Here is a 41,233-nt window from a genome sequence, read left to right on the forward strand (position 1 = left end):
CCCTCAGCAGCCGCGCCGCCCTCCTCGACCCCCGGCGCCTGCTCCACGATGACGTGAGCGTTCGTACCACTGAAACCGAACGACGACACACCCGCCCGGCGCGCGCGGTCCACCTCGGGCCACGCCGAGGCCTCTCGTACGAGTGAGACCGCGCCCGCCGACCAGTCGATGTGCTGCGACGGCTCGTCGATGTGGAGACTGCGGGGCACCACGCCGTGCTGCATCGCGAGGACCATCTTGATCACGCCGGCGACACCGGCGGCGGCCTGCGTGTGACCGATGTTCGACTTCACCGAGCCGAGCATGAGCGGGCGTTCGGCCGGTCGTTCCCGGCCGTAAGTGGCCAGCAGCGCCTGCGCCTCGATGGGGTCGCCGAGCCCGGTCCCGGTGCCGTGCGCCTCCACCACGTCCACATCGGCGGCGGAGAGCCGGGCGTTGGTGAGCGCCTGATGAATCACACGCTGCTGCGACGGCCCATTGGGCGCAGTAAGGCCGTTGGAGGCACCGTCCTGGTTGACGGCGGAACCACGGACGACCGCGAGGACGGGCCGCCCGTTGCGGCGGGCGTCGGAGAGTCGCTCCAGGAGCAGCACGCCGACGCCCTCGGCCGGGCCGAAGCCGTCGGCGTCGGCCGCGAACGCCTTGCAGCGGCCGTCCCGGGAAAGGCCCCGCTGCTTGCTGAACTCCACGAAGAGGCCAGGCGTGGACATCACGTGCACACCGCCCGCGAGGGCCAGCGAGCACTCGCCGTTGCGCAGCGCCTGCACCGCCAGGTGGATGGCGACGAGCGACGCCGAGCAGGCCGTGTCGACGGTGACCGCCGGACCCTCCAGGCCGAAGGTGTACGAGAGTCGGCCGGACATCACGCTGGCGGCGTTGCCGGTGCCGAGGTGACCGGCGTAGTCCTCGGCGGCCTCCACCAGCGGGGTGAGGTAGTCGGAACCGTTGATGCCGACGAAGACACCGGAGCGGCTGCCGCGCAGCGTGGCCGGGTCGATGCCGGCCCGCTCGAACGTCTCCCAGGTGGTCTCCAGCAGGACTCGCTGCTGGGGGTCCATGGCCGTGGCCTCGCGCGGGGAGATGCCGAAGAAGGCCGCGTCGAAGGTGGTGGCGCCGGCGAGGAAGCCGCCCTCGCGGGTGATGGAGGTGTTGGGCTCGTCGGGGTCGTCGGAGAAGAGGTTGTCGAGGTCCCAGCCCCGGTCGGCGGGGAATTCGGAGAGCGCGTCCCCGTCGTTGCGCAGCAACTCCCACAACTCCTCCGGGGAGTTGGTGCCGCCCGGGTAGCGGCAGGCCATGGCCGTGATGGCGATGGGCTCGTGGGACCGGCTCTCGATGTCCCGCAGTCGCCCGTGGGCCTCGTCGAGTTGCGTCGTGACCTTCTTCAGGTACTCGCGGAGCTTCGCTTCGTTCGCCACTGGCGCTTCACCTGTTCGCATGGTCGAGAGCGTGGAGGTATTCGCACGTGCTCGGGATGGTTCGGGTCTGGTGTCTGGGGTCCCGGGATGTTCCTCAGGGGTCCCCAGGGGGCGGACGCACCGCCGGGCGGGCCGGCGGTGCGTCCGGGGCGGCGACGCGCCAGGAGGGGCGCTACGCCGAGGGGTGGTACGTCCGGGGGTGGTAGGCCCGGCGGTGGTACGCCCCGGGTGTGCGGCGGTTGAGCTCAGCCCTGGCCCAACTTCTTGTCGATGAGGGCGAAGAGCTCGTCGTCGCTGGCCTCCTCGATCTCGTTCGCCCCGTCGTCCTCGGTGATGGGACGGGCCTCGTTCCATCGGCCGAGCAGCGCCTGGAGCCGGACCGCGACGCTCGCGTGGAGCGCCTCGTCGTCGCCGACGACCTCGTTCGGCCGCCCGGGGTCGAGCGCGGAGAACATGCTCTCCAGCCGGTCGATCTCGGCGAGGAGGGACAGCTCGCGGGCAGGCGCCTCCGGGACGATCTCGGCCAGCAGGTGCCGGGCGAGGGCCGCCGGGTTGGGGTAGTCGTACACCAGGGTGGCGGGCAGTCGCAGTCCGCTCGCGGCGTTGAGCCGGTTGCGCAGTTCGACCGCCGTGAGCGAGTCGAAGCCGAGCTCCTTGAACGCCTGTTCCCCGCCGACGAGTTCGGCCGACCGATGGCCGAGCACGGCGGCCGCCTGGCCACGCACCAGGTCCAGCACGGTCCGCTCGCGCTCGGCGGGCGGGAGCGCGGTCAGGCGCTCGGCCAGCATCTCCTTCGCCGTGCCCTCGCCGGTCCCGTCCTGCCCCGGACGGGCGGTGGCGGGGACGGTCCGGCGCACCGGGGTGCGCACCAGATTGCGGAACATCGGCAGGATGCCGCCGTCGGCCGCACGGGCGCGCAGGGTGGGCGGATCGACGGCGACCGGCATCAGCACCGGCTCGTCGCTCGCCATGGCCGCGTCGAAGAGTGCCAGGCCGTGCGCCGCGTCGAGCGGCGCGACACCGCCGCGTGCGGCCCGGTTCCGCTCACGCTCGGTGAGCCGGCCCGCCATGCCGCGCTCCTCCGCCCACATGCCCCACACCAGGGACAGGGCGGGCAGGCCCGCCGCGTGCCGGTGCCGGGCGAGGGCGTCGAGGAGGACGTTGGCGGCGGCGTAGTTGGCCTGTCCGGCGCCGCCGAGGGTGCCCGCGGCGGCGGAGAACAGCACGAACGCCGCCAGATCCAGCTCACGCGTCAGTTCGTGCAGGTGCACTGCCGCCTCGGCCTTGGGCCGTAGCACCGCGTCCACCCGCTCCGGGGTGAGCAGGTCCACGAGCCCGTCGTCCAGGACGGCGGCGGTGTGCACGACCGCCGTCAGCGGGTGCTCGGCGGGTACGGAGGCGAGCAGCGCGGCCACCGCGTCGCGGTCGGCCACGTCGCACGCCGCCCAGGTCGCCGAGGCACCCAACTCGCGCAGATCTTCCACGAGTTCGCGCGCGCCTTCGGACTCCTCGCCGCGCCGGCCGACCAGCAGCAGATGGCGTGCACCGTGCTCGGCGGCCAGGTGCCGGGCGAAGAGCCGGGCGAGGCCGCCGCTCGCGCCGGTGAGCAGGACCGTGCCCTCGGGGTCCAGGGCCCGGCCGGTACCCGCCGGCGCGTTTTGCCGCACCAGCCTGGGGGCGAGGAACTCCGCCCCGCGCAGCGCGAGTTCGGGCTCGTCGGACGCGGCCGCGGTGGTCAGCGCCCGCAGGGACGCCTCCGTGCCGTCGACGTCCACGAGGACGAACCGGTCCGGATTCTCGGTCTGCGCCGCGCGCACCAGGCCCCACACCGGGGCGTGCGCCACATCGGAGATCTCGGCCTCCGGGCCCGCGGCGACCGCGCCCCGGGTGACGAGGACCAGGCGGGATCCGGCGAACCGGCCGCAGGCCAGCCACGCCTGAACGGTGGCGAGCGCCCGGTGCGTGGCCGCTCGTACGCCGCCGATCAGGTCCCGCTCCGACGCGTCGGCGGCCGTGAGGAACGGCACGTACACCGTGTCCGGCAGCTCTCGACCGGCCGCGACGGCTGTCTCCAGGGCCGCCAGGTCGGCGTATCCGTCGAGGTCGCGGCCCGCGCCGGCGAGGGCGTCGAGCAGTACCCGGTCCGGGTCCCCGACCACGACCGGGTCGGCGGCGGACGCGTCGGCCGGGACGGCCGAGGGCTGCCAGTCCAGCCGGAACAGCCCGTCCGTCCCGCCGGTCGGCGCGAGCGCGAACCGCTCGGCGTCGAGTTCCTCCGTCACCAGCGCGGCGACGGAGGCGAGCGGCGCGCCCTCGGCGTCGGCCAGCTCCACGGACACGGTGCCGTCGCCCTGCGGAGTGAGCGTCAGACGCAGCGCGTCCGCGCCCACCGCGTGCAGGCGCACACCGCGCCACACGACCGGCAGCCGGCACGCGGCCCCCTCGGTCACGGCCGTGACCTGCGCCACCGCGTCCAGCAGTGCCGGGTGCAGCCCGAACCGCCCGGCGGAGGGCTGGAGTTCTTCGGACAGCCGGGCCTCCGCGAACGTCTCCTCGCCGCGCGTCCACACCCGGGTCGGCGTGCGGAAGGCCGGGCCGTGGTGACGGTCCGCGCCGACGAGTCGCTCGAACAGGGTCCCGACCGGCACCTCCTGCGCACCGGCGGGCGGCCACGGGGACGTGTCGGCCCCGGTACGGGCGGCGGTGCGGGCCGTGCCGACGGCCAGCAGACCGGTGGCATTGCGCGACCACGCGCCGTCGGCGGCCGATTCGGCCCGGCTGTGCACCTGTACGGTGCGGCGCCCGGCGTCGTCCGCCGCGCCGACCGCGACCCGCAGCTGGACGGCCCCGGTCTCGGGCAGTACGAGCGGCGCCTCGACGGTGAGCTCCTCGACGGTGTCGCAGCCGACCTCGTCCCCGGCCCGCACCGCCAGCTCGACGAACGCCGCCCCGGGCACCACCACGCTGTCCGCCACCACGTGGTCGGCCAGCCAGGGGTGCGTACGCAGGGACAGCCGCCCGGTGAACAGGAACCCTCCGGAGTCCGGGAGTTCGACGGCGGCACCGAGCAGCGGGTGCCCGGCGTCACCGATGCCGGCCACGGTCACGTCACCGCTCTCCACGAAGGCGTCCACCCAGTAGCGCTCGCGCTGGAACGCGTAGGTGGGCAGGTCCACCCGGCGCGCGCCCGTACCGGAGTGGTACGCGGCCCAGTCGACGACGGTGCCGTGGACATGGGCGAGAGCGAGCGCCGTGGTCAGGGTTTCGGCCTCGTCACGGCCTGCGCGCAGGGCGGGGGTGAGGACGGTGGTGTCGGGGTGGTCGAGGCAGTCCTGGGCCATGGCGGAGAGGATCCCGTCGGGGCCGAGTTCGACGTACGTGGTCACGCCCGCGGCTTCGAGGGTGCGGATACCGTCGGCGAAGCGGACGGTCTCGCGGACGTGGCGGACCCAGAAGTCGGGGTCGGTCATGTCGTCGGTGACCACCGTGCCGGTCAAGTTCGACACGACCGCGATCCGCGGGGACTCGTAGCTCAGGCCCTCCACCACCTTGCGGAAGTCGGCGAGCATCCCGTCCATGTGCGGCGAGTGGAACGCGTGACTGACCGCGAGACGCTTGGACCTGCGGTCCTTGAACGATCCGGCGATCCTCTCCGCCTCATCCGCGTCACCCGCGATCACCACGGACCGGGGCCCGTTGATCGCCGCGATGCTCACGCGCTCACTCAGGAGCGGCGCGACCTCCGCCTCGGTCGCCTCCAACGCGACCATCACCCCGCCCTCAGGCAGGGCCTGCATCAACCGGCCTCGGGCCGACACCAGCGTGCAGGCATCGTCGAGGCTCAGCACCCCGGCCACGTGCGCAGCCGCGATCTCACCGATCGAGTGACCGGACACGAAGTCCGGTGCGAGGCCCCACGAGTCGACGAGGCGGAACAACGCGACCTCGACGGCGAACAACGCAGGCTGCGCGAACTCCGTACGGTTCAGGAGCTCCGCGTCGTCCCCGAACAGCACGTCCTTCAGCGGGAGTTCGAGGTCCATCCGGCTCGCCACCGCGTCCAGCGCCGCCGCGAACACCGGCTGGGAGACGTACAACTCACGCCCCATACCGAGCCGCTGGCTGCCCTGCCCCGTGAACAGGAAGGCCGTCTTTCGGTCCGCGCCGGCCACGCCCCGTACGACCCGGGTGTCGGTCCGGTCGGCCACCAGCTCACCCAGGGCCTCGAGGAAGTCCCCGAGGTCGGCGCCGACGACCACCGCGCGGTGGTCGAGCAGCGCGCGGCCGGCGGCCAGCGAGTGGGCCACGTCCTCGGGCCGCAGCCCGTCGTGGACGGCCAGGTGCGCCCTCAGGCGCTCGGCCTGGTCGCGCAGGGCCGCCGCGTTACGGCCCGAGAGGACCCACGTGGACGCGGTGGGCACGCCCTGCTCCCGTACGGCGTCGGGCTCCTCCGCGGCCGGGGCCTGCTCCAGGATGGTGTGCGCGTTCGTCCCGCTCACGCCGAAGGAAGAGATGCCGGCGCGGCGCGGGCGGCCCGTCTCGGGCCACGCGACGGAATCCGTCAGCAGGGAGACCTCGCCGGCGGTCCAGTCGACGTTCGGGGTGGGCTCGTCCACGTGCAGCGTCCTCGGGAGCACGCCGTGCTCCATCGCCAGCACCATCTTGATCAGACCGGCGACACCGGCCGCGGCCTGGGTGTGCCCGATGTTGGACTTCACCGAACCGAGGAGGAGCGGTTGGCCGTCGGTGCGGTCCTGGCCGTAGGTCGCCAGCAGGGCCTGGGCCTCGATCGGGTCGCCCAGTCGCGTCCCCGTGCCGTGCGCCTCGACGGCGTCGACCTCGTTTGCGGACAGTCCGGCGCTCGCCAACGCGGCGCGGATGACGCGCTGTTGGGACGGACCGTTGGGCGCGGTCAGACCGTTGGAGGCGCCGTCCTGGTTCACGGCCGAGCCACGGACCACCGCGAGCACCGGGTGGCCCTTGGCGCGGGCCTGCGACAGCGGCTCCACGAGCAGCATGCCGACGCCCTCGCCCCAGCCCGTGCCGTCCGCAGCCGCCGCGAACGCCTTGATCCGGCCGTCCGCCGCCAGACCGCGCTGCCGACTGAACTCCTCGAAGGCGCCCGGCGTGGACATCACCGTCACGCCGCCGGCCAGCGCCATGTCGCACTCGCCGTTGCGCAGCGCCTGCGCCGCCAGGTGCAGGGACACGAGCGAGGAGGAGCAGGCCGTGTCGACCGTGACCGCCGGACCCTCCATGCCGAACACGTACGAGAGGCGACCGGAGACGACGCTCGCGGAGTTGCCGGTGCTCATGAAACCGTCGCCGCCCTCGGCGGAGTTGAGGACGAGGTTGAGGTAGTCCTGACCGTTGGTGCCGACGAACACGCCCGTACGGCTGCCACGCACCGACGACGGGTTGATGCCGGCCCGCTCGAACGCCTCCCACGAGGTCTCCAGCAGCAACCGCTGCTGCGGGTCCATCGCCAGCGCCTCGCGCGGCGAGATCCCGAAGAAGCCGGCGTCGAACTCTGCCACGTCGTAGAGGAATCCGCCCTCCTCCGCATACACCTCGTCCCGGGCCCGCGAGCCGAGGACGGACTCGGTGTCCCAGCCCCGGTCGGTCGGGAACGCGCCGATGGCGTCCCCGTCGGCGGCCAGCAGTCGCCAGAAGTCCTCCGGTGTCCGTACGCCGCCCGGGAAGCGGCAGCTCATCGCGACGATGGCGATCGGATCGCCAGTGGTGACCGCGACGGGCGTAGCCGACCCCGACTCGGCCTGTTCGCCGAGGAGTTCGGCGCGCAGGTGGTCGGCGAGCACGGCGGAGGTCGGGTAGTCGTAGACGAGCGTGGCGGGCAGGCGCAGCCCGGAGGCCGCGTTGAGGCGGTTGCGCAGCTCGACCGCCGTCAGCGAGTCGAAGCCCAGTTCCTTGAACGCCCGTCCGGCGCCCACCCCTTCGACGCCCGCGTGGCCGAGGACGCCGGCCACCTCCGTGCGGACCAGATCGAGCAGCAGCCGCTCCCGCTCGCTCGGGGGCAGCTCGGCGAGCCGGCCCGCGAGACCCTGCCGTTCCGAGGCCGGGGCTTCGCCGCCGGTCGCGCCGGAACCGGTTTCCCGGGCCTCCGCGATCTCGGCGAACAGGTTGCTCGCCCGCGCGGCCGTGAAGGCGGGTGCGAAGCGCGCCCAGTCCACCTCCGCCACCGTGACGGCGGTGTCACCGGCGCCGACGGCCCGGTGCAGGGCCGTGACGGCGAGATCGGCGGCCATGGGCGGCACACCGCCCTGGCGCATACGGGCCTCCAGCGCCTGGTCGGCGGCCATGCCGCCGTCGGCCCACGGGCCCCAGGCGAGCGAGGTCGCGGCCAGCCCGTCCGCGCGGCGCTGCTCGGCCAGGGCGTCCAAGTAGGCGTTGGCGGCGGCATAGTTGGCCTGACCCGCCGTGCCGATGGTGCCGCTCATGGAGGCGAACAGCACGAAGGCATCGAGCTCTATGCCGAGTTCGCCCGTCAGCTCGTGCAGGTTGCGGGCCGATTCCGCCTTGGCCCGCAGCACGGACCGGATCCTCTCCGGGGTGAGGCCGTTCAGCACGCCGTCGTCCAGGATGCCGGCGGTGTGGACCACGGCCCTCAGGCCCTCCGCCTCGGCCGCCAACAGCTCGCGCAGCGCGTCCCGGTCCGCGGCATCGCACGCCACCACGGACACATCGGCGCCCAAGTGGGCCAGTTCGGCGGCGAGTTCGGCCGCACCCGGGGCATCCATACCCCGGCGGCTGGTCAGCACCAGGCGCTCGGCACCCTCGGCGGCCAACCTCCGGGCGACCTTGCCGCCCAGCACACCCGTACCACCCGTGATCAGAACAGTGCCGGAGGCGTTCCAGGTGGCCGCGCCTTCGGCGTGCGGAGCCCGGACCAGACGGCGACCGAAGGCGCCGGAGCCGCGCACGGCGACCTGGTCCTCGTCCGAGCCGGAGGCGAAGCCGGAAACGAGGCCGGAAGCGGCGCCGGTTCCGGCGAGCACGCCGGCGAACCGGGCTGCGGCCCGCTCGTCCAGCTCGGTGGGGATGTCGACCAGACCGCCCCAGCGGTCCGGGTGTTCCAGGGCCGCGACCCGGCCCAGGCCCCACACCTCGGCGGCGACGGGATCGGCGAGCCGGTCGGAACGGCCCACGGAGACCGCGCCACGGGTCACGGCCCACAGCGGGGCCTGGACAGCCGCGTCGCCGAGGGCCTGCACCAGCGCGGCCGTCTCCACCACGTCCAGCAGCGAGATCACACCGGCCACGTCGGCGAAGTCCGCGAGCAGCGCGGCGAGGGCCGCGCGGTCGGATCCCGCCGGGACGGCGAGCGTACGCACCTCGGCGCCCGCGCTTGTCAGCGCGGCCACCACATCGGCATCGCACCCGGCCCCGGCCGGCCACGCGACCAGCCACGAGCCCGACAGCCGGGCTCCGGCGGCCGTGTCGGCCAGCGGCTTCCAGGTGACGCGGTAGCGCCAACCGTCCACGGCCGACTGCGCCTTGCGACGCTTGCGCCACGCCGACAGGGCGGGCAGGACACCTGCCCAGCTCTCCCCGTCGCCGGACTCGACCGTCTCCGCCAGCGACTCCCGGTCCCCGCGCTCGACCGCGTCCCAGAACCGGGCGTCCACGGCGTCCGTGGTGCCGTCACCCGGCACGGCCCCGGTCCGGACGGCCTCCGGCCAGTAGCGCTGGTGCTGGAAGGGGTACGTGGGCAGGTCCGCGTACCGGGTCACGATGCCGGTCCCGTGGAAGGCGGCCCAGTCGACCGGGACGCCCCGGACGTGGGCGGTGGCCAGTGCGGTGACGACGGCCTCGGCCTCGATCCGGCCGCCGCGCAGCGCGGGCACGAAGCCGGCGTTCCCGTCGGTCACGCAGTCCTGGGCCATGGCGGACAGAACCCCGTCCGGGCCCAGCTCGACGTACATGGTGACACCGGCGGCTTCCAGGGCGCGGACACCGTCGGCGAAACGGACCGCCTCACGGACATGACGTACCCAGAACTCCGGCTGCGTGAGCTGCTCCGAAGCGAGAGCACCGCTCACATTCGAGATCACCGATATCTTCGGCAGCTCGTACGTCAGTGACTCCGCGACCTCGCGGAAGTCGTCGAGCATGCCGTCCATGTGCGGCGAGTGGAAGGCGTGACTGACGGTCAGCCGCTTGGACTTGCGGTCGCCGAACGATCCAGCGACCCTCTCGACCTCATCCGCGTCACCCGCGATCACCACCGAGCGCGGCCCGTTGATCGCGGCGATGCTCACGCGCTCGCCGAGCAGCGGCGTGACCTCGTCCTCGGCGGCCTGAAGCGCGATCATGACTCCGCCCTCGGGAAGGGCCTGCATCAGCCGACCCCGGGCCGACACCAGGCGGCACGCGTCCTCCAGCGAGAACACCTCGGCCACATGGGCAGCAGCGATCTCACCGATCGAGTGCCCGGACACGAAGTCCGGCCGCACACCCCACGACTCGAACAGCCGGAAGAGGGCGACCTCCACCGCGAACAGCGCAGGCTGCGCGAACTCCGTACGGTTCAACAGCTCGGCATCGTCCCCGAACAGCACGTCCTTCAACGGCCGCTCGAGATCCATCCGCACGGCGACCGCGTCGAAGGCATCGGCGAACACCGGGTACGCGGCGTACAACTCACGCCCCATCCCCAGCCGCTGGCTGCCCTGTCCGGTGAACAGGAACGCCACCTTCCCACCGGCCCCCGAGCCACGGACGACACCGGGGGCCGCGCTGCCCTCGGCGACGGTCGCGAGTCTGGCCAGCAGGCCCTCGCGGTCCCCCGCCACCACGGCGGCCCTCTCCTCGAACGAGGACCTCCCCAGCGCCAGGGCGCGCCCGACCTCGGCCGCAGCCTGTTCCGGAGCGACCGTCACATAGGCGAGCAATGCTCGCGCCTGGTCCCGCAGGGCGGAGTCGGTCTTCGCCGACAGCAGCACCGGGAGTACCGGGTGCTCGGAGGGGGCGGCGGCTGCGGTTGCGACTGCGATGTCCGGAACGGCCGGTTCCGGGGCCTGCTCCAGAATGGTGTGCGCGTTCGTCCCGCTGAAGCCGAACGAGGAGACCCCCGCGCGGCGCGGGCGACCCGTCTCGGGCCACGCCACCGTTTCCGTCAGCAGGGCGATGTCACCGGCGTCCCAGTCCACCTGTGGGGACGGCTCGTCGACGTGCAGCGTTTGGGGCAGCATCCCGTACCGCATCGCCATGACCATCTTGATGATGCCCGCCACGCCGGCCGCGGCCTGCGTGTGCCCGATGTTCGACTTGATCGACCCCAGATGCAGCGGCAGCCCTTCGTCACGGTCCCGGCCGTAGGTCGCCAGCAGCGCCTGCGCCTCGATCGGGTCACCCAGCCGCGTGCCCGTGCCGTGCGCCTCCACCGCGTCCACCTCGGCGGCGGTCAGCCCCGCACTGGCGAGCGCCGCCCGGATGACACGCTGCTGCGAGGGACCGTTCGGAGCGGTCAGGCCATTGGAGGCACCGTCCTGGTTGACGGCCGAACCACGAACCACGGCCAGGACGGGATGGCCGTTGCGGCGAGCGTCGGAGAGGCGCTCCACGAGCAGCATGCCCACGCCCTCGCCCCAGCCCGTGCCGTCGGCGGCCGCCGCGAAGGCCTTCACGCGACCGTCGGAGGCGAGCCCCCGCTGGCGGCTGAACTCGATGAAGGTGCCGGGCGTGGACATCACCGTGACGCCGCCCGCCAGGGCCAGGTCGCACTCGCCGTTGCGCAGCGCCTGGATGGCCCAGTGCAGTGCGACCAGCGAGGAGGAGCAGGCCGTGTCGACCGTGACCGCGGGGCCCTCCAGGCCGAAGACGTACGAGAGCCGGCCGGAGACCACACTGGCGGCGGTGCCGGTCCCGAGGTGGCCCTCCAGGCCCTCGGAGTCCTCGAGCAATACGGAGAGGTAGTCCTGGCCGTTGGTGCCGACGAACACCCCTGCCTGGCTGCCCCGGAGCGTCTCCGGGTCGATACCGCCGCGCTCGAACGCTTCCCACGAGGTCTCCAGCAGCAGCCGCTGCTGCGGGTCCATGGCCAGCGCCTCGCGCGGCGAAATACCGAAGAACTCGGCGTCGAAGTCGGCCGCGTCGTACAGGAACCCGCCCTCACGGGCGTACGACGTGCCCTGCGCGCCGGGGTCGGCGTCGTAGAGCGCGTCCACGTTCCACCCCCGGTCCAGCGGGAGGTCGCTGATGGCGTCGCCGCCGGACGCGAGCAGTCTCCACAGGTCCTCGGGGGTCCGTACGCCGCCGGGGAAGCGACAGCTCATCGCGACGATCGCGATCGGGTCGTCGGTGGAGACGGCCACAGCCGGCAGCACCGCGCCGGACACCTCGACGCCGCCCATGAGTTCGCCCCGCAGGTAGGCGGCGAGAGAGGACGCGGTCGGGTAGTCGTAGACCAGGGTGGCCGGGAGTTTGAGACCGGTGGCGGCACCGAGCCGGTTGCGCAGCTCCACGGCGGTCAGCGAGTCGAAACCGATCTCGCGGAAGGCGCGCCCCGCCTCGATCTCGTCGCCGTCGGAATGCCCCAGTACCTGGGCGACCTGAGTGCGCACCAGGTCGAGCAGGAACGCCTCACGGTCGCCCGCGGGCAGCTCCTGGATCCGCCGGGCCAGTGACGGGCCGGGCTGCGCGGCCTGACCGTTGACGGCACGGGTGGCCGCGACCTCGGGGAGCTCGGCGAGGAGGTTGCTCGCCCGGACGGCCGTGAGGCCCGGGGCGTAGCGTTCCCACTCCACGTCCACGATCATCAGCGCGGCCTCGGTGGAGCCGACGCTGTGGACCATCGCCGTCAGCGCTGCCTCGGGCGCCATCGGCGGCACACCGCCCTGGCGCATTCGGGCCTCCAGCGCCTGGTCGGCGGCCATGCCGCCGTCGGCCCACGGGCCCCAGGCGAGCGAGGTCGCAGCCAGGCCGTCCGCGCGGCGCTGCTCGGCCAACGCGTCCAAGTAGGCATTGGCGGCAGCATAGTTGGCCTGACCCGCCGCACCGAGCGTGCCACTCATCGAGGAGAACAGCACGAACGCATCGAGCTCGATGCCGAGTTCGACGGTCAGCTCGTGCAGATTGCGGGCCGAGTCCGCCTTGGCCCGCAGCACCGACGCGAAACGCTCGGCGGTCAGGGAGTCCAGCACACCGTCGTCCAGGACACCGGCCGTGTGCACGACGGCCGTCAGCCCCTCCACCTCGGCCGCCAGCAGCTCCCGCAGCGCGTCCCGGTCCGCGGCATCACACGCCACCACGGACACATCGGCGCCCAAGTCGGCCAGTTCGGCGGCGAGTTCGGCAGCACCCGGGGCATCCGTACCCCGGCGGCTGGTCAGCACCAGGCGCTCGGCACCCTCGGCAGCCAACCTCCGGGCGACCTTGCCGCCCAGCACACCCGTCCCACCCGTGATCAGGACGGTGCCGGACGGGGTCCAGGAACCCTGGCTGTGAGGGGCGCGGACGAGACGGCGGGCGAAGACGCCCGAGTCCCGCACGGCAATCTGGTCCTCGTCAGAACCGGAGCCCGCGAGTACGCCGGCAAACCGGGCCGCGGCCCGCTCGTCCAACTCGGCCGGAACATCGACCAGACCACCCCAGCGCTCCGGGTACTCCAGTGCCACGACCCTGCCCAGCCCCCAGACACCGGCGGCAACCGGGTCCGTCAGCCGGTCGGAACGGCCCACGGAAACCGCGCCCCGCGTCACCGCCCACAACGGAGCCGCCACGTCGGCATCGCCCAGCGCCTGCACCAGAACGGCGGTGTCCACCGCACCCAGCGACGAGACGACACCGGTCACGTCGGCGAAGTCGGCGAGGAGGGCGGCGAGCGCCGTGCGGTCGGATCCCGCCGGGACGGCGAGCGTACGCACCGCGGCACCCGCACCCGACAGCGCGGCCACCGCGTCCGCGTCGCCCGCGCCCTCGGCGCCCGACACCACCAGCCACGTACCGCTCAGCTCGCCGTCAGGGCTACTGGTCAGCGGCTTCCAGGTGACCCGGTAACGCCAACCATCCACCTCCGCCTGGGCCTTGCGGCGCTTGCGCCAGGCCGAAAGGGCCGGCAGCAACTCGGTGACGGTGGCGTCACCCGCCACATCCAGCTCAGCGGTCAGCGCGGCCAGATCCTGCTGCTCGACCGCGTCCCAGAACCCGGCGTCCGCGACCGGAGCGGTCCCGCCGATGACGGGAGCACCGGTGGACAGGACAGTGTCCGGCCAGTAGCGCTTGCGCTGGAAGGCATACGGGGGCAGGTCCACGTGCCCGGCGCCCGTACCGGCGAAGAAGGCGGACCAGTCGACGGCCGCGCCGCGAACGTAGCCCTGAGCGAGGGCGGCGACGGCGGTCTCGGCCTCGTCACGCCCGCCCCGCAGGGCGGGGACGAAGACAGCGGCGTCGGCGTTCTCGACGCAGTCCTGGGCCATGGCGGAGAGCACACCGTCCGGACCCAGCTCGACAAACGTGGTCACGCCCTGGGCCTCCAGGGCCCGCACTCCGTCGTGGAAACGGACCGCCTCGCGGACGTGACGGACCCAGAACTCGGGCTGCGTCAACTGCTCCGAAGCAAGAGCACCGCTCACATTCGAGATCACCGGTATGCGCGGCAGCTCGTAGGTCAGGGACTCCGCGACCTCGCGGAAGTCGTCCAGCATGCCGTCCATGTGGGGCGAGTGGAACGCGTGACTGACGGTCAGCCGCTTGGACTTGCGGTCGCCGAACGATCCGGCGATGCGCTCGGCCTCCTCGGCATCTCCCGCGATCACCACGGACTGGGGGCCGTTGATCGCGGCGATGCTCACCCGCTCCGACAGCAGCGGAGAGACCTCGTCCTCCGTCGCCTGGAGGGCGATCATCACGCCACCCTCGGGCAGCGCCTGCATCAGCCGACCCCGGGCCGACACGAGCTTGCACGCGTCGTCCAGCGAGAACACCCCGGCCACATGGGCGGCAGCGATCTCACCGATCGAGTGCCCGGACACGAAGTCCGGCGCGAGGCCCCACGACTCGAACAGCCGGAACAACGCCACCTCTACGGCGAAGAGCGCGGGCTGCGCGAACTCCGTACGGTTCAACGCCTCGGGGTCGTCCCCGAACAGCACGTCCTTCAACGGCAGTTCGAGGGTCATCCGCTCCGCGACCGCGTCCAGCGCCGCCGCGAACACCGGCTGGGACGCGTACAGCTCCCGCCCCATCCCCAGCCGCTGACTCCCCTGCCCGGTGAACAGGAAGGCGAGGGCGCCACTGTCGACCGCGCCCCGGACCAGACCGGCCGAGGCCCCACCCTCGGCGAGAGCCGTGAGCCCGGCGGCCAGACCCGCGTGCCCATCGGCCGGGGTGCCCAGCAGCACCGCGCGATGCTCCAGGGCGGCACGGCCGGTGGCGAGCGAGTGGCCGACATCCAGGACGTCGACCGGACCCTCTGCAAAGGTGCGCAACCGGACGGCCTGAGCCCGCAGCGCCTCGGCCGTACGACCGGAGACGAGCCACGGCAGCACCGGCAGAACGCGAGACGCCTCGGGCGCCAAGACCGGCGCGTCGTCGGGAGCCTGCTCGACGACGGCATGAGCGTTGGTACCGCTGTAGCCGAAGGAGGAGATGCCGGCGCGGCGCGGGCGGCCGGTCTCCGGCCAGGCCACGGCCTCGGTGAGCAGTGAGATGTCCCCGACGGACCAGTCGACGTGCGGGGTCGGCTCGTCGATGTGCAGGGTCCTGGGCAGCACGCCGTGGCGCATGGCCATGACCATCTTGATGACGCCGGCGGCACCGGCGACGGCCTGGGTGTGGCCGATGTTGGACTTCACCGAGCCGAGCCACAGCGGCCGGTCGGCCGAGCGCCCCTGGCCGTACGTGGCCAGCAGCGCCTGCGCCTCGATCGGGTCACCGAGCGCCGTACCCGTGCCGTGCGCCTCGACGGCGTCCACGTCCGTGGCGGACAGGCCGGCGTCGGCGAGGGCCTCGCGGATGACGCGCTGCTGGGACGGACCGTTGGGGGCGGTCAGACCGTTCGAGGCGCCGTCCTGATTGACGGCGGTGCCCTTGATGACCGCGAGGACCGGGTGGCCGTTGCGGCGCGCGTCGGACAGGCGCTCGACCAGGAGCAGGCCGACGCCCTCGGACCAGCTGGTGCCGTCGGCGGAGGCGGCGAAGGCCTTGATCCGGCCGTCGGCGGCCAGCCCGCGCTGTCGGCTGAACTCGGTGAACGCGCCGGGTGTGGACATGATCGTCACAGCGCCGGCGAGCGCCATCGTGCAGGTGCCGCGCCGCAGCGCCTGGGCCGCGAGATGCAGGGTGACCAGGGACGACGAGCAGGCCGTGTCGATGGTGACGGCCGGCCCCTCCAGGCCGAAGGTGTAGGAGATGCGGCCGGAGACGACGCTGGCCGCGTTGCCGGTGCCGAGGTGGCCCTCCAGGCCGTCGGAGTCGTTGAGCCAGAGCTGGAGGTAGTCCTGCGCGTTGGAGCCGACGAAGACGCCGGTGCGGCTGCCGCGCAGGGTCGCCGGGTCGATGCCGGCCCGCTCGAAGACCTCCCAGGTGGTCTCCAGCAGCAGCCGCTGCTGCGGGTCCATCGCCAGCGCCTCGCGCGGCGAGATCCCGAAGAGGCCCGCGTCGAAGAGCGCGGCGTCGTGCAGGAAACCGCCCTCTCGGACGTAGGAAGTGCCCTCCTGGTCGGGGTCGTCGCTGTAGAGGGTGTCGAGGTCCCAGCCGCGGTCGGCGGGGAAGGCGGTGATGCCGTCACGGCCCTCGACGAGCATGCGCCACAGGTCCTCGGGGGAGGTGATGCCGCCGGGGAAGCGGCAGCCCATGGCCACGATGGCGATGGGGTCGTCGGACTCGTCGGTGGCGGTCCGCGCGATCGCGGCGCTGCCGGCCGGGGCGGCCAGGTCGCCGACGATCTCCTCTCGCAGGTACGCGGCGAGCGCGGTCGCGGTCGGGTAGTCGAAGACGAGCGTGGCGGGCAGCCGGCGCCCGGTGGCCTCGCCGAGCAGGTTGCGCAGTTCGACGGCGGTCAGCGAGTCGAAGCCGAGCTCCTTGAAGGAGCGGCCGGGCTCGACGGAGGCGGACCCGGGGTGGCCGAGGGCGGCGGCGACCTGCTTGCGCACGAGGTCGAGCAGGACCCGGTCCTGTTCGGCGGCCGGGAGGCCGGCCAGGCGTCGGCGCAGTCCGTCCTCGCCGCCCGCGAAGGCCGCGCCGGTGGCGGTGCGGCGCGCGGGGACACGGACCAGGCCGCGCAGCAGCGGGGCCACGGTGCCGGAGCGGGCCTGGGTGCGCAGCGCGGCGGTGTCGATGCGCATGAGGACCGGGGCGGGCTCGTCGAGCCGGTGCGTCAGGTCGAACAGGTCCAGGCCCTCGGCGGTGGTCAGGGGCGGCAGACCGTTCCGGCGCATGCGGCCGATGTCGGATTCGGTGAGGGTGCCGGCCATGCCGTCGGCGTCGGCCCACAGTGCCCAGGCGGTGGAGGTGGCGGGCAGCCCCAGGTGCCGGCGGTGCTCCGCGAGGGCGTCGAGGAAGACGTTGGCGGCCGCGTAGTTGCCCTGGCCGGGGCCGCCGAAGACACCGCCGATGGAGGAGAAGAGGACGAAGGCGGTGAGGTCGAGGTCCCGGGTCAGCTGGTGCAGGTTGCAGGCCGCGTCCACCTTGGGGCGCAGCACGGCCGAGAGCCGCTCGGGGGTGAGGGAGGCGATCACGCCGTCGTCGAGGACACCGGCCGTGTGCACGACCGCGCCGAGCGGGTGCTCCGCGGGCACGGCGGCCAGGACGGCGGCGAGCGCGTCCCGGTCGGCCACGTCGCAGGCCGCCCAGGTGGCGTCGGCGCCCAACTCGACGATTTCCGCGGAGAGTTCCGCGGCGCCGGGCGTGTCCGCGCCGCGGCGGCCGACCAGCAGCAGGTGCCGTACGCCGTGTTCGGTGACCAGGCGGCGGGCGACCAGGCCGCCGAGCATGCCGCCCGCGCCGGTGACGAGCACGGTGGCGTCGGGGGCGTACGTGACGACGGGTTCGGTGTCGTCCCCCTCCTCACGCACCGGCACGCGGGCCAGGCGGGGGGCGTGCGCGGTGCCGTCGCGCAGCGCGAGCTGCGGTTCGCCCGCGTCGAGCGCGGCGGGCAGGGCGCGTACGGAGGAGTCGAGGCCGTCGGTGTCCAGCAGCAGCAGCCGGTCGGGGTACTCGGACTGCGCGGAGCGCAGCAGACCCCACACGGCGGCGTGGACGGGGTCGGTGACGGTGTCGCCGACCGCACCGCGCGTGACCACCACGAGCCGGGCGTCGCCGAACCTCTCGTCCCCGCACCACTGTTGGACCAGCGCGAGCGCGCGGTGCGCGGCGTCGTGCACGGCCTCGGCCTCCACCCGCGGCGTACCGTCGACGGTGTGCGGGCCGAAGCCGACGAACACGGCGTCCGGGACGGGCGTGCCGTCCGCGACGGCCCCCGCCAGCTCGGTCAGGTCTGCGTACGCGCCGATTTCGCCGCCCGGCGCCGTACGCAGCGCCTCGAATGCCGTATCGGACGCGGCGCCGGGCACGGCATCGGACATGGCATCGGACGTGGTCTCGTTTCCGGCCTCGTGACCGGTGAGCACGTCGGCCGGATCGCCGAGCACAGCCCAGCGCAGGGTCCGCGCGGGCGTTTCGGCGGGGGCCGGCAGCGCCGTCCACTCGGTGCGGAACACCGACTCGTGGTGCGCGGCGCGGGCGCCCCGCAGCTGGTCGGCGGAGACGGTGCGCAGCACCAGCGAGTCGACGGTGGCTACCGGTGCGCCGCCGGCGTCCGCGATATCCAGGCGCACGCCGTTGGCACCGGCCGGGGCCAGGCGCACCCGCAGGGCGTCGGCGCCCGCGGCGTGCAGACGTACCCCGGTCCAGGCGAAGGGCAGTCGGCCCTCGCCTTCGGTACCGCCCAGCACGCCGAGCCCGAAGGCGTGCAGGGCCGCGTCCAGCAGCGCGGGGTGCAGTCCGAAGTCCCGTGCGGCAGCGGCGTGTTCCTGAGGAAGGGCGACCTCGACGCAGACCGCGTCACCGTGCCGCCAAGCAGTGGTCAGGCCCTGGAACACGGGGCCGTAGCCCATGCCGACCTCGGCGAGGTCCGCGTACAGGCCGTCGACGGCGAGCGGTTCGGCGCCGGGCGGCGGCCAGTCGGTCAGGTCGGCGCCGGTCTGCGTCGCGCCCTGGCCGAGAAGGCCGGAGGCATGCCGGGTCCACGGCTCCTCGGTGGCGTCCTGCGGCCGGGAGGAGAGCGAGAAGGTACGGCGCCCGGAGCCGTCCGCGTCGGGCGCGCCGAGGTGGATCTGCACCTGGACGCCACCACGCGCGGGCAGCACCAGCGGCGCCTCCAGCGTCAGCTCCTCCAGGACGTCGCAGCCGACCTGGTCACCGGCGTGGACGGCGAGCTCGACGAAGGCCGTGCCGGGCAGCAGGACCGTGTCCATGATCGCGTGGTCGGCCAGCCAGGGATGGGTGTCCAGCCCGAGCCGGGCGGTGAGCAGCAGCCCCTCGGTGTCGGCGAGCGTCACGGCGGCGCCGAGCAGGGGGTGCCCGACCTCCTCCAGACCGACCGCCCGCACGTCCCCGGCCCGCACGCCGGGCGCCAGCCAGTACGTCTGGCGCTGGAAGGCGTACGTCGGCAGGTCCACACGGCGCGCGCCCGTACCGGCGAAGTACGCGGCCCAGTCGACGCGCGTGCCGTTGACGTGCGCGAGGGCGAGCGCGGTGACGGCGGTCTCGGCCTCGTCGCGGCCGGCGCGCAGGACGGGGACGAAGGCAGCGGCGTCGTCGCCCTCGATGCAGTCCTGGGCCATGGCGGACAGGACGCCGTCGGGGCCGAGTTCGAGGTACGTGGTGACGCCCGCGGCTTCCAGGGCTCGGATGCCGTCGTCGAAGCGGACCGCCTCACGGACGTGCCGCACCCAGAACTCGGGCTGCGTCAGCTCCTCCGAAGCGAGAGCACCGCTCACATTCGAGATCACCGATATCTTCGGCAGCTCGTACGTCAGGCTCTCCGCGACCTCGCGGAAGGCGTCGAGCATGCCGTCCATGTGCAGCGAGTGGAAGGCGTGACTGACGGTCAGCCGCTTGGACTTGCGGTCGCCGAACGATCCGGCGACCCTCTCGACCTCCTCCGCATCACCGGCGATGACGACGGACCGCGGCCCGTTGATCGCCGCGATGCTCACCCGCTCGTTCAGAAGCGGCGTGACCTCGTCCTCGGTCGCCTGGAGCGCGATCATCACGCCGCCCTCCGGCAGCGCCTGCATCAGCCGACCACGGGCCGACACGAGCTTGCAGGCGTCCTCCAGCGAGAACACCCCGGCCACATGGGCAGCAGCGATCTCACCGATCGAGTGCCCGGACACGAAGTCCGGCCGCACACCCCACGACTCGAACAGCCGGAAGAGGGCGACCTCCACCGCGAACAGCGCAGGCTGCGCGAACTCCGTACGGTTCAACAGCTCGGCATCGTCCCCGAACAACACCTCACGCAAGGGCAGTTCGAGATCCAGCCGCTCCGCCACCGCGTCCAGCGCCGCCGCGAACACCGGCTGCGAGGCGTACAACTCACGGCCCATACCCAGCCGCTGACTGCCCTGCCCCGTGAACAGGAAGGCAAGCTTGCCGGCGACGGCGGAGCCGCTGACGGCACCGGGGACGGTGCGCCCCTCGGCGAGGGCGGCGAGGCCGGCCAGCAGGCCCTCGCGGTCGCCCGCCACGACCGCGGCCCGCTGCTCGAAGGCGGCGCGGCCCAGCGCCAGCGAGCCGCCGATGTCGGCCGGGCGCAGCTCGGGGTGCGCTTCGACGTGCGCGAGCAACCGGCGGGCCTGGTCGCGCAGCGCGTCCTGCCCCTTGGCGGACAGCAGCCAGGGCACGACCGACGGCCCGGCCTCCGCGGCGGGCGCGCTCTCGGACGCGGGCTCGGCGACCGCCTCGGGAGCCTGCTCGATGATCGTGTGGACATTGGTGCCGCTGACGCCGAAGGCGGAGACGCCGAAGCGGCGCGGGCGCCCGGTCTCGGGCCAGGCGCGCTGCTCGGTGAGCAGCTGCACGGCACCGGCGGACCAGTCCACGTGCGAGGTCGGTTCGTCCACGTGCAGGGTCCTGGGCAGCACCCCGTGGCGCATGGCCATGACCATCTTGATGATGCCCGCGACACCGGCCGCGTTCTGGGTGTGGCCGAGGTTGGACTTCAGCGAACCGAGCCAGAGCGGCCGGTCGGACTCGCGACCCTGGCCGTACGTGGCGAGCAGCGCCTGCGCCTCGATCGGGTCGCCGAGCGTCGTACCCGTACCGTGCGCCTCGACGGCGTCCACGTCGGCGGTGGTCAGTCGGGCGCTTTCCAGGGCCTGGTGGATGACGCGCTGCTGGGCGGGGCCGTTGGGGGCGGTCAGACCGTTGGAGGCGCCGTCCTGGTTCACGGCGGAGCCGCGCACGACGGCGAGGACCTGGTGGCCGTTGCGGCGCGCGTCGGAAAGGCGCTCCACCAGGAGCACGCCGACGCCCTCGGACCAGCCGGTGCCGTCGGCGGACTCGGCGAAGGACTTGCAGCGCCCGTCGGGCGACAGGCCGCGCTGCCGGCTGAACTCGACGAAGACGTCCGGGCCCGCGAGGACGGTGACACCGGCGGCGAGCGCCAGCGAGCACTCGCCGTTGCGCAGCGCCTGGACGGCCATGTGCAGGGCGACGGACGAGGAGGAGCAGGCGGTGTCGACGGTGGCGGCGGGACCTTCCAGACCGAAGACGTACGCGAGCCGGCCGGAGGCGACGCTGGAGGCGGTGCCGGTGAGCAGATGGCCTTCGACGCCGTCGGGCAGCTCGGTGGTGGCGGCGCCGTACGCGTTGGCGGAGGCGCCGACGAAGACGCCGGCGCGGCTGCCGCGCAGTGAGGTCGGGTCGATGCCCGCGTGCTCGAAGACCTCCCAGGTGGTCTCCAGCAGCATGCGCTGCTGCGGGTCCATGGCGAGGGCCTCGCGCGGCGAGATCCCGAAGAACGCGGGGTCGAAGTCGGCCGCGTCGGGCAGGAATCCGCCCTCGCGGGCGTAGGTGGTGCCCTCGTGGTCCGGGTCGGGGTCGTAGAGGGACTCGATGTCCCAGCCGCGGTTCTCGGGGAACCCGGAGACGGCGTCGGCGCCGCTCTCGACGAGGTGCCACAGGTCCTCCGGGGACCGTACGCCGCCGGGGAAGCGGCAGCTCATGCCGACGATCGCGATGGGTTCGCGCGAGGCGTCGGTCAGCTCCTGGTTCCGACGGCGCAGCCGCTCGGTTTCCTTGAGGGAGGCCCGCAGCGCTTCAACGACTTTTTCGTCGGGGGTTGTCATCACTCACTCCGCACTTCGGGCGCGTCAGAATCGGTTGCTGTCGGTGTCGTCGTCTTGTCCGGAGCCGTCGGCGCCGTCGAGCGCCAGGTCGAGGAGGCTCTGGAGGTCCATCGAGTCGATGGATTCGAGGGATTCGGCCTCGTCGGCCGGGTCCACGGGGCTGGGGGTGTCAGGTCCGGCGAGTCGGAGCAGCGTGTCGAGGAGGCCGGCCTCGCGGATGCGTCCCAGCGGCACGGTGGCGAGAGTCCGGCGCAGTTCGGCGTCCCGCGGGTCGGTGTCCACGACCGGGGCGGCGGTGCCGTCGCCGTCGGGGAACAGGGACGCCAGCAGGTGCCGGGTCAGAGCCTGCGGGTTGGGGTGGTCGAAGACCAGGCTGGACGGCAGGCGCAGCCCGCACGCGGCGCCGAGCCGGTTGCGCAGCTCGACGGCGGTGAGGGAGTCGAACCCGAGCTCCTTGAAGGCACGTTCGGGTGCGACGGCGTCTGCGGAAGCGTGGCCGAGGGCGGTCGCCGTGTGTTCGCGCACCAGCTCCAGCAGCGCGGCGGCTCGCTCGTCCCCGGTCAGTTCGGCCAGTCGGCGCAGCGCCTCGGGCGTGGCGTCGGCCGACTCCGGCGTGTCGCCGGCCGTGCCGCGCAGCGCGTCGCGCACCTCGGGCAGGTCACCGACGAGCGGGCGGGGCCGGGCCGCGGCGAAAACGGGCGCGAAGCGCGCCCAGTCCACGTCGGCGACGGTCAGGGTCGCGTCCCCGCCTGCCACGGCCCGCTCCAGGGCGAGCAGGTTGGTGGCGGGGGCGACGGGCGGCAGGCCGCGGCGGGTGAGCTGCTCCTCGGCGTCGCCCTCGGTGGCCATGCCGCTCTCCGCCCACGGGCCCCAGGCCACGGCGGTGGCGGCCAGGCCGCGGGCCGCGCGCCGCTCGGCGAGCGCGTCGAGGAAGGCGTTGGCCGCCGCGTACGCGCCCTGGCCGCCGCTGCCCCACACGCCCGCGATCGACGAGAAGAGCACGAACGCGTCGAGCGAGTCCGGCGTGTCGAACAGCGCGTCCAGGTGAACGGCGCCCGCCGTCTTGGCGGCCACCACCCGGGCGAAACCGGGCAGGTCCTCGGCGGTGCCGGGCGGCTGTGAGACGCCCGCCGCGTGCACCACGGCCCGTACCGGCGTACCGGCCCGGGCGAGCCCGGCCACCAGCGCGGCCAGCGCCTCACGGTCGGCGACATCGCAGGCCGCGAGGGTCACGGAGGCACCGAGCGCGGTCAGTTCGGCCTCGATGTCGGCCTCCCCGGGGGCGTCGGCGCCGCGCCGGCTGACCAGTACGAGGTGCTCGGCGCCGCGCTCGGCGAGCCGGCGCGCGACGTGGCGGCCGAGCGCGCCGGTGCCGCCCGTGACGAGGACCGTGCCGCGCGGGGTCCAGCCCGAGTCGGGCGCGGCGGACCCGGCACCGCGTACCAGGCGTCGTACGACGGTGCCGGTGGCGCGGACCGCCACCTGGTCCTCGTCGCCCGCCGCGGCGAGCACGGCCATCGCGGCGGCCAGGACGCGGTCGTCGCAGGTCGCGGGCAGGTCCATGAGTCCGCCCCAGTTCTCCGGGTGCTCCAGGGCTACGACTCGGCCCAGGCCCCAGACCTGCGTCTGGGCGGCACCTGCGAGGGTGTCGTCGGGCAGCGCCGCGACGGCCTCCCGGGTGACGCACCACAGCGGGGCACCGAGCCCGTCGATCACGCCGGCGATCGCGGAGGTCAGCGCGAGCCCGACGGGAACGCCCGGGTGGTCCGGGTGCTGGCGCTCGTCCAGCGCCAGCAGGGAGAGCACACCGGCGAGCGGCCCGTCCACGGCGGCAAGGCGCGCACCGAGCACGCTCGGGTCGGCGTCCTCGGCGTCGAGCGCGAGCGGTACGACCCGTGCGCCGCCCCCGCCCATCCGGTCCGTCAGCGCGCGCACCCAAGCGTCCTCGGCGTGCGAAGCCGGTACAGCGACGAGCCACGTACCCGAGGGCGTGCCCGTCCGCGCACCGGACCACGGCTGCCAGGCGACCCGGTAGAGCAGGCCGTCGACCCGCGAACGGTCCTGCTGGTCGCGGCGCCAGGCCGACAGCGCCGGCAGTACGTCGGCCAGCGGCCGGTCCGCGTCCAGTTCCGCGCCGACGAGCGAGGCGAGGTCCGCCCGCTCGACCGCGTCCCAGAAGCGGGCGTCGACGTTCGTCTCCTCGAGGCCGCGGCCGGGCGCCGCAGCGCCCGCGCCGACGGGCTCGGGCCAGAAGCGCCGCCCCTGGAAGGCGTACGTCGGCAGGTCGACGCGCCCGGCGCCCGTGCCGGAGTAGTACGCGGTCCAGTCGACGGGGGTGCCGTGGACGTGGGCGCGGGCGAGGGCGGTGGTGAGGGTGTGGGTCTCCTCCCGACCTGCGCGCAGGGCGGAGGTGAAGACGGTGGTGTCGGGGTTGTCGACGGACTCCTGGGCCATGGCGGAGAGGACGCCGTCGGGGCCGAGTTCGAGGTACGTGGTCACACCCGCGGCTTCGAGGGTGCGGATGCCGTCGCTGAAGCGCACGGCCTCACGGACGTGCCGGACCCAGAAGTCGGGGTCGGTCATGTCGTCGGTGACCACCGTGCCTGTGAGGTTGGAGACGATCGGGATACGGGGGCTCTCGTAGGTCAGGCCCTCGGCGACCTTGCGGAAGTCGGCGAGCATGCCGTCCATGTGCGGCGAGTGGAACGCGTGACTGACCGTGAGGTGCTTGGACTTGCGGTCCTTGAACGAGCGGACAACCCTCTCCGCCTCGTCCAGGTCACCCGCGATCACCACGGACCGGGGCCCGTTGATCGCCGCGATGCTCACGCGCTCGCTCAGGAGCGGCGCGACCTCCGCCTCGGCCGCCTCCAGCGCGACCATCACCCCACCCTCCGGCAGGGCCTGCATCAACCGACCACGAGCGGACACCAGCGTGCAGGCATCGTCGAGGCTCAGCACCCCGGCCACGTGCGCAGCCGCGATCTCACCGATCGAGTGACCGGACACGAAGTCCGGTGCGAGGCCCCACGACTCGACGAGACGGAACAACGCCACCTCCACCGCGAACAACGCAGGCTGCGCGAACTCCGTACGATTCAGCAGCTGCGCATCGTCCCCGAACAGCACGTCCTTCAGCGGGAGTTCGAGGTCCATCCGGCTCGCCACCGCATCCAGCGCCGCCGCGAACACCGGCTGGGACGCATACAACTCACGCCCCATACCCAGCCGCTGACTCCCCTGCCCGGTGAACAGGAAGGCGGTGCGGCCGTCGCCGGTCGAGCCGGTGACGGTGCTGGGCGCCGGTTCGCCGGCGGCCAGGCGCGCCAGGGCCTCGGTGAGCTCCGTACGGTCCCCGGCGACGATCGCCGCGCGCCGGTCGAGGTGCGCGCGACCGGTCGCCAGCGAGTGGGCGAGATCGAGCGGGCGCGTCCCCTCGGTGGCCTCGACCGACGCGAGCAGGTGGGCGGCCTGGGCGCGGAGGGCGTCCTCGGTGCGGGCCGAGAGCAGGAACGGCAGCGGGTGCGCGGGCCCTGTCGGGGTCTCCCCCACTGCGGCGGCCACCGACTCCGGGGCCTGCTCCACGATCGTGTGGGCGTTGGTGCCGCCGATGCCGAAGGACGAGATGCCGACGCGGCGCGGACGGCCGGTCTCGGGCCAGGCGACCGCCTCGGTGAGCAGGGAGATGTCCCCGGACGTCCAGTCGACGTGCGGCGTCGGCTCGTCCACGTGCAGGGTCCGGGGCAGGACCCCGTTCCGCATCGCCATGACCATCTTGATGACGCCCGCGACTCCGGCCGCGGCCTGCGTGTGCCCGAGGTTGGACTTGACGGAGCCGAGCAGCAGAGGCCGGTCCGCGTCACGCTCTCGGCCGTAGGTCGCCAGCAGGGCCTGGGCCTCGATCGGGTCGCCCAGTCGCGTTCCCGTGCCGTGCGCCTCGACCGCGTCGACCTCGTTTGCGGCCAGTCCCGCGCTCGCCAACGCGGCGCGGATGACGCGCTGTTGGGACGGACCGTTGGGCGCGGTCAGACCGTTGGAGGCGCCGTCCTGGTTCACGGCCGAACCACGGACCACCGCGAGCACCGGATGGCCCTTGGCGCGGGCCTGCGACAGCCGCTCCACGAGCAGCATGCCCACGCCCTCGCCCCAGCCCGTACCGTCCGCAGCCGCCGCGAACGCCTTGCAACGCCCGTCGGGCGACAGGCCGCCTTGCCGGCTGAACTCGGTGAAGGTCCCCGGGGTGGACATCACGGTGACGCCACCGGCGAGGGCCATGTCGCACTCGCCGTTGCGCAGCGCCTGGACCGCCCAGTGCAGGGCGACGAGCGAGGAGGAGCAGGCTGTGTCGACCGTGACCGCGGGGCCTTCGAGTCCGAGGACGTAGGAGACGCGGCCGGACAGCACGCTGCCCGCGTTGCCGGTCATCACATGGCCGCTCACGCCGTCCGCTCCGGACTCCTCCAGGTGGGCGTCGTAGGCGCCGTAGCCCGCGCCGACGAAGACACCGGCGCGGCTGCCGCGCAGCGAGTTCGGGTCGATGCCGGCCCGCTCGACGGCCTCCCAGGCGGTTTCCAGCAGCAGCCGCTGCTGGGGGTCCATGGCCAGGGCCTCGCGCGGGGAGATGCCGAAGAAGTCGGCGTCGAAGGTGTCGGCGTCGTGCAGGAAGCCGCCGGTGAAGGGCCGGCCGTCCTGGCCGGTGAGCCGGCCCGCGGTCTCCCAGCCCCGGTTCACGGGCAGCCCGGAGATCGCGTCGGCGCCGGACTCGACGAGTCGCCACAGGTCCTCGGGGGTGCGCACACCGCCGGGGTATCGGCAGCTCATGCCCACGACGGCGATGGGGTCGTCGGCGGGGCCCGCGGCGGTCTGCGGCACGCCCTCGCCATCCGAAGTCTCGAAGTTCGCGTCTCCGCCGAGGAGTTCGTCGCGCAGATGGCGGGCGAGGACGGCGGGCGAGGCGTAGTCGAAGACGAGGGTGGCGGAGAGCTTCAGCCCCGTGGCGGTGTTCATCCGGTTGCGCAGCTCTACGGCGGTCAGCGAGTCGAAGCCGAGGTCCTTGAACGCCTTTGCCGTGTCGACCTGTTCGGGCGAGGCGTGTCCGAGGGTGCCGGCGACCTGCTTACGGACCAGGTCGAGCAGGGCCCGGTCCTGTTCGGCGACGGGCAGCCGTCGCAGGCGCTCGGCGAGCGGGGTGCCGCCCCCGGCGCGCAGGTGGGCCCTGCGCCGGCCGCCGGCGCCCAGGAGTGTCCGGAACACCGGGGCGACCGGGCCGGGCCCGGCGGCGGCACGCAGCGCGGTGAGGTTCAGCCGGGCCGGCACCAGGAGCGCACGGTCGGCGGCGAGGGCCGCGTCGAGCAGGGCCATGCCGTCGGTGGCGGACAGCGCGCCCACGCCATGCCGCTCCATGCGGCGCAACTGGGCCGCGTCGAGTGCGCCGGTCATGGTGCTCGCGTCGGTCCACCTACCCCAGGCGAGCGAGGTGGCCGGCAGTCCTTGGGCGCGGCGGTGCTGGGCGAGCGCGTCCAACAGGACGTTGGCGGCGGCGTAGTTGGCCTGGCCCGCCGCACCGAGGGTGCCGGCGACGGCGGAGTAGAGGACGAACGCCGCGAGCGGCAGGTCCCGGGTCAGCTCGTGCAGGTGGAGCGCGGCGTCCGCCTTCGGCCGCAGAACGGCGGCCAGGCGCTCGGGCGTGAGGGAGGCCAGCACGCCGTCGTCGAGGACACCGGCGGTGTGCACGACCGCCGTCAGCGGGTGCTCGGCGGACACGGAGGCGAGGACACCTGCCAGTGCGTCCCGGTCGGCGGCGTCGCAGGCCGCCCAGGTGACGTCGGCGCCCAACTGGGCCAGCTCGGCTGCCCGTTCGGGAGCGTCCGGCGCCTCGGCGCCACGGCGGCTGAGCAGCAGCAGGTGCCGTACGCCGTGCTCGGCGACCAGGTGACGGGCGACGATCCCGGCGAGGGTGCCGGTGCCGCCGGTGATCAGGACGGTGCCGTCCGGGTCGAGGGCGGACACCTCGGCACGGGCGCCGGGGCGGCTGCGGGTGAGGCGGGGCGCGCAGAACTCCCCGGCGCGCAGCATGAGTTCCGGCTCTCCGCAGGCCAGGCCCGCGAGGACCCCGGCCGAGACGTCCGCGTCCGACACGTCCAGATCTGCCAGGACGAACCGGCCGGGGTTCTCCGTCTCGGCGGAGCGCACCAGGCCCCAGACGGCGGCGTGCGCCAGGTCTGTCACCGACTCGTCGGGAGCGGCGACCGCGCCCCGGGTCACCACGACGAGGCGTGCGTCGGCGAACCGCTCGTCGGCCGTCCACTCCTGGACGAGCGCGAGCGCGCGCCGCGTCGCCGCGTGCAGTGCTCCGGTCCGGTCGTCGTCCGCCTCCGGACCGGCCGGCACGAGCGGGGCGACGACGTACGCCGGTACGGGTGCCCCGGCGTCGATCGCGGCGGCCAGCGCCGCCAGGTCCGCGTAGGGGGTGGCGGGACCGAACGCGTCGGTCCCGAGCACCGCCCAGCCCCCTGAGGCTCCGGCGGCCGGGCTCACGGGCACCCAGTCGAGCTGGAACAGCGCGTCGCGGACGACGTCGGGCGTGCCCTCGTCGACCTGCGCGTAGGGGTTCGGTACGAGCATGCCCACGGTGGCGACCGGGTCGCCGAGGTCGTCGGCGAGGTCGAGCGTCAGGGCGCCGTCACCGAGGGAGCGAATGCGGGCGCGCAGCGCGCCGGCGCCGTGCGCGTGCAGGGCGACGCCGGTCCAGGCGCCCGCTACCGGGCCGGTGGCGGGCGGCTCGCCGTCCAGAGCGCGGGCGGCCCGGGCGACGGCGTCGAGCAGCGCCGGGTGAAGGCCGAAGCGGCCCGCCTCGGCGTCGTCCTCGGGCAGCCGCACCTCGACGAAGAGGTCCCCGTCGCGCCGCCAGGCGGCCTCGACCAGGTCCGTCCCGGTCGGCGCGTCGGCCGGCACGGGTTCGGCGCCGACCGGCGGCCACTGCGCCAGCTCGAACGGCGCGGCCGGCGCAGTGGGCGCGACGACCCCTCGGGCGTGGCAGGTCCAGGGCGCGTCCGCCGGGGCGTCCTCGGCGCGCGCGGAGACGGTCAGGGCACGGCGGCCCCGCTCGTCGGCGCCCGCCACGAACACCTGGAGCCGTACGGCGCCCTCGGCGGGCAGCGTGAGCGGCGCCCCGGGCGTCAGCTCCTCGACGTACCCGCAGCCGGCCCGGTCGGCGGCGTGCAGGGCGAGCTCGACGAGCGCGGCACCGGGCAGCACACCCTCGGCCCCGGCCCAGGGCCGCGCGCCCGGGGCGAGCCGACCGGTGAGCAGGACGCCGTCGGTGTCGGCCAGCGCGACGGCCGCGCCGAGCAACGGGTGCCCGGCGGGGTCCAGCCCGGCCCCGCTCACGTCTCCGGTGCCGCCGAAGCCGGGCTCCAGCCAGTAGCGCTCGCGCTGGAAGGCGTACGTCGGGAGGTCGACCCGGCGGGCGCCCGTACCGGCGAAGTACGCGGCCCAGTCGACGCGCGTGCCGTTTACGTGCGCGAGGGCGAGCGCGGTGACGGCGGTCTCGTTGTCGTCGCGCCCGGCGCGCAGGACGGGGACGAAGGCAGCGGCGTCGTCGTTCTCGACGCAGTCCTGGGCCATGGCGGAGAGCACACCGTCCGGGCCCAGCTCGACGAACGTGGTGACGCCCGCGGTCTCCAGGGCGCGGATGCCGTCGTGGAAACGGACCGCCTCGCGGACGTGACGGACCCAGAACTCGGGCTGCGTCAACTGCTCCGAAGCGAGAGCACCGCTCACATTCGAGATCACCGATATCTTCGGCAGCTCGTACGTCAGGGATTCCGCGACCTCGCGGAAGGCGTCCAGCATGCCGTCCATGTGCGGCGAGTGGAAGGCGTGACTCACGGTGAGCCGCGTGGACTTGCGACCGCTGAACGATCGCGCAATCCTTTCCGCCTGCTCCGCATCTCCCGCGATCACCACGGACTGCGGGCCGTTGACGGCGGCAATGCTCACGCGCTCGTTGAGCAGCGGCGTGACCTCGTCCTCCTTGGCCTGAAGCGCGATCATCACCCCGCCCTCGGGCAACGCCTGCATCAGCCGACCCCGGGCGGACACCAGCTTGCAGGCGTCCTCCAGCGACAGCACCCCTGCCACATGGGCGGCCGCGATCTCACCGATCGAATGGCCGACGACGAAGTCCGGCTTCACACCCCACGACTCGAACAGCCGGAACAACGCCACCTCTACGGCGAACAACGCAGGCTGCGCGAACTCCGTACGATTCAGCAGCTCCGCATCGTCCCCGAACAGCACTTCCTTCAGCGGCAGTTCGAGGTGGCGGTCGAGCTCGGCGCAGACCTCGTCCAGGGCACGGGCGAAGACCGGGTGGGCCGCGTAGAGCCCACGGCCCATCCCGAGCCGCTGACTGCCCTGCCCCGTGAACAGGAACGCCGTGCGACCGGCCTTGATGGCCGTGCCCCGCACCAGTCCGGGGGCCGACTCCCCCTCGGCGAGGGCCGCGAGGGTGCGGGTCAGATCGTCACCGGTGCGGCCGATGAGCACGGCGCGGTGCTCCTGGGCGGCGCGGGTGGTGGCGAGTGAGTGGGCGAGGTCGAGCGGGCGCGCGCCGACGAGGTCGGTACCGACCGCGGCGTGCAGCCGGGCGGCCTGGGCGTGCAGGGCGGCGTCACTGCGGCCGGAGATGGTCCAGGGCAGTACGGCGGGAGCGGTGACCGGCGCGGCGGTCTCCTCCTCGGCCTCCGGCTCGGGGGCCTGTTCGAGGACGGTGTGCGCGTTGGTGCCGCTGACGCCGAAGGCCGAGACGGCCGCGCGGCGGGGCGCGTCGGTGCTGGGCCAGGGCTCGGCCTCGGTGAGCAGCGTGACGGCGCCGCCGGACCAGTCCACGGCCGGAGTGGGCTCGTCCACGTGCAGGGTCTTCGGCATTACGCCGTGGCGCATGGCCATGACCATCTTGATGATGCCCGCGACACCGGCGGCGGCCTGGGTGTGCCCGAGGTTGGACTTCAGCGAGCCCAGGCGCAGTGGCCGGTCGGCGGCCCTGTCCTGGCCATAGGTGTTGAGCAGGGCCTGGGCCTCGATGGGGTCGCCGAGGGTGGTGCCGGTGCCGTGCGCCTCGACCACGTCGATCTCGGCCGCGGAGAGCTGGGCGTTCTCCAGCGCCTGGCGGATGACGCGCTGCTGGGCGGGCCCGTTGGGGGCGGTGAGGCCGTTGCTGGCGCCGTCCTGGTTGACGGCGGAGCCGCGCACGACGGCGAGGACCTGGTGGCCGTTGCGCCGGGCGTCGGACAGGCGCTCCACGAGGAGCACGCCGACGCCTTCGGACCAGCCGGTGCCGTCCGCGGAGGCGGCGAAGGACTTGCAGCGCCCGTCGGCGGCGAGCCCGCGTTGCCGGCTGAACTCGACGAAGACGTCCGGGTTGGGCATCACACACACGCCGCCGACCAGGGCGAGCGAGCACTCGCGCTGACGCAGTGCCTGGGCGGCCAGGTGCAGGGCGACCAGCGAGGACGAGCAGGCGGTGTCGATGGTGGCGGCCGGGCCCTCCAGTCCGAAGACGTACGCGAGCCGGCCGGACAGGACACTGGTGGCGGCGCCCGTGAGCAGCAGTCCCTCCAGCCCTTCCGGGACCTCTGCGAGGTCGGCGCCGTACCCCATGGCGCCTGCGCCGACGTAGACGCCGGTGCGGCTGCCGCGGACCTCGGTGGGGTCGATTCCGGCCCGTTCGAAGACCTCCCAGGAGGTCTCCAGCAGCAGGCGCTGCTGGGGGTCCATGGCGAGTGCCTCGCGCGGGGATATCCCGAAGAATCCGGGGTCGAATTCCGTGGCGCCGTCGAGGAATCCGCCGCCGGTGTTGTAAAAGGTTCCCTTCTTGTCCGGGTCGGGGTCGGCGAGGGAAGCGACGTCCCAGCCCCGGTCGACGGGGAATCCGGAGATGGCGTCGCCGCCCTCGGCCACCAGGTGCCAAAGGTCTTCGGGCGAGCGCACGCCGCCGGGGAAACGGCAGCTCATCGCCACGATCGCGATCGGCTCCCGGGCATCCGCCTCGGTCTCCTGGAGGCGGCGCCGGGCTCGGCGCAGCTCCGCGGTCATCCACTTCAGGTTTTCGAGCAGTTTTTCTTCGTTCGCGCCGGTCATCGGAACGTCACCTCCTGGGAAACTGCGAAATGGATGCGGAAAACGGGCTCGATCATCGGATCGGTGGTCAGATAGGCCATCGGATCGGTCATCAGGTCAGGATTTTCCGAATTCGTTGTTGATGATGTCGAAGAGGTCGTCGGCGGATACCGAGTCGAGGGATTCTTCGTCGCCCTCTCCGATGACCGCTCGCTCCGCCCTGTTCCAGTTGGCCAGGAGCGCTTCGAGCCGTGCGGTGACGCGGGCGCGTTCGGTGGTTTCCCCGGGGACCGAGGTGAGGAGGTATTCCAGCTTGTCGATCTCGGCGAGGGCGGGCAGCGGTGCCGAGGTGTCCTCGCCCAGGAGTTCCGCCCGGATGTGGGCGGCCAGTGCGGTCGGGGTGGGGTGGTCGAAGACCAGCGCGGCCGAAAGCTTCAGTCCAGTGGCGGAGTTGAGGCGGTTGCGCAGTTCGACCGCCGTCAGCGAGTCGAAGCCCAGTTCCTTGAAGGCGTGCGTGGCCGCGATCTCGGCCGCGCCGTCGTGGCCGAGCACGGCCGCGACGTGCGTACGGACCAGGTCCAGAGCGACGCGTTCCGCCTCCTCCGCCGACTTGCCGCGCAACTCGGCTGCGATATCGGCGACTTGGGCGCCGGCCGCCTCCTGCTGTTCCTCGGCGAGCGCGCGGCGCACCTCGGGCAGATCGGCGATGAGCGGCCGGGAGCGGGCCGCGACGAAGGCCGGCACGAACCGCTCCCAGTCGACGTCCGCGATCGTCACGGCCGTGTCGTCCGTGTCCAGCACCTGCTGCAAGGCGCCCATCGCGAACTCCGGTGCCATGGGAGCCAGTCCGCGACGACGCAGCTGCTCGGCGGCTTCCTCGTCGGCGACCAGACCGCCGCCGTCCCACGGGCCCCAGGCCACGGAGGTGGCCGTGCGGCCGTCGGCTCGGCGCCGCTGCGCGAGGGCGTCCAGGTGGGCGTTGGCGGCGGCATAGGCGGCCTGGCCGCCGCTGCCCCAGACGCCGGCGATGGACGAGAAGAGGACGAAGGCGTCCAACTCCGTGTCGCCCAGCAACTCGTCCAGGTGTGTGGCGCCGGTGACCTTGGCGTCGACCACCTCGGCGAGCCCGTCGGGCGCGATGTCGTCGAGCGGCGTGAACTGTCCGGCACCCGCGGTGTGGAAGACCGCCGTCAGGCCGGTCAGCCCTGCGAGCAGTCCGGACACCGCGTTCCGGTCGGTCACGTCGCAGGCGACGACCGTGGCACGTGCACCCGACTCCTCGATTTCCCGCACCAGTTCGCCCGCTCCCGGCGCGCCCGGTCCGCGCCGGCCGACCAGCACCACGTGCTCGGCCCCGCCGTCCGCAAGCCAGCGGGCGACGTGCCCGCCGAGCGCCCCGGTGCCTCCGGTGACGAGGACGGTGCCGCGCGGGGTCCACGCGGTGCGCCCCTCGGGGAGTTCGCCGCCGGTCGCGGCGTGGCCGATGCGACGGGCCAGCAGCCCTGAGGCACGTACCGCGAGCTGGTCCTCGTCGCCCTGGCCGGCGAGCGCGGCGAGCAACAGGTCGCCGGCCCGCTCGTCCCGTACGACCGGCAGGTCCAGGAGCCCGCCCCAGCGCTCCGGATGCTCCAGCGCGACGACCCGGCCCAGGCCCCAGACCTGCGCCTGGGCCACGCTCTCGACCTTCTCGGCCGGGGTGACGGCCACGGCGCCGGCGGTGGCGCACCACAGCCGTGCGTCGATCCCGGCGTCGCCGAGGGCCTGGACGAGAACGCCCGTCTGGATCAGCCCGGTCGGCACCGCCGGGTGGGCGGGGTGCGGGTCCTCGGCGAGCGCCAGCAAGGACAGCACGCCGTCGGCCGCGCTGCCTGCGAGCGCCGCGCGCAGCCGGTCGGCCAGCGCCGCGCGGTCGGCGGCGGCCGCTGCGACGGTCACCTCGCGTACGTCCGTGCCGGCCCCGGCCAGGGCCGCCCGCACCGCGTCGGCGACCGCGTGACCGCCCTCGGGCGTCACCAACAGCCAGGTCCCCGTGGGCCGGGCGCCGGGCGTCAGGCCCGCCGGTCGCCAGGTGACGGCGTACCGCCACCCGTCCGCGACGGATCGCTCGGCGCGCCTGCGCCGCCATGCGGACAGTGCGGGCAGCAGGGCACTGAGCGGCTGGTCGGCGTCCACGCCCAGCGCGCCGGAGAGCGCGGCCGGGTCCGCCGTGTCCACGGCCGCCCAGAACTCGGCGTCCACCGCGCCTCCGGTGTCCGTTCCCCCGGTCGCCGCACCGGTGACCACCGCCTCCTCCAGCCAGTAGCGCTTGCGCTGGAAGGCGTACGTGGGCAGGTCCACGCGCTCGGCGCCCGTACCTGCGAAGTACGTCGCCCAGTCGACGCGCGCCCCGTGGGCGTACGCCGTGGCGAGGGCCGCCAGAGCGGTCCGGACCTCGTCACGGCCGCCTCGGAGGGCGGGGGCGAAGACGGCGTTCTCGTTCCCCACGCAGTCCTGGGCCATGGTCGAGAGGATCCCGTCGGGGCCCAACTCCAGGTAAGTGGTGACGCCCTGGGCCTCCAGAGTGCGGATACCGTCGGCGAAGCGGACCGCCTCACGGACGTGCCGGACCCAGAAGTCGGGGTCGGTCATGTCGTCCGTGACCACCGTGCCGGTCAGGTTCGACACGACCGGGATACGGGGGGATTCGTAGGTCAGGCCCTCGGCGACCTTGCGGAAGTCGGCGAGCATCCCGTCCATGTGCGGCGAGTGGAACGCGTGACTGACCGCGAGGCGCTTGGACCTGCGGTCCTTGAACGATCCGGCGATCCTCTCCGACTCATCCGCGTCGCCGGCGATCACGACCGACCGCGGACCGTTGATGGCGGCGATGCTCACGCACTCGTTCAGGAGCGGCACGACCTCGTCCTCGGTCGCCTCCAGCGCGATCATCACCCCACCCGCGGGAAGGGCCTGCATCAGCCGTCCTCGGGCCGAGACGAGCCGGCACGCGTCGTCCAGGGACAGCACCCCGGCCACATGCGCGGCAGCGATCTCACCGATCGAGTGCCCGGCGACGAAGTCAGGCGCGAGGCCCCACGACTCGACGAGCCGGAACAACGCCACCTCGACGGCGAACAGCGCCGGCTGCGCGAACTCCGTACGGTTCAGCAGCTCCGCATCGTCCCCGAACAGCACGTCCTTCAGCGGGAGTTCGAGGTCCATCCGACTCGCCACCGCATCCAGCGCCATCGCGAAGACCGGGTACGCCGCGTTCAACTCCCGCCCCATACCCAGCCGCTGGCTCCCCTGCCCGGTGAACAGGAAGGCGAGTGCGCCGTCGATGGCGATGCCGCGCACCGTTTCCGGTGCCTGGTCGCCCGCCGCCAGCGCGTCGAGCGCCGCGAGGAAGGCGTCCCGGTCGGCGCCGACGACCACCGCACGGTGGTCCAGGGCGGCCCGGGAGGTGGCGAGGGAGTGGGCGACGTCGATCGGGGCCGGCGAACCGTGGGAGGCGACCCGGGCGCGCAGCGCACGGGCCTGGGCCCGAAGGGCCGTGTCGGTCTTGGCCGACAGGAGCCACGGCACGACCTCGCCGGCGGACGTCGGGGCGGGCCGATCCTCCTCCGGGGAGGCGGGGGCCTGCTCCAGGACGCTGTGCGCGTTCGTCCCGCTGAAGCCGAAGGAGGAGATGCCGGCCCGGCGCGGACGGCCGGTCTCCGGCCACGCCGTCGCCTCGGTGAGCAGCGAGATGTCGCCCGCCTCCCAGTCGACGTGCGGCGTCGGCTCGTCCACGTGCAGCGTGGGCGGGAGCACGCCGTGCCGCATCGCGAGCACCATCTTGATCACGCCCGCGACACCGGCCGCGGCCTGTGTGTGCCCGATGTTCGACTTGATGGAGCCCAGGTGCAGCGGCAGCCCCTCCGGACGGTCCTTCCCGTACGTCGCCAACAGGGCCTGCGCCTCGATGGGGTCGCCCAGCCGGGTGCCGGTGCCGTGCGCCTCCACCGCGTCCACCTGGCCGGTGGACAGCCCGGCATTCGCCAACGCGGCGCGTATGACCCGCTGTTGGGACGGACCATTGGGAGCGGTCAGACCGTTGGACGCACCGTCCTGGTTGATGGCCGAGCCACGCACGATCGCCAGCACCGGGTGACCGTTGCGGCGGGCGTCGGACAGCCGCTCCACGAGCAGCATGCCCACGCCCTCACCCCAGCCCGTTCCGTCGGCCGTGGCGGCGAACGCCTTGACCCGACCGTCCGCCGCGAGCCCGCGCTGCCGACTGAAGTCGATGTACGCGCCCGGGGACGACATCACGGTCGCGCCGCCCGCGAGGGCCAGATCGCACTCGCCGTTGCGCAGCGCCTGGGCCGCCCAGTGCAGGGCGACCAGCGACGCCGAGCAGGCCGTGTCGACGGTCACCGCCGGGCCCTCAAGACCGAAGGCGTAGGAAAGGCGGCCGGAGACGACGCTCGCCGCGCTGCCCGTGCCGAGGAAGCCCTCGATGCCGTCCGGGACCGCACGCAATGTCGCCCCGTAGTCCTGGCCGTTGGTGCCGACGAACACACCGGCCTGGCTGCCGCGCAGCGAGTTCGGGTCGATGCCTGCCCGCTCGAACGCCTCCCACGAGGTTTCGAGGAGCAATCGCTGCTGCGGGTCCATCGCCAGCGCCTCGCGCGGCGAGATCCCGAAGAAGTCCGCGTCGAACTCGGCCGCTTCGTACAGGAACCCGCCCTCACGGGCATAGAAGGTGCCCTGCTTGTCGGGGTCGGGGCTGTAGAGCTTGTCGAGGTCCCACCCGCGGTCGGTCGGGAACTCCCCGATGGCGTCGCCGCCTTCGAGTAGAAGCTTCCAGAGGTCCTCGGGTGTCCGTACGCCGCCGGGGAACCGGCAGCTCATCGCGACGATCGCGATCGGGTCGTCGTCCACCGCGGGCGCCGCCGCCGGGGTGGCCTCCAACACCGGCTGACTGCCCAGCAGTTCGTCTCGCAGGTGCTGCGCCAGGGCCGCCGCCGTCGGATAGTCGAAGACGAGCGTCGCGGAAAGGCGCACGCCGGTGGCGGCACCGAGCCGGTTGCGCAGCTCGACGGCGGTGAGCGAGTCGAACCCCAGCTCCTTGAAGGCGCGTTCGGCTCCCACGGACTCCGATCCGCCGTGCCCGAGCACGGCCGCCACCTGGGTACGGACCAGAGCCAGCAGCTCCTTCTCCTGCTCGGCCCGCGACTGGCCGGCCAGTCGCGCCGCCAGCGGTACCGCCCCTCCGGCGGAACCGGCCGACGCCACCTCCTCGACCCGCGCCTCGGGCAGCTCGGACAGCAGACCGGACGGCCGTACGGCGGTGAGGGTCGGGGCGTAGCGCTGCCAGTCCACGTCGCCCACCAGCAGGGCCGCCTCGGTGGAACCGACGCTGCGAACCATCGCCGTCAGCGCTGCCTCGGGCGCCATCGGCGGCACACCGCCCTGGCGCATACGGGCCTCCAGCACCTGGTCGGCGGCCATACCGCCGTCGGCCCACGGGCCCCAGGCGAGCGAGGTCGCGGCCAGCCCGTCCGCGCGGCGCTGCTCGGCCAGGGCGTCCAAGTAGGCGTTGGCGGCGGCGTAGTTGGCCTGACCCGCCGTGCCGATGGTGCCGCTCATGGAGGCGAACAGCACGAACGCATCGAGCTCTATGCCGAGTTCGCCCGTCAGCTCGTGCAGGTTGCGGGCCGATTCCGCCTTGGCCCGAAGGACTGCGGCGAAACGGACCGGGGTGAGCGTGTCGAGCATGCCGTCGTCGAGGACGCCGGCGGTGTGGACCACGGCCGTCAAGACGTCCGCCTCGGCGGCAAGCAGCTCGCGCAGCGCGTCCCGGTCCGCGGCATCGCACGCCACCACGGACACGTCCACACCCAAGTCGGTCAGTTCGGCGGCGAGTTCGGCAGCACCCGGGGCATCCATACCCCGGCGGCTGGTCAGCACCAGGCGCTGGGCGCCCTCGGCGGCCAACCTCCGGGCGACCTTGCCGCCCAGCACACCCGTCCCACCGGTGACCAGGACGGTGCCGGACGGGGTCCAGGAACCCTGGCTGTGAGGGGCGCGGACGAGACGACGGCCGTAGACGCCCGAGTCACGCACCGCGACCTGGTCCTCGCCCGGATCCGCACCGGCGAGCACGCCCACCAGCCGCGCCCCGGCCCGCTCTTCCAGCTCGGCCGGAACGTCGACCAGGCCGCCCCAGCGGTCCGGATGCTCCAGCGCCACCACACGACCCAGGCCCCACACCTCGGCGGCAACCGGGTCGGCCAGCCGCTCGGAGCGGCCGACCGAAACAGCGCCCCGCGTCACCGCCCACAACGGAGCCGTGACACCGACATCACTCAGTGCCTGCACCAGAGCAGCGCTCTCCACCACACCCAGGAGGGAGACGACACCCGCGAGGTCGGCCGGATCGGCGAGCAGTCCGGCCAGCGCGGCGCGGTCGGCACCGGCCTCGACGGCGAGCGTACGCACCACGGCGCCCGCACCCGACAGCGCGGCCACCACGTCGGTCGCTTGGCCCGGGTCGGTCGACACGACCAGCCACGTACCGCTCAGCCCGTCGGCGGCGGTACCGGTCAGCGGCTTCCAGCTGACGCGGTAACGCCAACCATCCACGTCCGACTGGACCTTGCGGCGCTTGCGCCAGGCCGAAAGGGCCGGCAACAGTTCGGTGACTGTGGCGTCGTCGGCCACGTCCAGTTCGGCGGTCAGGGAGTCCCAGTCCGCCTCCTCGACCGCGTCCCAGAAACCGTCGTCAACACCGTCGTCCACCACGCGTGCGACACCCGACAGGTCCAGCCAGTAGCGCGAGCGCTGGAAGGCGTACGTCGGCAGGTCGGCCGTCAGCGATGAGGCGTCGCCGCCGACGCCGCCGAAGAAGGCGCGCCAGTCGAACCTGGTGCCCCGTACGTAGGCCTGGGCAAGGGCCGCGACGGCTGTCTCGGCCTCGTCACGCCCGCCGCGAAGGGCGGGGACGAAGGCAGCGGCGTCGGCGTTCTCGACGCAGTCCTGGGCCATGGCGGAGAGCACCCCGTCCGGACCCAGCTCGACGAACGTGGTGACGCCCGCCGTCTCCAGGGCGCGGACTCCGTCGTGGAAACGGACCGCCTCGCGGACGTGACGGACCCAGAACTCGGGCTGCGTCAACTGCTCCGAAGCAAGAGCACCGCTCACATTCGAGATCACCGATATCTTCGGCAGCTCGTACGTCAGGGACTCCGCCACGGCGCGGAATTCGTCGAGCATGCCGTCCATGTGCGGCGAGTGGAAGGCGTGACTGACGGTCAGCCGCTTCGACTTGCGGTCGCCGAACGATCCGGCGATCCGCTCGGCCTCCTCCGCATCACCCGCGATCACCACCGACCCCGGACCGTTGATCGCGGCAATGCTCACGCGCTCGCCGAGCAGCGGCGTGACCTCGTCCTCCGTCGCCTGGAGCGCGATCATGACTCCGCCCTCGGGCAGCGCCTGCATCAACCGACCCCGGGCCGACACCAGCTTGCAGGCGTCCTCCAGGCTCAGCACGCCCGCCACATGTGCGGCCGCGATCTCACCGATCGAGTGCCCGGACACGAAGTCCGGCCGCACACCCCACGACGCGAACAGCCGGAAGAGGGCGACCTCCACCGCGAACAACGCAGGCTGCGCGAACTCCGTACGGTTCAACAGCTCGGCGTCATCCCCGAACAACACCTCCCGCAAGGGCAGTTCGAGATCCAGCCGCTCCGCCACCGCGTCCAGCGCCTCCGCGAACACCGGCTGCGAGGCGTACAACTCACGCCCCATACCCAGCCGCTGACTCCCCTGCCCCGTGAACAGGAAGGCAAGCTTGCCACCGACAGCCGAGCCGCTGACGACACCGCGGTCGGTGCGCCCCTCGGCGAGGGCGGCTAGCCCGGCCAGCAGGCCCTCGCGGTCGCCCGCCACGACCGCGGCCCGCTCGTCGAACGAGACACGGCCCAGCGCCAGGGCACGCCCGATCTCGCTCGCAGCCACTTCCGGAGCACCCGTCGCATACGCGAGCAGTGCTCGCGCCTGGTCCCGCAGGGCCTCCGAGCTCTTCCCGGACAGCGCCCACGGCACCACACCGACCTCCGCCACCGGAGAAACCTCCGGCTCCGGGGCCTGCTCGATGATCGTGTGAGCGTTGGTGCCGCTGATACCGAACGAGGAGACACCCGCGCGGCGCGGGCGACCCGTCTCCGGCCACGCCACCTCCGCGGCCAGCAGCGAGACGGCACCCGTCTCCCAGTCCACCTGCGGAGTCGGCTCGTCGACGTGCAGCGTTTGCGGCAGCATCCCGTAGCGCATCGCCATGACCATCTTGATGATGCCCGCGACACCGGCCGCGGCCTGCGTGTGCCCGATGTTCGACTTGATCGAACCCAGGTGCAGCGGCCGACCCTCGTCACGGTCCCGGCCGTAGGTCGCCAGCAGCGCCTGCGCCTCGATCGGGTCACCCAGCCGCGTACCCGTACCGTGCGCCTCCACCGCGTCCACCTCGGACGTCGACAGACCGGCACTCGCCAGCGCCTCACGGATGACGCGCTGCTGCGAGGGACCGTTCGGGGCGGTCAGACCGTTGGACGCGCCGTCCTGGTTGACGGCCGAACCACGCACGACCGCGAGCACCGGATGCCCCTTGGCCCGGGCGTCCGAGAGACGCTCCACGAGAAGCATGCCCGCGCCCTCGCCCCAGCCCGTGCCGTCGGCGGCCGCCGCGAACGACTTGCAGCGGCCGTCCACCGACAGACCGCGCTGCCGACTGAAGTCCACGAAGGTCTCCGGCGTCGCCATGACCGCGACACCACCGGCGAGCGCCATGTCGCACTCGCCGCTGCGCAGCGCCTGCACGGCGAGGTGCAGAGCGACCAGCGACGACGAGCAGGCGGTGTCCACGGTGACGGCCGGACCTTCCAGACCGAACACGTACGAGAGCCGACCGGAGGCGATGCTGCCGGAGGTACCCGTGCCGAGGTAGCCCTCGACCCCCTCGGGCAGTTCACCGCCGTCACCGATCGCGTAGTCGTGATACATCACCCCCGCGAACACACCCGTACGGCTGCCACGCATCGACGACGGGTCGATACCCGCGCGCTCGAAGGCCTCCCACGAGGTCTCCAGCAGCAGCCGCTGCTGCGGATCCATCGCGAGCGCCTCGCGCGGGGAGATGCCGAAGAAGTCCGCGTCGAACTCGGCGGCGTCGTGCAGGAAACCGCCCTCCCGCGTGTACGAGGTGCCGGCGTGGTCCGGGTCCGGGTGGTAGAGCGAGTCGATGTCCCAGCCGCGATCGACGGGGAAGGTGGTGATGCCGTCACCACCGGTGGCGACGAGCCGCCACAGGTCCTCGGGCGAGCGGACACCGCCAGGGAAGCGGCAGCCCATGCC

General features: G+C 73.4%; 4 protein-coding genes. All 4 read right to left on the minus strand.

Features of this window, described 5'->3' with window-relative positions:
- Positions 1-1,415, minus strand: a 1,415-nt coding sequence (locus ACZ4N5_RS41270) for a type I polyketide synthase (protein ID WP_467762109.1), incomplete at its 3' end; no start/stop codon positions are given.
- A 245-nt stretch (positions 1,416-1,660) separates the two neighbouring features.
- Positions 1,661-21,730, minus strand: a complete 20,070-nt coding sequence (locus tag ACZ4N5_RS41275; RefSeq protein ID WP_467762110.1) for a type I polyketide synthase — start codon at positions 21,728-21,730, stop codon at positions 1,661-1,663.
- Between the two features lie 24 nt (positions 21,731-21,754).
- Positions 21,755-31,849, minus strand: coding sequence for a type I polyketide synthase (locus tag ACZ4N5_RS41280; RefSeq protein ID WP_467762112.1), 10,095 nt, complete (start codon positions 31,847-31,849; stop codon positions 21,755-21,757).
- A gap of 120 nt (positions 31,850-31,969) precedes the next feature.
- Positions 31,970-41,233: type I polyketide synthase (locus ACZ4N5_RS41285; protein ID WP_467762111.1), on the minus strand; the 9,264-nt coding region annotated here is incomplete at its 5' end.

This window comes from Streptomyces sp. NPDC026500, from assembly GCF_055567635.1.

What these genes read in the sequence shown, in the direction of transcription:
- ACZ4N5_RS41275 (WP_467762110.1), bottom strand. Translation starts at nt 21,730, where the DNA reads ATGACAACCCCCGACGAAAAAGTCGTTGAAGCGCTGCGGGCCTCCCTC.